This is a genomic window from Sphingomonas sp. 179-I 2A4 NHS, from assembly GCF_045369135.1.
GTDB lineage: Bacteria > Pseudomonadota > Alphaproteobacteria > Sphingomonadales > Sphingomonadaceae > Sphingomonas.
The window spans coordinates 1-57,671 of sequence record NZ_JBIQFL010000013.1 but is presented as its reverse complement, the minus strand read 5'-3'; the positions used below and the strand labels follow the sequence as shown (position 1 = coordinate 57,671).

The 57,671-nt window shown below is 66.0% G+C and carries 45 protein-coding genes and 1 tRNA gene (1 of these 46 running past the window's edge); 27 read left to right on the top strand and 19 right to left on the bottom strand.

Going from position 1 to position 57,671, the window contains the following annotated elements; translation table 11 throughout:
- Positions 1-633, bottom strand: partial view of a carotenoid oxygenase family protein gene (locus ACH0CP_RS16585; protein WP_406889753.1) — the beginning only. 804 nt of this gene lie to the left of the window's left edge; the window shows 633 of its 1,437 coding nt (coding positions 1-633); its start codon is at positions 631-633; its stop codon lies beyond the left edge, outside the window.
- Positions 634-733: 100 nt separating this feature from the next.
- Here ACH0CP_RS16585 and ACH0CP_RS16580 point away from each other — a divergent pair, with 100 nt between their 5' ends.
- The 4 genes from ACH0CP_RS16580 (at position 734) to ACH0CP_RS16565 (ending at position 3,968) form a co-directional block, all read left to right on the top strand.
- Complete coding sequence (locus tag ACH0CP_RS16580; protein ID WP_406889755.1) at positions 734-1,306, top strand: TetR/AcrR family transcriptional regulator; 573 nt, start codon at positions 734-736, stop codon at positions 1,304-1,306.
- A gap of 9 nt (positions 1,307-1,315) precedes the next feature.
- A complete protein-coding gene (locus ACH0CP_RS16575; protein WP_294442533.1) occupies positions 1,316-1,786 on the top strand; it encodes a Fur family transcriptional regulator in 471 nt (156 codons plus the stop codon).
- A gap of 62 nt (positions 1,787-1,848) precedes the next feature.
- A complete protein-coding gene (gene dxs, locus ACH0CP_RS16570) occupies positions 1,849-3,777 on the top strand; it encodes a 1-deoxy-D-xylulose-5-phosphate synthase (RefSeq protein WP_406889757.1) in 1,929 nt (642 codons plus the stop codon).
- A complete protein-coding gene (locus ACH0CP_RS16565) occupies positions 3,774-3,968 on the top strand; it encodes a hypothetical protein (protein ID WP_294442531.1) in 195 nt (64 codons plus the stop codon). Before dxs ends, ACH0CP_RS16565 begins: the two co-directional genes overlap by 4 nt.
- 15 nt (positions 3,969-3,983) lie before the next feature.
- On the opposite strand, the gene ACH0CP_RS16560 is transcribed toward ACH0CP_RS16565, so the two are convergent.
- Positions 3,984-4,655: an alpha/beta hydrolase gene (locus tag ACH0CP_RS16560; RefSeq protein ID WP_294442530.1), complete on the bottom strand. Its 672-nt coding sequence runs from the start codon at positions 4,653-4,655 to the stop codon at positions 3,984-3,986.
- A gap of 178 nt (positions 4,656-4,833) precedes the next feature.
- Between ACH0CP_RS16560 and ACH0CP_RS16555 the strand changes: the two genes are divergently transcribed.
- The 5 genes from ACH0CP_RS16555 (at position 4,834) to proC (ending at position 7,903) form a co-directional block, all read left to right on the top strand.
- Positions 4,834-5,568, top strand: a complete 735-nt coding sequence (locus ACH0CP_RS16555) for a TlyA family RNA methyltransferase (protein WP_406889759.1) — start codon at positions 4,834-4,836, stop codon at positions 5,566-5,568.
- Positions 5,569-5,694: 126 nt separating this feature from the next.
- Positions 5,695-6,216: a TspO/MBR family protein gene (locus ACH0CP_RS16550; RefSeq protein WP_294442528.1), complete on the top strand. Its 522-nt coding sequence runs from the start codon at positions 5,695-5,697 to the stop codon at positions 6,214-6,216.
- A 26-nt stretch (positions 6,217-6,242) separates the two neighbouring features.
- Entirely contained in the window at positions 6,243-6,491 is a 249-nt protein-coding gene (locus ACH0CP_RS16545; protein ID WP_294442527.1) for an accessory factor UbiK family protein, read from the top strand.
- 72 nt (positions 6,492-6,563) lie between these two features.
- Positions 6,564-7,073 carry a YbjN domain-containing protein gene (locus tag ACH0CP_RS16540; protein WP_406889761.1) on the top strand — a complete coding sequence of 170 codons (510 nt, stop codon included), beginning with the start codon at positions 6,564-6,566 and terminating at the stop codon, positions 7,071-7,073.
- Between the two features lie 5 nt (positions 7,074-7,078).
- Positions 7,079-7,903 carry a pyrroline-5-carboxylate reductase gene (gene proC, locus ACH0CP_RS16535; protein WP_406889763.1) on the top strand — a complete coding sequence of 275 codons (825 nt, stop codon included), beginning with the start codon at positions 7,079-7,081 and terminating at the stop codon, positions 7,901-7,903.
- Here the strand turns inward: proC and ACH0CP_RS16530 are convergent.
- Positions 7,900-8,388 carry a MarR family winged helix-turn-helix transcriptional regulator gene (locus ACH0CP_RS16530; RefSeq protein WP_406889765.1) on the bottom strand — a complete coding sequence of 163 codons (489 nt, stop codon included), beginning with the start codon at positions 8,386-8,388 and terminating at the stop codon, positions 7,900-7,902. The genes proC and ACH0CP_RS16530 overlap by 4 nt on opposite strands.
- On the opposite strand from ACH0CP_RS16530, the gene ACH0CP_RS16525 reads away from it, so the two are divergent.
- From ACH0CP_RS16525 to ACH0CP_RS16515, 3 genes are all read left to right on the top strand, one after another.
- Positions 8,387-9,547, top strand: a complete 1,161-nt coding sequence (locus tag ACH0CP_RS16525; RefSeq protein ID WP_406889816.1) for a branched-chain amino acid aminotransferase — start codon at positions 8,387-8,389, stop codon at positions 9,545-9,547. The two genes, ACH0CP_RS16530 and ACH0CP_RS16525, sit on opposite strands and share 2 nt — an antisense overlap.
- A 53-nt stretch (positions 9,548-9,600) precedes the next feature.
- Positions 9,601-9,675: transfer RNA gene (locus ACH0CP_RS16520), tRNA-Gln, on the top strand.
- A 428-nt stretch (positions 9,676-10,103) separates the two neighbouring features.
- Positions 10,104-11,006 (top strand): HNH endonuclease, encoded by a 903-nt coding sequence (locus tag ACH0CP_RS16515; RefSeq protein ID WP_406889767.1) that lies wholly within the window; start codon positions 10,104-10,106, stop codon positions 11,004-11,006.
- Between the two features lie 160 nt (positions 11,007-11,166).
- On the opposite strand, the gene ACH0CP_RS16510 is transcribed toward ACH0CP_RS16515, so the two are convergent.
- Positions 11,167-13,710, bottom strand: coding sequence for a glycoside hydrolase family 9 protein (locus ACH0CP_RS16510; RefSeq protein WP_406889769.1), 2,544 nt, complete (start codon positions 13,708-13,710; stop codon positions 11,167-11,169).
- Between the two features lie 182 nt (positions 13,711-13,892).
- Between ACH0CP_RS16510 and ACH0CP_RS16505 the strand changes: the two genes are divergently transcribed.
- From ACH0CP_RS16505 to ACH0CP_RS16490, 4 genes are read left to right on the top strand one after another with little or no spacing between them, the layout of a single operon-like run.
- Positions 13,893-15,539, top strand: coding sequence for a carboxylesterase/lipase family protein (locus ACH0CP_RS16505; protein ID WP_406889771.1), 1,647 nt, complete (start codon positions 13,893-13,895; stop codon positions 15,537-15,539).
- Positions 15,539-16,501 carry an alpha/beta hydrolase gene (locus tag ACH0CP_RS16500; RefSeq protein WP_406889773.1) on the top strand — a complete coding sequence of 321 codons (963 nt, stop codon included), beginning with the start codon at positions 15,539-15,541 and terminating at the stop codon, positions 16,499-16,501. The genes ACH0CP_RS16505 and ACH0CP_RS16500 overlap by 1 nt, the downstream gene beginning before the upstream one ends.
- A gap of 11 nt (positions 16,502-16,512) precedes the next feature.
- Complete coding sequence (locus ACH0CP_RS16495; protein ID WP_406889775.1) at positions 16,513-17,196, top strand: acetylxylan esterase; 684 nt, start codon at positions 16,513-16,515, stop codon at positions 17,194-17,196.
- Complete coding sequence (locus ACH0CP_RS16490) at positions 17,196-18,644, top strand: family 43 glycosylhydrolase (protein WP_406889776.1); 1,449 nt, start codon at positions 17,196-17,198, stop codon at positions 18,642-18,644. Before ACH0CP_RS16495 ends, ACH0CP_RS16490 begins: the two co-directional genes overlap by 1 nt.
- Before the next feature lie 18 nt (positions 18,645-18,662).
- Here ACH0CP_RS16490 and xylA read toward each other — a convergent pair whose 3' ends face one another.
- Genes xylA through ACH0CP_RS16475 form a run of 3 tightly spaced genes read right to left on the bottom strand, consistent with a single transcriptional unit; the run spans position 18,663 to position 22,527 of the window.
- A complete protein-coding gene (gene xylA / locus ACH0CP_RS16485) occupies positions 18,663-19,985 on the bottom strand; it encodes a xylose isomerase (RefSeq protein ID WP_406889778.1) in 1,323 nt (440 codons plus the stop codon).
- A complete protein-coding gene (xylB, locus tag ACH0CP_RS16480; protein ID WP_406889779.1) occupies positions 19,985-21,436 on the bottom strand; it encodes a xylulokinase in 1,452 nt (483 codons plus the stop codon). Before xylB ends, xylA begins: the two co-directional genes overlap by 1 nt.
- Entirely contained in the window at positions 21,436-22,527 is a 1,092-nt protein-coding gene (locus ACH0CP_RS16475; protein WP_406889781.1) for a glycoside hydrolase family 43 protein, read from the bottom strand. The genes xylB and ACH0CP_RS16475 overlap by 1 nt, the downstream gene beginning before the upstream one ends.
- A gap of 260 nt (positions 22,528-22,787) precedes the next feature.
- On the opposite strand from ACH0CP_RS16475, the gene ACH0CP_RS16470 reads away from it, so the two are divergent.
- Genes ACH0CP_RS16470 through ACH0CP_RS16460 form a run of 3 tightly spaced genes read left to right on the top strand, consistent with a single transcriptional unit; the run spans position 22,788 to position 27,792 of the window.
- Entirely contained in the window at positions 22,788-24,347 is a 1,560-nt protein-coding gene (locus ACH0CP_RS16470) for an alpha-N-arabinofuranosidase (protein ID WP_406889818.1), read from the top strand.
- Between the two features lie 5 nt (positions 24,348-24,352).
- Positions 24,353-26,737: a glycosyl hydrolase family 95 catalytic domain-containing protein gene (locus ACH0CP_RS16465; protein ID WP_406889783.1), complete on the top strand. Its 2,385-nt coding sequence runs from the start codon at positions 24,353-24,355 to the stop codon at positions 26,735-26,737.
- Positions 26,734-27,792: an alpha/beta hydrolase family protein gene (locus ACH0CP_RS16460; RefSeq protein WP_294442513.1), complete on the top strand. Its 1,059-nt coding sequence runs from the start codon at positions 26,734-26,736 to the stop codon at positions 27,790-27,792. The genes ACH0CP_RS16465 and ACH0CP_RS16460 overlap by 4 nt, the downstream gene beginning before the upstream one ends.
- A 9-nt stretch (positions 27,793-27,801) precedes the next feature.
- On the opposite strand, the gene ACH0CP_RS16455 is transcribed toward ACH0CP_RS16460, so the two are convergent.
- The 5 genes from ACH0CP_RS16455 to ACH0CP_RS16435 all read right to left on the bottom strand — a co-directional run bounded on the left by ACH0CP_RS16455 (position 27,802) and on the right by ACH0CP_RS16435 (position 38,905).
- Entirely contained in the window at positions 27,802-29,691 is a 1,890-nt protein-coding gene (locus tag ACH0CP_RS16455) for an NPCBM/NEW2 domain-containing protein (RefSeq protein ID WP_406889785.1), read from the bottom strand.
- Entirely contained in the window at positions 29,688-32,357 is a 2,670-nt protein-coding gene (locus ACH0CP_RS16450; protein WP_406889820.1) for a glycoside hydrolase family 3 C-terminal domain-containing protein, read from the bottom strand. Before ACH0CP_RS16450 ends, ACH0CP_RS16455 begins: the two co-directional genes overlap by 4 nt.
- A 31-nt stretch (positions 32,358-32,388) precedes the next feature.
- Positions 32,389-34,320 carry a sialate O-acetylesterase gene (locus ACH0CP_RS16445; RefSeq protein ID WP_406889787.1) on the bottom strand — a complete coding sequence of 644 codons (1,932 nt, stop codon included), beginning with the start codon at positions 34,318-34,320 and terminating at the stop codon, positions 32,389-32,391.
- Positions 34,321-34,342: 22 nt separating this feature from the next.
- Entirely contained in the window at positions 34,343-35,884 is a 1,542-nt protein-coding gene (locus ACH0CP_RS16440) for a tryptophan halogenase family protein (protein WP_406889789.1), read from the bottom strand.
- A 63-nt stretch (positions 35,885-35,947) separates the two neighbouring features.
- Positions 35,948-38,905, bottom strand: coding sequence for a TonB-dependent receptor (locus ACH0CP_RS16435; RefSeq protein ID WP_406889791.1), 2,958 nt, complete (start codon positions 38,903-38,905; stop codon positions 35,948-35,950).
- Positions 38,906-39,124: 219 nt separating this feature from the next.
- Here ACH0CP_RS16435 and ACH0CP_RS16430 point away from each other — a divergent pair, with 219 nt between their 5' ends.
- The 4 genes from ACH0CP_RS16430 to ACH0CP_RS16415 all read left to right on the top strand — a co-directional run bounded on the left by ACH0CP_RS16430 (position 39,125) and on the right by ACH0CP_RS16415 (position 43,538).
- A complete protein-coding gene (locus ACH0CP_RS16430; RefSeq protein ID WP_406893930.1) occupies positions 39,125-39,859 on the top strand; it encodes a SapC family protein in 735 nt (244 codons plus the stop codon).
- Positions 39,856-40,863: a cupin-like domain-containing protein gene (locus tag ACH0CP_RS16425; protein ID WP_294444299.1), complete on the top strand. Its 1,008-nt coding sequence runs from the start codon at positions 39,856-39,858 to the stop codon at positions 40,861-40,863. Before ACH0CP_RS16430 ends, ACH0CP_RS16425 begins: the two co-directional genes overlap by 4 nt.
- Before the next feature lie 53 nt (positions 40,864-40,916).
- Positions 40,917-41,990, top strand: coding sequence for a LacI family DNA-binding transcriptional regulator (locus tag ACH0CP_RS16420; protein ID WP_294444298.1), 1,074 nt, complete (start codon positions 40,917-40,919; stop codon positions 41,988-41,990).
- 114 nt (positions 41,991-42,104) lie between these two features.
- Positions 42,105-43,538, top strand: coding sequence for a sugar porter family MFS transporter (locus tag ACH0CP_RS16415; RefSeq protein ID WP_406889795.1), 1,434 nt, complete (start codon positions 42,105-42,107; stop codon positions 43,536-43,538).
- Between the two features lie 50 nt (positions 43,539-43,588).
- Here the strand turns inward: ACH0CP_RS16415 and ACH0CP_RS16410 are convergent, their stop codons facing one another.
- The 6 genes from ACH0CP_RS16410 to ACH0CP_RS16385 all read right to left on the bottom strand — a co-directional run bounded on the left by ACH0CP_RS16410 (position 43,589) and on the right by ACH0CP_RS16385 (position 51,120).
- The gene (locus ACH0CP_RS16410) at positions 43,589-44,473 is read right to left on the bottom strand and encodes an SMP-30/gluconolactonase/LRE family protein (protein WP_406889797.1); all 885 of its coding nucleotides are present in this window, start codon (positions 44,471-44,473) and stop codon (positions 43,589-43,591) included.
- The gene (locus ACH0CP_RS16405) at positions 44,464-45,246 is read right to left on the bottom strand and encodes an SDR family NAD(P)-dependent oxidoreductase (protein ID WP_406889799.1); all 783 of its coding nucleotides are present in this window, start codon (positions 45,244-45,246) and stop codon (positions 44,464-44,466) included. The genes ACH0CP_RS16410 and ACH0CP_RS16405 overlap by 10 nt, the downstream gene beginning before the upstream one ends.
- A gap of 17 nt (positions 45,247-45,263) precedes the next feature.
- Positions 45,264-46,403 (bottom strand): fumarylacetoacetate hydrolase family protein, encoded by a 1,140-nt coding sequence (locus tag ACH0CP_RS16400; protein ID WP_406889801.1) that lies wholly within the window; start codon positions 46,401-46,403, stop codon positions 45,264-45,266.
- Positions 46,404-46,443: 40 nt separating this feature from the next.
- A complete protein-coding gene (locus ACH0CP_RS16395) occupies positions 46,444-48,081 on the bottom strand; it encodes a glycoside hydrolase family 43 protein (protein ID WP_406889803.1) in 1,638 nt (545 codons plus the stop codon).
- A 79-nt stretch (positions 48,082-48,160) separates the two neighbouring features.
- Positions 48,161-49,957, bottom strand: coding sequence for an IlvD/Edd family dehydratase (locus tag ACH0CP_RS16390; RefSeq protein WP_406889805.1), 1,797 nt, complete (start codon positions 49,955-49,957; stop codon positions 48,161-48,163).
- 14 nt (positions 49,958-49,971) lie between these two features.
- Positions 49,972-51,120: an aldose epimerase family protein gene (locus ACH0CP_RS16385; RefSeq protein ID WP_406889807.1), complete on the bottom strand. Its 1,149-nt coding sequence runs from the start codon at positions 51,118-51,120 to the stop codon at positions 49,972-49,974.
- 95 nt (positions 51,121-51,215) lie between these two features.
- On the opposite strand from ACH0CP_RS16385, the gene ACH0CP_RS16380 reads away from it, so the two are divergent.
- From ACH0CP_RS16380 to ACH0CP_RS16365, 4 genes are all read left to right on the top strand, one after another.
- A complete protein-coding gene (locus ACH0CP_RS16380) occupies positions 51,216-52,532 on the top strand; it encodes a sugar MFS transporter (protein ID WP_406889808.1) in 1,317 nt (438 codons plus the stop codon).
- Between the two features lie 79 nt (positions 52,533-52,611).
- Positions 52,612-54,189 (top strand): aldehyde dehydrogenase (NADP(+)), encoded by a 1,578-nt coding sequence (locus ACH0CP_RS16375; protein WP_406889810.1) that lies wholly within the window; start codon positions 52,612-52,614, stop codon positions 54,187-54,189.
- A 25-nt stretch (positions 54,190-54,214) separates the two neighbouring features.
- A complete protein-coding gene (gene araD1, locus ACH0CP_RS16370) occupies positions 54,215-55,192 on the top strand; it encodes an AraD1 family protein (protein WP_406889812.1) in 978 nt (325 codons plus the stop codon).
- Positions 55,192-56,118, top strand: a complete 927-nt coding sequence (locus ACH0CP_RS16365) for a Gfo/Idh/MocA family protein (RefSeq protein ID WP_406889814.1) — start codon at positions 55,192-55,194, stop codon at positions 56,116-56,118. Before araD1 ends, ACH0CP_RS16365 begins: the two co-directional genes overlap by 1 nt.
- 8 nt (positions 56,119-56,126) lie before the next feature.
- Here ACH0CP_RS16365 and ACH0CP_RS16360 read toward each other — a convergent pair whose 3' ends face one another.
- Positions 56,127-56,888 carry a FadR/GntR family transcriptional regulator gene (locus ACH0CP_RS16360; protein WP_294444273.1) on the bottom strand — a complete coding sequence of 254 codons (762 nt, stop codon included), beginning with the start codon at positions 56,886-56,888 and terminating at the stop codon, positions 56,127-56,129.
- Positions 56,889-57,671 lie beyond the last annotated feature (783 nt).

Sequence of the window (57,671 nt, the reverse complement as noted above, 5' to 3'; positions counted from 1 at the left end):
GTCAGCGGCGATCACGATGTGGCGGATCGCGCCGGGATCGGTCGCCTCATAAGCGATGGCGTGGTTCTCACCCGTCAGCGGATCGAGATGCGGGTGCGCGGTAAACGAGCCTTGCAGCGTATCGTCGAAGGGATTGTAGGTCTGTTCACCGAGTTCCTCGTCAAGCTCGACGGGATAGCTGCCGGCTTCGACCAGCGCCCAGGTGCGGCCGCCGATCTCGACCACGTTGGTGTTCACCGTATCGAAGCCGCCATGCCGCGGACCGGGAGCGGCAGGCTGCCCGAGTGCAGCGCCAACGCTGCGGGATCGGATCCAGCGATTGCGATACCACAAGGCCTTGCCGCCGCTGACGGCGACGCCGTGCACCATGCCGTCGCCGGTGAACCAATGGTAACCTGCAGGATCCGGATTCACCGGATTGGGGCCAATGCGAAGATAGCGCCCGTCGAGCGCCGCGGGAATCGTGCCGGTGACTGGCAGGTCGACGATCGTCAGCTCCTCCTTCATCGGGGCGTGGATCCCCTCGAGATATGGATGCGGCGCGGCCGTCATGCGGCGGCGATTGAAATCCGCCACGACACCGAGGCCCTTGCTGACGGCGGAACGGATCACGCTTTCCACGGAGTTTGCCACGCGAGTCTCTCCCGATGTTTATGGCGTGCACATATCAGCAATGTGTACGCCGTCAACATTGAGCTTGCGATTGGCCGCGCCGGGCCGCTAACGCAGGTGCATGGCGGCGCGGGCGTATCATCATGGCGATTTGCGGACGGCGCTGATCGACACCGGGCTTGCGGCGATCGAGCTTCGCGGGTCGGACGATCTGTCGCTTCGCGAGCTGGCGCGCGCCGTCGGCGTCAGCGCAACCGCCGTCTATCGCCACTTTCCGGACAAGAAGGCGCTGATGGCAGCGCTGGCTGAGGTTGGGCTGGAGCGGCTGGCAGAATCGCAGCGGCGTGCATCCGCCGCGGCGGGGGGCGGGGCGGCCGGGTTCAAGGCAACGGGGGCGGCCTATGTCCGCTTTGCGCTGGCGAACCCGGGGCTGTTCCGGCTGATCTTTGCAACGCCGCAGGCAAGCCCGGTGAGCATGGATGGCCCGGACGCGGCAATGTCGATGCTGCGGGCCAATGCCGCCGTGCTGGCGCCGCACGGAACCGACCCGGCAATATTCGCGCTGCAGAGCTGGTCGCTCGTCCACGGACTCGCCATGCTGCTGCTCGATCGGCAAGTGACGATCGACGATGCGGAGATCGACGCTGTGGTCGACCTGCACGTCATGCTTGCTGCTACTGGCCGGGAGACCTAAATCCACATCATGGCGCACCCTCATCATCATCACGAGCCGCAGGGAGCGGATCTGGCCCAGGCGGCGCAGGCGACGCTGGAGCGTGCCGGCGAACAATGGACGAGCATGCGGGCGACCGTGTTCAGCGCGCTTGCCGCGTTCGACAAGCCTGCCAGCGCCTATGACATCGCCGACGCGGTCTCGAAGTCGGAAGGGCGCCGGGTTGCCGCGAACAGCGTCTATCGTATCCTCGACCTGTTCGTCGGCGCGAACCTCGCCCGCAAGGTGGAGAGCGCGAATGCCTATGTCGCGAACGCGCATCCCGATTGCCTGCACGACTGCATTTTCCTGGTGTGCGACGGCTGTGGCCAGACGACCCACCTCGACGACGATCGCGTGACCGGCGGCGTGCGGAGCGCGGCGGAAGCGGCTGGTTTCAGCCCGGTTCGCCCCGTCATCGAAGTGCGTGGCCGGTGCGCCGTGTGCAGCGCCGCACAATAAATCAAAACGGGCCAAGTCGGTAGCATTCGACACGATCGGCATGCTGGAGTAAGCGCAGCAGGATGACCGATCTGCCTCAGACGCCGCTGCTCGACTCTGTTACGACACCGGCAGACCTCCGGAAGCTCGCGCCCGATCAGCTTCGTCAACTTGCCGACGAGCTGCGCACCGAGACGATCAGCGCCGTCGGCACGACGGGCGGACATCTGGGTTCCGGGCTGGGCGTGGTCGAGCTGACGACGGCGATCCATTATGTGTTCGATACGCCGCGGGACAGGCTGATCTGGGACGTCGGCCACCAGTGTTATCCGCACAAGATCCTGACCGGGCGGCGCGATCGTATCCGCACGCTGCGGCAGGGCGGGGGGCTCAGCGGCTTCACCAAACGGAGCGAGAGCGAGTACGATCCGTTCGGCGCGGCGCATAGTTCGACATCGATCTCCGCTGCGCTCGGTTTCGCGATCGCCAACAAGATCGCCGATCGCCCGGGCAAGGCGATCGCGGTGATCGGCGACGGCGCGATGTCTGCCGGCATGGCCTATGAGGCGATGAACAATGCCCAGGCGGCGGGCAACCGGCTGGTCGTGATCCTGAACGACAATGACATGTCGATCGCGCCGCCTGTTGGTGGCCTCTCGGCCTATCTGTCGCGCATCGTCTCGAGCCGCGAATTCCTGTCGGTGCGGGAGCTGATGAAGCGCGTCGCGCGCCGTTTGCCGCGTCCGATCCACAATGCCGCGCGCAAGACCGACGAATTCGCCCGCGGGATGACGATGGGTGGCACGCTCTTCGAAGAGCTCGGCTTTTACTACGTCGGGCCGATCGACGGGCATAATCTCGAACATCTGATCCCGGTACTCGAGAATGTGCGCGACGCGGAGGAAGGCCCGATCCTCGTCCATGTCGTGACGAAGAAGGGCAAGGGCTACGCCCCCGCGGAGGCTGCGTCCGACAAATATCACGGCGTGCAGAAGTTCGACGTGATCACGGGCGCGCAGGCCAAGGCCCCACCGGGGCCGCCCGCGTATCAGAACGTCTTCGGCGATGCGCTGGCCGACGAAGCGGATCGAGATCCGCGCATCTGCGCGATCACCGCGGCGATGCCTTCCGGCACCGGCATCGACCGCTTTGCCAAGCGGCATCCCGAACGTGCCTTCGACGTCGGCATCGCCGAACAGCATGCCGTCACCTTCGCGGCTGGCCTTGCCGCACAGGGCATGCGGCCGTTCTGCGCGATCTACTCCACCTTCCTCCAGCGCGCCTACGACCAGGTCGTCCATGACGTCGCGATCCAGAACCTGCCGGTCCGCTTCGCGATCGACCGCGCCGGGCTGGTCGGCGCAGACGGCGCCACGCACGCCGGTTCGTTCGACATCACCTATCTCGCCAGCCTGCCCAATTTCGTCGTGATGGCCGCGGCCGACGAGGCCGAACTCGTTCACATGACTCACACCTGCGTCGAGCATGATTCGGGCCCGATCGCGGTGCGCTACCCGCGCGGCAACGGGGTCGGCGTGCCGCTGCCCACGATCCCGGAGAAGCTGGATATCGGCAAGGGCCGTATCGTGCGCGAGGGCAAGACAGTGGCGATCCTGTCGCTCGGCACGCGCCTTGCGGAAGCATTGAAGGCGGCTGACCAGCTGGAGGCCAAGGGGCTGTCTACCACGGTCGCCGACCTCCGGTTCGCAAAGCCGCTCGACGAGGCGCTGATCCGCCGGCTGCTGACGACGCACCAGGTGGCGGTGACCATCGAAGAGGGCGCAATTGGCGGGCTCGGCGCACACGTGCTGACGATGGCGTCCGACGAGGGGCTGATCGACGGCGGGCTGAAGCTGCGCACGCTGCGCCTGCCGGACGTGTTCCAGGACCAGGACAAGCCGGAAGCGCAATATGCCGCTGCCGGGCTGGATGCGGAGGGGATCGTCGGCACGGTGCTGAAGGCACTGCGCTGGAACGAGACCGGGGCAGGGACTCTCGGCGCCCGCGCGTGAGCGGCTGGACCAAGGTTATCCTCGCCACCCTACTGATGGTGGTGGCGATCAGCGCGTTCAACGTCGCGCTGTGGCGACGCATGCGTGACGTGCGCCGGCTTGCCGAAATGCGCGCGCGGGAGGAAGAGGCGGGTAGCGCGGAACCCGACGCCCAGCCTTCTTCGACCGGAAGCTCTTCCTCACAACCCTGAGCTATCCGTCAGCGCTCAGGCCCGGGGAGACGATCCGGCCCGCTGATCCGATAATCGCCGCGCCAGGATCGCGCGCGCGTCACCCGGCGTGCGTACCTCGCCGTGCGGGCCGCCAGCCGCCTCGATCACGCGGCCGAGCAGTTCCTGTCCCTCCGGCCACCAGCCAAGGCCGCTTGCGGCGTTGATATGGCCCGCGGCGCCGGCATCGATGAAGTGGCTGCCCCAGTCGACTGCGAGGCTGTGCGCCGCATCCAGATCGATCCAGGGATCGTCGGTGCTGGCGACCAGGATCGAGGGGAAGGGCAGCGGCGCCCGCGGCGCGGGCGCGAAGGTGGAGAGCTCGGCGGGGATCGTCGCGCGATCGACGTCGCATGGCGCGACCAGCAGCGCGCCGGCCACGGGCCAGCCATAAGGCTGCGGGCTCAGCGAGGCCCACCAGGCGATGGCAAGGCAGCCCAGCGAATGGCCGACGAGGATGACGGGCGCCTGCGCCTGCGCGATCGTCTGGTCGAGCTTCGTCACCCAGGCGTTGCGATGCGGCGTATCCCACATGCCCAGGTCCACCCGGCGGGTATCCAGCCGGCTTTGTTCCCACAATGTTTGCCAGTGCGCGGGGCCGGAATTGCCAAGTCCAGGCACGGTCAGGACGGTTGGGCTGAACCGCAGGTCGGACGAATAATGGCCCATGTCGGTGCTCCTTTCGGCCGGCGAGGCCGCGTTACCGGTGCTCTAGGGGGACCCCCGGCAGCGCGACCTCACCAACCCTTCTATAATCCACTAAATCCATGGGCAATGACTCTGTTCCTCTGCGTAGTCGGATTGCCCATGGGTTGCGACGAACCGATTTCACCCCGATAGAGCGGCCATGGCGAAGACCCGTGCGGACCAGTTGCTCGTCGATCGCGGGCTCGCCGAATCGCGAACGCGCGCCCAGGCGCTGATCATGGCGGGCCTCGTGTTCCTTGGTGATCGCAAGATCGAGAAGCCGGGGCAGGCAGTGGCGGACGATGCCGTGCTGGACGTGCGCGGGCGCGATCATCCCTGGGTGTCGCGCGGCGGGATCAAGCTGGCGCACGGCCTCGATCATTTCGGCTGGGACGTGACGGGCGCGGTCGCGATCGATGTCGGATCGTCCACCGGCGGCTTTACCGACGTGCTGCTGAGCCGCGGGGCGGCGCGCGTCTATGCGGTCGACAGCGGCACGAACCAGCTCGCCTGGAAGCTGCGCCAGGATCCGCGCGTGATCGTGCATGAACAGACCAGCGCGCGAACTCTGACCGAGGCGCATATTCCCGAGCCGGTCGACCTCATCGTATGCGACGCCAGCTTCATCGGGATCGCGAAGGTGCTGGATGTGCCGCTGGGCTTCGCCAAGCCCGCTGCGCGGGTGATGACGCTGGTGAAGCCGCAGTTCGAGGCGGGGCGCGAGGAAGTAGGCAAGGGCGGGGTGGTGCGCGATCCCGAGGTGCGCCAGCGTGTCTGCGACGAAGTGGCGGCCTGGTTTACCGAGAAAGGCTGGCAGGTGGTTGGCGTTGCCGAAAGCCCGATCACCGGCCCGGAAGGCAACGTGGAATATCTGCTGGCGGCGGTGCGCGGCTGAACCCTGTCCAGTAATGAGGCAGTTGGCGCGCTGGCGGCGGTTTACGCCCGGCGGCGCGCATGATTAGGCCGGGGAAACGATCGCGGAGGGTACGTGGGGGGCATCGCGTCAAAAGAGCAGCTGCGGATGTCGTTCGCGCGCTGGGCGATCGTATGCGTGCCGCTGATCGTGCTGCTCGGCTTCCTGTCCGGCCGGCTGGTCCCCTCGGGTGAGGAGAATGCCTGGTATCAGGCGCTGTCGAAGCCGGCGCTGACGCCGCCCGGCTGGGTTTTCCCGGTCGCCTGGACGACATTGTACATCCTGCTTGGCCTGGCGCTGGCAACGATCCTCAATGCTCGGGGCGCGCGCCGGCGGGGCGTGGCCGTCGGGCTGTTCGCGCTGCAATTCGCGCTGAATCTTGCCTGGACGCCGCTGTTCTTCGGCGCGCACATGGTGGGCTTGGCGCTGGGGGTGATCCTGACGATCCTGCTCCTCTCGATCGTCACCACCTTCTCCTTTGCCGCCATCCGGCGGTCCGCGGCGTGGCTGATGGTGCCCTATATGGTGTGGCTGAGCTTCGCCGCCGGGCTCAATTGGCAGTTCGGCCGGCTCAATCCCGATGCACAAAGCCTTGTGCCGGGCGCGCGAACCTACCAAGTCATCGGCTGACTATTCTCTTCCGAAAGGCTTGGCGCATGCAGTCCGAAAATCGGCTGTTCGAAGATCTGGTGAAGCTCGTGAACGGGGCCGCGGGCACCGTTGCGGGGGTGGGGCGTGAGGCGCAGTCGAGTGCGCGCGAGCGGGCGCGCGAATGGATTGGCGGGCTCGATTTCGTCAGCCGCGAGGAATTCGAGGTGGTGAAGGCGATGGCCGTCGCCGCGCGCGACGAGGCCGATGCGCTGCGCGCGCGGCTCGACGCGCTCGAGGCCAAGCAGCAGGGCTGATCCCCCTCATTTGCTGATCTTCCGGCAGGCGGTGCTTTGCATCGCCGCCGCAACTCGTGCGATAAGGCACTGATGCTCGACGAAGCCGACCGCGATAACGAACCCGAAGCACCGCTTGATATGCTGGAAAGCTACTTCTCCGCCCATGGCTGGTCGTACGACCGCCAGGACGAGGAGATCAGCGCCACGGTGAAGGGCAGCTGGACCGAATATGAGCTTCGCGCGCTGTGGCGGGAGGAGGACGCGGTGCTGCAGTTCCTCGCCTTCCCGGACGTGAAGGTAGCTGAGCATTCGCGCCCTGCGATCTATGAGGCGATCGGGCTGGCGAACGAGCAATTGTGGCTCGGCCATTTCGAGCTTTGGTCGTCCAGCGGCATCCTGCTGTATCGGCACGCCGCGGTGATCGGGCAGGACGACGGGGACGAGCCGACGCTGACGCTGGATGCAGCGCAACTGCTGATCGAGACCGCGATCGAGGAGTGCGAGCGCTTCTATCCTGTGTTTCAGTTCGTCCTTTGGGGCGGCAAGACGCCGCGTGACGCCATCGCGGCTGCGCTGATCGAAACGCAGGGCGAGGCCTGAACCATATGTCATTGCCAAGTTCGCTGTGGCTGGTCGGCTGTGGGAACATGGGCGGCGCGATGCTGCGCGGCTGGATCGATGCCGGCCTGTCGCCGCAGGCGGTGACGGTAATCGATCCGGGCCGCCCGACGGTCCCGGAAGGCGTGACGGTGCTGGAAGCGTCTCCGAGCGGCACAGCGCCCCAAGTGATCGTGCTGGCGGTGAAGCCGCAACTGCTCGACGCCGTCGCACCCTCGATCGCGACGGTGCGCCCAGCACTGCTGCTGTCGATCCTTGCCGGTGTGCAAGAGGCGACGCTCGCCGCCAAGATCCAGGCCGACGCGATCGTGCGTGCCATGCCAAACCTGCCGGTGGCGATTGGCCGCGGGGTGACGGCGCTGCACAGCGTCACGGCGGACGCGGCGGTGCGCGACACGGCGCATGCATTGGTGGCGCCGCTCGGAAAGGTCGAATGGATCGCCGACGAGGCAAGCTTCGATGCCGTGACGGCGCTGTCTGGTTGTGGTCCGGGGTTCGTGTTCCGCTTCATCGATGCGCTGGCCAAGGCCGGCGCCGCGCTTGGTCTGCCCGAAGATCAGGCGGCGCGCCTGGCGCTCGCGACGGTGGAGGGATCGGCCGCGATGGCCGCGCAGGCCAGTGAAGCGCCCGCGGTGCTGGCTGATCGCGTGGCAAGCCCGGGCGGATCGACGCGCGAAGGGCTCAACGTGCTCGATCGCGATGAAGCGCTGAACAAGCTGCTCGCCGCGACGCTGCGGGCAAGCTGCGATCGCAACGCCGAACTGGCGGCAGCCGCGCGCGCTGAACGCCGGCGTTGCTATTTGTATCGTTAGCCGCGCAGCGCGGCGACGCGGTCGCGCTCAGCCGACGGGATCAGTCCTTCTAGCACCGCCCAGAAGCCGCTGACGGCGCTTTGCCCGGCTTCCGAATAGGCGGCCGCAAAGCGCTCGCGAAGCGCGTCGTACAGCTCGGCCTCGAATGCCGCCCCGGACTCCGTCAGGCGCAGTAGCCGCTGGCGCCGATCCCGCTCGCCCGCGCGCGCCTCGACATAGCCGCGCTCGGTCAGTTCGCCGAGCACGCGGCCGAGCGATTGCTTGGTGATGCTCAGCAGGCCCAGCAGATCGGATACCGCCATGTCCGGCTTGCGTGCGATGAAGTAGAGCGCGCGATGATGGGCCCGGCCAAGTCCTCGCCGCGCGAGCCCTTCGTCGATCGATCGGGTGACGTGAGAGTTGCCGAAGTAAAGCAGCTCGATTCCGCGGCGAATCTCGGGTTCGCGCAAGAACAGCGGGGATGCGGAGGACGTCGTGGCAGCCATGTTGACCCGCCTTGCCATCGGGCCTACCCGACCGCAACCGCCAACCTTGGCCTTTTACGCTTCGCAGGAGCCTTCTGCCGTGTCTTTCGCGTTCGAGCCCCACCCCGCGCCGATCCCCGCCAGCGAGCGTGCGGAGCGGATTGCGGATCCCGGGTTCGGCCGCGTCTTCACCGATCACATGGCGATCATCAGGTGGAGCGAGGAACAGGGCTGGCACGATGCGAAGATCACTGAGCGCACCACGCTGACGGTCGATCCCGCCACCGCCGTCTTGCATTATGCGCAGGAAATCTTCGAGGGCCTGAAGGCCTATCGCCACGCCGACGGCAGCATGGCGCTGTTCCGCCCCGAAGCAAACGCACGTCGCTTCCGCGATTCGGCGCGGCGCATGGCGATGCCCGAACTGCCGGACGCGTTGTTCATCGGCTCGATCGAGGAACTGGTGAAAGCGGATGCCGACTGGTTCCCCGCGGTGGAGGGCGGATCGCTTTACCTGCGCCCGTTCATGATCGCGAGTGAGGTGTTCCTGGGCGTGAAGCCGGCGGGCGAATATCTCTACATGGTGCTCGCCTCGGCTGCCGGTTCATATTGGAAGGGCGGTGTGCGGCCGATCTCCTTGTGGGTCAGCCATGATTATACGCGCGCGGCCCCCGGCGGGACGGGCGCTGCCAAGTGTGGCGGCAATTACGCCACCAGCCTCGTTGCGCAGTCCGAAGCGATCCGTCGCGGCTGCGACCAGGTGGTGTTCCTCGACGCGGCCGAGCGCCGCTGGATCGAGGAGCTGGGCGGCATGAACATCTTTTTCGTGTTCGACGACGGATCGATCCAGACGCCGCCGCTGACCGGCACGATCCTGCCCGGCATCACGCGCGATTCGATCCTAACGATCGCGCGCGACGCGGGCCTGACGGTGCGCGAGGAGCTATATTCCATCGATCAGTGGCGCGCCGACGCGGCGAGCGGCCGGCTGACGGAAAGCTTCGCCTGCGGCACCGCCGCGGTGGTGACGCCGATCGGCTCGGTTGCCGGGCCGGATTATGCCTTCACCATCGGCACCGGCGGCACGGGCCAGACGACGCAGCGCTTCCTCGATCAGCTGAGCGCGATGCAGCGCGGCTTTGCGCCAGACCCGCACGATTGGATTCACCCGATCGCCTGACGCAATCAGGCAATTGCACTTCGCGCCGCCAGGTTATAGGGCCGCGCGTCTGTTGGGGCGTCGCCAAGCGGTAAGGCACCGGTTTTTGGTACCGGCATTCGCAGGTTCGAATCCTGCCGCCCCAGCCAGGTCACAGATAAGTCACCGATCTTAGTGGCTGACACCAGTTCAGTGAGGGCAAGTGCATGCGCTTGCACCATGTGACTGGCGGGGAAGATGAACGCTCTGGGCCGCGCCTCAGCATGTTCTCGGTGTAGACACAGAGAAGGGTGGGCGAAAACCCAAGGCGATGTTTAGCCGTTACCTGCCCGCACCGAGTGTACCCGCTTCGCTAAGCAGAACGCGCACTGGCAGCCGCTAGCAGGTCCTCGCTGCTCGGGAGATCAACTGTCACCCGGCACTGACATGCAGGCCTTTCCGTTCCCGGAATGCTAACGTATACGGCACGTTCGCGACAACCGACATATCGTCGTCGAGGCTGCAGACGAGGGATTGCGGGAGCTGCAATCGCATCTGAGCTGAATTGACGCGGCGACACGCTGCGCTAAGCATTGTCATGGCTTTCGGTGTCTTCATTCATCGTTCTGACTCGATCTACAATGACACGCCGGCCGAGCGGTATCAGTTCCCGCGGCAGTATCTCAGCCGGGTCCGGGCATGCATCGGCGACTGGATCATCTATTACGAGCCGCGCAAAGTGCCTAACACACGCGGGTATTTCGCTGTCGCGAAGGTGGCGCAGGTCGTTCCCGACGCTAGCGCGCCGGGCATGTATTTCGCGCTGATCGAGGTGGGCAGCTATCTCGACTTTTCCACCCCGGTGCCCTTTGCCGTCGCAAACGGAGACGTGATCGAACGCGGTATCCTCAACGAGGCCGGGCGCATATCGGGGCGTGCCCAGGCGGCGGTGCGCGAATTGTCCGTATACTACTTCAACCGTATCGTTGATACCGGACTGGCGGACGCAGCTCCACTTCTGCCGCGCGTCGGACTACCCGATGTGCTGCCAATGGTCCGTGAGGAGCGGACGCCATTTGGCTTCGACGAAGCGCGCGCGCGGGTCGACATGCTCGTCTCGCGCGCGGTGCGTGACCGGGTGTTCCGTCGCATCGTGCTACGTGCTTATGGCGAGCGGTGCGCCATCACCGGGCTCAAGCTCATCAACGGAGGCGGCCGCGCCGAAGTGGAAGCGGCGCATATCAGACCGGTCGAGGCGAACGGGCCGGACATCCTCAGCAATGGGCTGGCACTATCCGGTACCGCGCACTGGATGTTCGACCGAGGGCTGATCAGCCTGGCGGATGACGCGAGCATCATGATCTCGCGCCAGGCGAACGATCCGATTAGCATCCGCGCGATAATCAACCCGACTAGGCGTGCGATTCTGCCTCCACGGCTCAGCGACTGTCCGCATCCGCAGTTTGTCCGCTGGCACCGCGAGAACTGCTTCAAGCTCTAACGCCTGCACGCGAACGCGAGTCCGCGGGCGGCTCAGCCGCAAAGCGCACAAGCGCGTTCGCCGCCGGATAGGCCTCGGGATCGCGCTTCACCTGTAACGAGCAGACGCACGGGTGTCGCCGTCTTGGTCACAGTTCTGATGACCGGTCCGAAAGGTCGCCCTACTTGCTTGCAGCCGGTGGCACCGTGTTCGTTTGCTTCTCCAGCGCACGCCCGGCGTTGGCGAGCGTCAGGTACATGGCGCCTTCGGGCACGACATATTCGTTCTCGCCCCAGAAGAACGGCCAGTCGTCGCGGTTCTCGGGATAATCGGGCTTGAGCAGCAGCACGCCGGGCACGACGCCGCCCGGAATGAAGCTGAAGTCCGCGCGATTGCTGCCATAGGCGACTTCCTTGGAGACCGCGCCCACGCCCGAGACGAAGGAGCGGTTCGATGCCGGGTGGTGGCCGTGAATGAAGTCGAGCGCCAGTTGCACGGCGCTCGCATCGACGAATTCAGGAAAGGCACGGTGGAGGGCATCACCGGTGAGGCCGAAGGCGAGTACGCTGCCGCTGCCGGCCCAGCCGCCGGCCGTGATCGGCACGCCGAACGGATTCAAAGTGCGGGCGTTCGCGGCCTCCGCTGCCCAGCTTCTCACCGCCGGGATGAGCGTCTCGCGATATGTGGCGGGCATCACCGGGATCGCCTTCACCATAGTAGTCGCGCTGAAGCCGAATGCCTGCAGCAGCCGCGGCGCGAGCACCTCGACGCGGCCGGCGTAGCGGGCATCGCCGGTCGCCAGCAGCAGCTCCACCGCGGCCGCGAATTCCTCCGCTTCGAGTGGTCCGCCGGTCGTGTTGCCGTGCCGGAACAGGTCGGGCGCATGGCTGTGCTCCTCCGCCCACACGCGCTCGGCACGATCGAGGCAGCGCCTGGCAAACGCGTCGTCGCGGCCCTTCCATGCGCGCGCGGCGGCGGCGAGCGCGGCCGCCGAGCCGTAATTCAGCGCCGAGGCTTTGCTGGTGAAAGCCCAGCGATCATCGGGCGTCCCGCTGCGACCACCGGCAGCGTCATAAGCGCGCTCGTAGGGCTTGAGCGTGGAATCGAAGACTAGTCCGTCGGTCTTGCTCGCGGCATCGCCAAGGTGGGTATATTGTCCGACATCCGGTTCAACGATGCCGTGGATGGCGTGGCCCACCGCGTCGAACTGTGCCAGCAGCTGCACTGCGCCGTGGCGGATTTGCTGCAGGAGATCGGGCACGCCATCGGGCACGTGGATCTCCGCGCGCCGCGTGTCCCAATCGACGCTTACCGTGTCGCGGTCGATGCCGAACCGTTCCCAAGCGTCGACCAGTTGGCGAATGACCTGATATTGCGTCTGCGTGCGGATGTCGAAGTCCCCGGCATCGAGCCAGCCGCCGACGTTGAGCCCGGGAATGTGCTCGCCCGGCTTGAACCGCGTGTCGGTGGTCGGCCCCTGGCGGTAAAGGTCGATGTGTTCGTGGCTGATCGGTGCCTGCCGCGCGTCATCGCGGTGCGAATCGCCGTGCCACACGCGATACGCTTCGTTGACCGTCATATGATCCATCGCCACCGGCAGGTAGACATCGTTGGTGAGGTGCCACGAGGTAGCGAGCAGCCCCGGCGCGATGGAGAAGGGGGCAGTGCGCGTGCCGCCATAATCAATGACATAGGTTCCGGGCGCCTTCACAGCGCTGAAATCGAACCGAACGTAGCGATAGCGCAGATAGTTGCCCCAGTCGCGCGCCGGCGCGGTCGGCACTGCCGTCAGCTTCCCGTCGGCCGAGACGCGCATCAGCCTGGGCTGCGTCCGACGTTTGTCGTCGCGGTCGAGTTCGATCGTGGCGATTTTGGGGGCGGCCGGCGCATAGCCGAGTTGCGAGTGCGCGATCACGGGCGGCCGAAGCCAGTCCGGCACGATTGCCGCGCTCACCGTCCATTCCAACACCTTTCCGGTGCGGCCGCCGGGCAGCAGCTGGCGCACGACATACCAGCCGTTCTGCGCCTGGTTGCGCCCATCGAATAGCGCCAGTGTGCCCTCACCGGCGGTGATCGACACCCGGCGAGCGGCGTCCTCCGGGGACAGTACGAGCTGCCTTCCGCTGGCGAAGGGCAGCGGCTCGGCGCCGGGGCCGTCGCTGCGCCCGCTCGCCGCGTTGCGTTCCGGCGTCAGTGTCATCGCGTCGGCCGGATAGCGCGGGAAGATCGCGGAGCGGCTGTCCGCGAGGTACGATCGCCCGAAATAGGCCGAAGGCACGAATTCGAGGTTCAGCCCCGCCTTGCCCACCATCGCCGCGGGCAACGGCTTATCGAGCAGCACCGACAAGCGGATGGCGGCCCCCTGTCGCTGGACGCGGACAGTGTAACGGAACTCCGGGTATTGCATCACGGCTTCGATCACGCCCGACTTCTGATCGACGCGGCGGCTGACAAATTGCGCCGCGGGATCCCACTGCCCAGGCGTCGCGGACAGGCGCACGTCGCCGTTGGTAGCGGTGCGGACGCCCTGCTGGATTAATTCGACGCCTGAGATCTTTGCGTCGGCGAACAGCCCCTCGTTGACGTTCGAGAAGACCAGCCAGTTGACGCCGGCCGCCTCGAAATAGTCCGATCGGTCGAGGCGGAGCGCCTCCTGAGCCTGCGTCTGACCGGCGATCAGGCAGATCGCCGCTGCCGCGCACCACGGCATGCCCGCTTCGGTCATCATCCCCTCCCGCTTTTCGTTACCGCTACCATGGCGTTCAGAGACAGGCTTGGCAATCCGACAGCGGACGGCGGAAAGGCTAATCGACACTTTATTTGTTGGACATTTGACGACAGACGTTTCGGCTGCCATCACATGTCATGTGACGGCTCGGGAAGGTCGCACGTGCGGGGAGAGGGAAGATGACAGGCGCGCTGTTCGATCGCCGCGAAGCCCTGCTGGCGTCTGCAATCGGTGGCGGCGCCCTGCTGACCGGCCCCGGCACTGCGCGCGCCGGCGCGCGGGGTGACCGGTCCGATCTATGCTCGACGCCCGCCGACGCGGTGGCACGAACGCAATACGGGCCCGTTCGCGGCTATGTCGACGATGGCGTCTTCACCTTCAAGGGCGTGCCGTATGGCGACCATACCGGTGGTGAGCACCGTTGGCTGCCGGCGCGTGCGCCAAAGCGCTGGACCGAGCCGCTCAATGCACTTGCCTACGGCGCGAACTGCCCGCAGACGCCGCACGATTTCCGCGCCATCGAGCACACCTTCCTCCAGCAATGGACCGACGGGTTCACTGGCGAGGACATGCTGAAGCTCAACATCTGGACGCCGGCGCTGTCGGGCAACCGCCCGGTGATGGTCTACTTCCACGGTGGCGGGTTCAGTTTCGGCTCGTCGTACGAGCTTGCATCCCACGACGGCGCGCAGATGGCGCGGCAGCACGATGTCGTCCAGGTCTCGATTAACCACCGCCTCAATGTGCTCGGCTTCCTCGACCTCACAGAGGTCGGCGGGGCTCCTTACGAGGAATCGGTCAACGTCAGCATGACCGACTGCATTGCTGCCCTACGCTGGGTGCTCGAGAACATCGCGGCGTTCGGCGGGAATCCTGATCGCGTGATGATCTACGGCCAGTCGGGCGGGGGATCGAAGGTAACAACCCTGCTTGGCATGCCGGCGGGCAAAGGGCTGATCCATCGTGCCGCTGCGCAGTCAGGCGGCGGCGGTGCGCTTCCATCAATGGAGCAGTCGCGCGAATTTTCCCGACGTTTGCTGCGCGAACTCGGGGTGGGACAGCGCGACATCGGCGCGCTGCAGCGCATCGCATGGCAGCCGCTGTTCGAGGCAGGCAACAAGGTGGCGGAGGCGATCAACGGCCCGCGCCCAATGATGGGGCCCGCGATGACGCCGCGCGTCGGCTGGAACCCGACGCTTGACGGCAAGGTGATCACCGTCCGCTCGTTCTTCGACGAGGCACCCGCCGTTTCACGTGATGTGCCGATGTTGATCGGCAACACCAGCGAGGAAGGGATGCGCTGGGGCTACAACCCCGACGCGGCACAGTGGCGCGCCGACTTGGCCGAGCAGATGGGCGCCGCAAAGGCGGATCGCCTGATCGCTGCGATGAAGGCTGCGCATCCGCAGAAGGCGGTTCGCACGCTCGCTTACGGGGTGCAGGGGCTGCACAACCGCAACCGTGTGCAGGACATGGTGCGGCTGAAACATGCGCAGGGCGGCGCGCCCGTGTTCCAGTACCTATTCCAGTGGCAGTCGCCGCAACTCGGCGGCGTGGCGGGGGCGTGGCACACTGCTGATCTCGCTTTCTGCTTCGACAACACCGCGCGGTGCGCGCAGGGCACCGGCAATACGCCGGCGGCGCAGAGGCTTGCGCGGACGATGGCGACGGCGTGGGCAAATTTCGCGCGAACCGGCGACCCGAGCCAGCCCGGCCTCGCCTGGGCGCCGACCGATCCGAAGCGCTGCCAGACGATGGTGTTCGACGATCGCTGCCGGATGGTTGACGATCCGGAAGGGCCCGCACGGCGGGTGTTGCTGAGTTGATGGCGCGAACACCAATCGCATGGCTCGCGCTGATTGTGCTGCTCCTGGTCCTGGCGTGGCCGGCGGCGGCGCAGGACGCACGCATGACGCCCATGGCTGCCCCGGCCGAACACGAGGCGATCCTGCTTCGCACCGGGAGCGTCGCCGGAGGAGCGGCGCCCGAGTCGTGGTTCGCGCAATATGACGTTGCCATGGTGCGTAATGTGTCCGCCGCCACGCTCACGCCGTTCCTGCCTGATCCTGCGAAGGCCACAGGCGCGGCGGCGATTGTCGCGCCGGGCGGCGGCTTCCTGATGCTGTCGATGGAGAATGAGGGCTGGCGCGTGGCCCGCGCGCTGGCCGACCGCGGCATCGCCGCGTTCGTGCTCAAATATCGGCTGAAGCCGACGCCCGCCGACATGGCCGGGTTCGAGCAGGCGGTGACGGCGATGTTCGCCGGGGCCGGTCGCCCGGATTCGCGGCTCAGCCCCGATGCGGCGATCGCCGGGCTTTCCGACCAGATCGCCGATGCGCGCGCCGCCGTAGCGCTGGTGCGCGCGAACGCCGGCAAATGGCGCGTCGATCCGGCGCGGATCGGCATGATCGGCTTTTCGGCCGGCGCGATGACGACGATGGCGACCGCGCTTGCCGCGCCTGATACCCGGCTCGCGTTCATCGCGCCGATCTATGGATCGATGGAGGCAGTGACGGTGCCGCCCGCCGCGCCGCCGCTGTTCGCCGTGCTCGCCGCGGACGATCCGCTGTTCGCGAACAAGGGCTTCGGCCTGATCGATGCGTGGCAGCGCGCCGGCCGGCCCGTCGAATTTCATCTCTACCAGGGCGGCGGCCACGGCTTTGGGCCGGGCAAGCAGGGGACGACCAGCACCGGCTGGCTGGACGCCTTCACGCGCTGGCTGGAGGTGAGCGGCGTCACCGCCAGCCGCACGGCGGCGGCACAGAACAGGGAGCAAGTGGCACGATGACGAGGGCGCAGATGCTTCGACGATCGGGTCTGGCCGCCACAGTGTCGCTCGCGGCCGCCGCGGCAGCGCCCGCGCAGGCGCCGTCGGTGCCCCCGCTCAGCGCGTTCTTCACACCGGCCGACGCCGCACCCAGGGCGCCCGATGGCGATGGCTTCCTGCAGCGCTGGCTGCTGCTCGAGCCGATCAGCAAGCCCAACGCGACCAATACGCTGTTCACCGGCAGCTACGTGCGCGCCGCGCTCAACGAGGCGAGCTTTCCGGGCCGTTTCGGCACCGTGCCGCGCGATGGCGAGGTGGTGCGTCAGCCCACGCCGCTGCGCTGGCACGCGCTCGACAGCAAATTGTGGGACGTGAAGCTGTTCAACTTCGCGCAGTCGCTCGGCAAGCCGACCTATGGCGTCGTCTTCTGGGCGGTCACGGTGGTCGACAGCCCGAGTGAGCGGCGCGGCGTGCGCATGGCCATCGGCTCCAACTCGGCATCGCGCTGGTGGCTCAACGGGCGCGAGGCCGCAGGCCTGTACGATGACCGGCGCATGGTGATGGACGACGTGTTGTCCGACCGGCTGACGCTGCAGAAAGGGCGCAACGTTATCGTCGGGGCGGTGATCAACGGGCCGGGACTCAGCGACTTCTGCGTGCGCTTCGTCGACGAGAACGGCCAGCCGATCCGCGATCTCCAGACGGATGTGGAGTGATGCCGATTACCAACCATCGCCGCGCGGCCGCCGCGCTCGTCCTTGCCGCGCTGTCCGCACCGGTCGCCGCGCAGCTGGCGGGAGAGGTCTTCATCCACGATCCGTCCACCGTCACCGAATCCGACGGCCGCTGGTACACCTTCGGCACGCGGGGCGGGGGGCTGGTATCCGACGACGGCTGGACGTGGCGCAGCGGGCCGGTGCGGCCCGGCGGCGGCGTGGCGCCCGACGTGATCAAGATCGGCGACCGCTATTATGTCGCCTGGGCGGTCGGCGGCGGCGGCATGTCGGGCGGGCATGCCAGCCAGGTCAAGATCATGTGGACCAAGTCGCTCGATCCCAAGTCGCCCGACTTCGAGTATCACGAGGTCGGGGTGGTCGCCTCGAGTGACGGGATCGAGAACAATGACGCGATCGATCCTGCGTTCCTCTATGTCGATGGCCGGCTGTGGCTGAGCTACGGCACCTATTTCGGCTCGATCCGCCTCGTCGAGCTCGACCCGCGTACCGGCATGCGCATCGCCGGCAACCAACCGGTCGACATCGCCATCGACATGGAGGCGACCGCGCTCCTGCATCGCGACGGCTGGTATTATCTCCTCGGCACCCACGGCACGTGCTGCGACGGGCCGAACTCGACCTACAACATCCGCGTCGGTCGATCGCGCAATGTCGAGGGCCCGTATGTCGACAACATGGGGGTGCCGCTGCTCAAGGGGGGCGGCAAGCTCGTTGTCAGCGCGCGCGGGCGGATGATCGGGCCGGGGCATTTCGGGCTCATCGACCTTGGCGGCGACATGGAGAAATTCTCCATGCACTATGAAGCCGACATGGATCGCAGCGGGCGCAGCGTGCTGGCGATCGAGCCATTGCTGTGGCGGGACGGCTGGCCGGTCGCCGGGGCGAACGTGCGGCCGGGCACCTATGAGATCAAATCGGAGCGGAGCGGTAATGCGCTCCAGCTGCTGGTCGATTTTACCCGCATTCCGTTCGATGCCCGTCGCAGCTTTTTCGCCAAGCCGACCGATCCGGTGGGGCCGGTCGCGGACCAGACGCTGGCCGACGTCGCGGCATCATGGCCCGCCGGCGCCACGCGCGTCGATCTTTCCGCCTATATGGTCCGCCCGAACCAGCAATGGACGATAACGGCGGTGCCAGAGGCGGGCGGCTTTATGGGCGCTCCCTACTACCGCATCACCCTGGCCGGCACGCAGCGGGCGCTTGCGGCAACGGCGGCGGGCGAGGTGGAAGCGGTACCCGCTTATTCGGGCGCCGATGCGCAGCTGTGGCGGATCGATCAATTGATCGACGGCACCTACCGCATCACCCCCAAGGCGCAGGCCAAGGGCCAGGATCGCGCGCTGGTAGCGATCGGCACCAGCACGATCTCGCTTGCGCGGTTCGATCCGCGTTCCGACGCTGGCCGGTGGCGGTTCATGCAGCCATGAGCCGCCACCAGCGCGCGATCACACGAAGCGGTTGAGCAGATTCTCCAGACGTTCCTGCTTGCCCGAGCGGTGCCTGGGATCAAGGTTCCGCGCCGCCGCCAGATCCGCGATGTCGGCCAGGCTGGTGCCTTCGCGATGGATGAGCTGACCGAGTTCGCCGTCCCATCCGGCATAGCGCTCGGCGCGGAAGCGATCGAGGCGACCGTCCTCGATGATGCGTTCCGCGTTGAGCAGCGCCTTGGCGATCACGTCCACCCCGCCGACGTGCCCGTATAGAAGATCCTCGGCATCGACGGACTGGCGGCGCACCTTGGCGTCGAAGTTGAAGCCGCCGGTGGTGAAGCCACCGGCGCGGATGATCTCGAGCATCGCCAGCGTCAGCTCGGGCACTGAATTGGGAAATTGATCGGTATCCCAGCCGTTCTGCGGATCGCCGCGGTTGGCATCGATCGAGCCGAAGATGCCGAGCGCGGCGGCAGTTGCGATCTCGTGTTCGAAGGTGTGGCTGGCCAGCGTGGCGTGGTTCGCCTCGATGTTGACCTTGACCTCGTTCTCCAGTCCGTGGCGGCGAAGAAAGCCGTACACGGTGGCAGTGTCGAAGTCATACTGGTGCTTGGTCGGCTCGAACGGCTTGGGCTCGATCAGGATCGTGCCATTAAAGCCAATCTTGTGCTTGTGCTCGACCACCAGGCTGAGGAAGCGCGCGAAGTTGTCCAGCTCGCGGCGCATGTCGGTGTTGATCAGCGTTTCATAGCCTTCGCGGCCGCCCCACAACACGTAGTTGGCGCCGCCAAGCCGATGCGTAGCCTCAAGCGCCGAGCGGACCTGAAGTGCGCCCCACGCGAACACCTCCGCGTCCGGGCTGGTCGCCGCGCCAGCGGCATACCGCGGATCGGAGAAGAGATTGGCGGTACCCCATAGCAGCTTGATCCCGCTCTCATCCTGCAACCGTTCGAGATGATCGATCGCATCGGCAAAACGGCGCTGGTAATCGCTGACGGTAGCTGCCGGCTCCATCACGTCGACATCGTGGAAACAGTAGAATGGCAGGTCGAGCTTGCGAACGAAGGCGAAGGCCGCCTCGCGCTTCATCGCCGCCGCCTCGGCCGCGTCGCCGTGCGTCAGCCACGGCCGATCGAAGGTGCCCGCGCCGAATACGTCGGAGCCCGGCCAGTTGAAGGTGTGCCACATGCACACGGCGAAGCGCAGATGCTCGGCCATCGTCTTGCCGAGCACGATGCGGTTCTTGTCATAATAGCGGTAGGCGAGTTCGTTCTCGGTTTCCGGCCCCTCGAAGGCGATCGAGGGGAGGGCGGCGAATGGATCAGTAGCGGATGCCATCAGAGCTCTTTCTTCGGAGTGATGCGGGGATAGGCGTCGCGGAATGCCGCCCTGCGGGGGGCGAGGCGCTCGATCAGCAAGGGTTCGGGATCGATCTGCCGCGCGACCGGCGGAGCGACGCAGATGTCGACGGGCGCGCCGCCCTCGACGGCCAGCTGAGCCAGCCGCGCCGCGCCGAGCGCCGGCCCAACCTCTCCGCCCTGCAGGTATACCAGCGGCACTTCGAAGGCGGCGGCGATTATTCGGCCCCAATAGCCCGAGCGCGCGCCGCCACCGATGACCGACAGGCGATCGATCGAGGTGCCCGCGTCGCGCAGCGCATCGAGTCCGTCCGCCAACGCAAAGGCGACACCCTCCAGCACCGCCTGGGAGAGCGTCGCCGGATCGGTGTCGTTGTCCAGCCCAAGGAAGGCGCCGCGGACGCGGGCATCGTTGTGCGGGGTCCGTTCGCCCGAGAGATAGGGGAGGAAAATCTCGCCGCGGTTGCCCGGCCCCGCGGTCTCGGCACGCGCGAACAGTTCGGCCGCGCCGCTCGCGCCCGTCAGCCGCGCCGCCCAATCGATGCACGATGCTGCTGACAGATGGACGCTCATCTGATGCCACAGTTCGGGCAGACAGTGACAGAAGGCATGAACCGCGCGTGCGGGATTGGGGCGGAATTGATCGGTCGCGACGAAGATTACGCCTGACGTGCCAAGCGACAGCAGCGCGTTGCCCGGGCGCACCACGCCGACGCCGGCGGCGCCGGCCGCGTTGTCGCCGCCTCCCGCTGCCACGGGAACGGCGGGGATACCCCATTGCTCGGCGACGTCCGGGCGCAGCGTGCCGGTCTGTTCAGTGCCTTCGAACAGCCGAGGCACCGCGCGCTCATCGAGATCGGTCGCGGCGAGCACGGTATCGCTCCAGCGGCGCGCAGCCACATCCACCCACAGCGTACCCGAGGCATCCGATAGATCGGACGCTTTCCCACCGGTCATGCGCAACCGCACATAGTCCTTCGGCAGCAGCACGGTTCGTACCTGCTTGAAGACGTCCGGTTCGTTCTTCCGCACCCACAGCAGTTTGGGGGCGGTGAAGCCGGGCATGGCGATGTTGCCCGTGATCTCACGCAAGCTGGGGATGCTGGTTTCCAGCTCAAGGCATTCCCGGTCGGACCGGCCGTCGTTCCACAGGATCGCCGGGCGCAGTGGCCGGTCGTCGGCGCCGAGCAGCGTTGCGCCGTGCATTTGGCCGGCGAGTCCTACGCCACGGATCAATCGCCTCACCGTCGGGTCGATCGTGAGCACCGCCGCGGTGGTTGCATGCCACCAGGCCTCGGGATCCTGCTCGGACCAGCCCGGTTGCGGACGCTGAACGGTGAGCGGCGCGGTGCCTTGTCCAGCGACCGCACCCGCTTCGTCGAGCACCACTGCCTTCACGCCCGACGTGCCGATGTCGATGCCGAGAAACATCAGGGCTTGAACGGATCAATTGTCGGGATCGAGCCGTCGGGCGCGAAGGTCAGTTCGGTGACCTTGACGTTGCGCAGGTGGTTCTTCCCGCTGAGCTGCGTATCGGCATAGAACAGCCACCACTTGCCGTTCCACTCGATGATCGAGTGATGCGTGGTCCAGCCCTGCACCGGCTTCAGGATGTGCCCCTTGTAAGTAAAGGGCCCGTAGGGATTATTGCCGATGGCGTAGTTCAAGAAGTGCGTGTCACCGGTCGAGTAGGTGTAGTAATACTTGCCGTCGCGCTTGAACATCCAGGCGGCCTCGAAGAAGCGGCGATCATGGTCGCCCCCCTTGATCGGCTGCCCCTTCTCGTCGACGATCACCGCATCCCTCACCGGCTCGGCGAAGCTCTTCATGTCTGCGCCCATGCGCACGACCTTGCCCGATATCGCGGCCTGGTCGTCCTGCATCAGATCGGTGTCCGAACCGTTGGGATCGTAGACGCCGTTCTTGTAGCGCTGAAGTTGCCCGCCCCAGATGCCGCCGAAATACATGTAGCTGGTGCCGTCAGTATCGGTGAACACTGCCGGGTCCATCGAGAAGCTGCCGGCGATGGGCTGCGGCTCCGCCTTGAACGGGCCCATCGGGCTTTTCGACGTGGCGACGCCGATCTTGAAAGCGCCGAGGCCGTTCTTGTCCTTGGTACGGTCCCGCGCCGGGAAATAGAGATAGTAGGTGCCATTCTTGTAGGCGGCGTCGGGCGCCCACATTTGCTGGGATGCCCAAGGCACGTCCTTCACGTCGAGCGCAACTGGCCCGATCGTCACCGGGCCGCCGATCCGGTCCATCCTAAGAATGCGGTAGTCGCGCATGGCATATTGATTGCCGAGATCGTCGTCAGGAATGCCGGCGTCGATGTCGTGGCTGGCATAGACGTAGATCTTGCCGTCGAAAACGTGCGCTGAGGGGTCGGCCGTGTAGATTTCGGTCACCAGCGGCTGGGCACGATAGCGCCGCCCTTCAGGATCGCGCGGTTCGTCCGCTCCATAGGCGGCGCTACCGCATAGCGCGGCGAGAGCGAGGGATGTCAGCAAGCGCGAGTGAGCCATAAACCTCTCCTGATGCGGCCTCTTAGGGGCGATTATTGTGAAGGTAGCGCTAACATCATCGATAGCCAACAGCGTTATTCGAACAAAATTGAGTTGATGGTCGTCCCATACGTCGGATCGTCGTCAAGCTGTTGAGCATTGACCACACGGTTCCAGTTAAACTACTCCTACAAATAAACACCCGTCATAGAACTGATGATGGACGAAGGGGAGGGGAAGTAGTGACATCGCGACTGGATCGGATTGGCGTTGCTGCGCCGATGAAGCAGGCCGTTGCGGCGCTGCTGCTCGCTACCATGCCTTTTCCGAGCGTTGTCGCCGCACAGGAGTCGCGCGCCGAGGCTACTGTTTCGGTACGCGCTGATCAGCCAGGCCCGCAGATCGCGCCAGAAGTCTTCGGCCAGTTTGCCGAGCATCTCGGCACGGGCATCTACGGCGGCATCTGGGTCGGGCGCGGCTCGCGTATTCCGAACGACGAAGGCTATCGGCGTGACGTTCTTGCCGCGCTGAAGGCGATCAACGTGCCGATGGTTCGCTGGCCGGGCGGCTGCTTTGCGGACGAGTATCACTGGCGTGACGGGATCGGCCCGTCGAACAAGCGGCCGGTAAAGGTCAACACTAACTGGGGAGGGGTGAACGAGGACAACAGCTTCGGCACCCACGAGTTCATGGGTTTTGCCGAGCGGCTGGGTGCGAAGAGCTACGTCTCGCTCAATGTCGGGAGCGGAACGCCGGCCGAGTCGTCGCAATGGGTCGAGTACTTAACGGCACCGAGCGGCACGACCGTCCTGGCGAAGGAGCGCGCGCGCAACGGCCGCGCGGCGCCGTGGCAAGTTGCGTATCTGGGGATTGGCAACGAATTGTGGGGCTGCGGCGGCAACATGCGCGCCGAATATGCCGCCGATCTCACGAATCAATATGCTCAGTTCGCCAAGGCAGGTGGTCAGAAGCCGCTGAAGATCGCCAGCGGCCCGTCCGACGCGAATTACGAGTGGACCGAGACGATGATGAAGCTCTCGGGCAAGCACATCGACGGGCTTGGACTGCATTTCTACACCCGCCCGCGCGACAAGAACTGGGAGGACAAGGGCGCGGCACTCGCGTTCCCCGAGCGCGAATGGGCATCCACACTCGCGCACACGCTGGAGATGGACGAATATATCACCAAGCACAGCGCCATCATGGACAAGTACGACCCTCAGAAGCGGGTGATGCTGGCGGTGGACGAGTGGGGCACCTGGTACGATCCGGCGCCTGAATCCAACCCGGGGTTCCTGCAACAGCAGAACTCGTTGCGCGATGCGCTGGTGGCGGCCTTGAACATCCACATTTTCGCCAAGCACGCCGACCGTGTGCGGATGGCGGCAATCGCGCAGATGGTGAATGTGCTCCAGGCAATGCTGCTTACCGATGGCGCGCGCATGGTGAAGACCCCGACCTATTGGGCGTTCGACCTCTACAAACCGTGGCAGGGCGCGACGACACTGGCGGCTGATGTCACTTCGCCCTGGTATCATAAGGACGAGTTCGCGCTTCCGGCAGTCAGCGTCTCGGCGGTGCGTGACACGGGGGGCCGGGTGCATGTCGCGCTGGTCAATATCGATCCAAACCGCGCCGTGCCTGTGTCTGTCAGCCTGAGCGGCGTGCAGCCGGCTGCCGCCAGTGGCCGCATCATCACCGCGGCAGCGATGGATGCGCACAACAGCTTCGATCAGCCGGATGTTGTGGCGCCTGCCCCCTTCACTGGAGCGCAATTCGGTAACGGGGCACTCACCGCGACGCTGCCCGCCAAGTCGATCGTGGTGCTCGAACTGCGCTGAGCGGCATGGTCGACGCTTCCCGCCTGACGCGCCGGGCGGTGCTCGAAGGCGCTGCCGGTACCGCGGCAGCGCTGACACTTCCGATCCCGGCTTCAGCAGCGATCACGCTTCAGCGCGACAGCCTGCTGTGGTACACCCGCCCTGCCGCGACCTGGACCGAGGCATTGCCGGTCGGCACCGGGCGGCTCGGGGCGATGGTGTTCGGCGGCGTCGAGCGAGAGCGGCTGCAGCTCAACGAGGCGACGCTGTGGACCGGCGGGCCATACGACCCGGTAGCGCCTGGCGCCCGGGAGGCGCTGGACGAGGTGCGGCGCCTCGTTTCGGCGGGTGACTATGCAGCGGCACAGGCGCTTGCCGACAAGGCGCTGATCGGCCGCCCGCGGACGCAGATGGCCTACCAACCGCTCGGTGACCTGTTCATCGAGCTGCAAGGCCATGATGCTGGCGACGTTTCGGCATATCGGCGCGAACTCGATCTCGACTCGGCGGTCAGCACCACCTTTTTCAGGCGGTGCGGGGGGAACTTCACGCGGGAGGTCTTCGCGGCCGGGGGCGACGAACTGATCGCGCTGCGCATCGCCGCGGACCGGAGCTTCGATCTAGCGATCAGCCTGCGTTCGGCGCAGCCGGGCGCGCGGACGGTGTCGCAGCGCGGGCTGCTCTGGCTGACGGGCAGGAACGGCGCGCGTGCGGGGATCGCGGGAGCGTTGCGCTTCGCGGCCGGTGCGCACGTCGCTGCAGACGACGGCAGCGTCGCCACTGACGGAGACCGCCTGGTGGTGCACGGCACGCGCTCGATCACGATCCTGATCGCGATGGCGACAAGCTACAGAAGTTTCGATGACGTCAGCGGGGATCCCGAGGCGGCGTGCCGCGCGACGCTCGATCGTGCCGCCCGCCGTTCGTTCGAGGCCATCCGCGCCGATGCCATCGCCGCGCACCAGCAATTGTTCCGCCGTGTGCGGCTTGACCTCGGCCGTACGGCGTCCGCCGATCGGCCGACAGATGAACGCATTCGCGCTGGCGCCGCTGGCGATCCGGCGCTGGTGAAGCTCTATTTCGATTACGGCCGGTACCTGCTGATCGCCTCGTCGCAGCGCGGCGGCCAGCCCGCCAACCTCCAGGGCATCTGGAACGAGGCGGCCGATCCGCCCTGGCAATCGAAGTACACCGTCAACATCAACACGCAGATGAATTATTGGCCGACGGACGTCACCGCGTTGCCCGAATGTGTCGCTCCGCTCGTCGAGATGGTGCGCGATCTGGCGGTTTCCGGCGCCCGCACCGCGCGCAAGATGTACGGTGCTCGGGGCTGGGTGTGCCACCACAATACCGATCTGTGGCGCGCCACCGCGCCGATCGACGGTGCGCAATGGGGCCTATGGCCGATGGGCGGCGCCTGGCTCGCTACCCATCTATGGGATCATTACGATTTTGCGCGCGACCTCACGTATCTACGCTCGGTCTATCCATTGATGCGCGGCGCGGCGCTGTTCTTCCTCGACACGCTTCAGGACGATCCCGCCACCGGCGCGTTAGTGACCAATCCCTCGCTGTCGCCCGAGAACACGCACGCGAGGGGAGCATCGCTCTGCGCCGGGCCCGCGATGGACAACCAGATCCTGCGCGACCTGTTTGATCAGGTCGCCCGCGCCGCCACGCTGCTCCGCACTGATCGTGCGCTTGTGGATGAGTTGCACGCAGCCCGCGCGCGCCTCGCGCCTGATCGCGTCGGCGCCGCGGGGCAGCTTCAGGAATGGCGCGAGGACTGGGACATGGCGGCACCTGAGCCGCAGCACCGCCATGTGTCCCACCTCTACGCGCTGTTCCCAAGCTACCAGATCGACCCGGATCGTACGCCTGCGCTGGCCAACGCCGCGCGGCGCTCACTTGAGTTGCGCGGCGACGAGTCGACTGGCTGGGCGACCGCTTGGCGCGCAAACCTCTGGGCGCGGCTGCGCGACGGTGAGCGGACGTACCGCATTCTTGCTTACCTGCTCGGCCCAGAGCGGACTTATCCCAACCTGTTCGACGCGCATCCTCCCTTCCAGATCGACGGTAATTTCGGCGGCACGCGCGCGATCGCCGAGATGCTCTTGCAGAGCAGGGATGATGAGATCCTGCTGCTGCCCGCGCTGCCGCGCGCGTGGCCGGCCGGCAGCATTGCCGGGTTGCGCGCGCGTGGCGCCGCCGTCGTCGATCTCAGCTGGGGATCCGGTCGCTTGATTGAAGCGACCGTCACCGCACAGGACGGGGGTCGTCGCGTGATCCGCCACGCCAATACGGTGCGCGAGGTGATGCTGCAGCCCGGTCGGCCGCTGCAACTGCGCGGACCGACGCTTGAAATCGCACCGGGGGCTCTTGCGTCCGGAAAGGAGATCACAGCATGATCCGGACCCTTGTTTTAGCCAGCGCGGTGCTGCTCGGATTCGTGTCGCCTTGCTGGGCACAGGTCGCTACGCCGGCGCCGCCCGTCGTCCCTGGCGCGAAGCCGGTGACAGTGGAGCGCATTACCGTTCACTCGCCCGCAATCGAGGGCAATTTGGAGGGCGAGAGCGCTGACCGCGAGGTCATTGTAGTGCTGCCGCCGAGCTATCGCACCGCGTCGCGTCGACGGTACCCCGTCGTCTATGCGCTGCATGGTTATTCGATCGGCGCGACACAGTGGATCGGTGAAATTCATGTACCGCAGACGGTTGAGGGCGCGTTCGCCAAGGGCGCGCGCGAGATGATCGTCGTGCTGCCCGACAGCAAAACCGTTCACAACGGCTCCTTCTATTCGCGTTCGGTGGCGGTGGGGGACTTCGAAACATTTATCGCGCGGGATCTCGTCGCCTATGTCGACGCGCACTATCGCACGCTTCCCAAGCGCGAGAGCAGGGGGCTTACAGGGCATTCGATGGGCGGCTACGGAACCGCGCGCATCGGCATGAACCACGCTGACGTGTTCGGTGCGATCTACATGCTGAGTCCGTGCTGCCTCTCGGTGCGCGCGCTCGGCACGCCCGATCCGGCGCAGGAGCAGACGCTGCGGGCCCTGCGAGCGCCGGCGGACAGCGCTTCGTTGCCCTGGCTGCTGCGCGCGCAGCTCGCAACGGCGGCGGCCTGGTCACCGAATCCGAAGGCGCCCCCGCTGTTCCTCGACCTGCCCGTGAAGGACGGTCAGCCGCAATCGGACGTGCTGGCGCGCTGGGCAGCGAACGCGCCGCTGGCAATGCTCGACCAGCACGTCGCTGACCTGCGACGCTACCGGGCGATCGGCATCGATGTTGGCGATCGCGACGGCCTCAAGGACGATGCGCTGCGGCTCCACGAGGCGCTAGACCGCTACGGGATCGCCAACCGCTTCGAAGTCTATCCGGGCGATCACACCAGCGGCGTCGCGACGCGCTTCCAGGACGTGGTGCTGCCGTTCTTTTCCGGCGCGCTCGCGTTCCCTCACTGAGCGCCGCCGTCAGCGCAACAGGGCGGCGTCAGCCCAGGTGGCGGGTTGCGTTGGCAGGTCCGGCCGAGCGCCGGCACCGCGCGCGACCAGTTCGAGGATGCGCACCCCGGTAGTGTCCGCAGCCAGCAGCTCTGCCGGTTCGCCGAACGCCTTGGCAGGCGAGCGGGCGAGGAGGCGACCGTCGCCCCATACCTCGAAGGTAATCGTCCCCGCGGCAGGCAAGCCAGTGTCGTTGACGCCCACGCGCGCGGTGAAGCGCCGAAAATCTGCGTTGCGCACCTCGAGCCGCGAGCCCGCGAGCACCCCGATCCCCGTATCGTATTCGGTGCGCGCTACCCGGAGCAGCTTGCCATAGGGCGCCCGGTCCGCCTCGGCGCCGCCCCAGCCGGCATATTGGACATGCTCGCCGCCGCCGCGGGTGCCGATCCAGGGTGTGATCGAGCGGTGAATCGTTGGGTCGGCCTCAGGTAGCAGGACGCCATCGAATGCCGGATTAACGCGGCCGGGCTGCTCCGAGAGGTACACGCCGTCCGGCAGCCGCCGCGCGCCCGTGGCGCGGAACACGATCGTCTCGTGCGGCGCTAGTGTGAGCGGAAGCTCGCCGCGGAAGCGGTGCTCCTTGCCCGACCAGAGATCGCGCAGCGCGACATCGCGCGTCGGCAGCATCTTGAGGTGCCCGGCGGTCAGCACGACATCGACCGGGGTCGCCGTCCGGTTGAACAGCGCCACCGCCTTGCTGCCGTCTGCGAGCGACTTGACGAAGAACTGCGCCTGATCCGAATCGTAGGCGAGCACCGCCTGGTTGCCTGCAGCGTCCTGGTTGAGCGCGACGATTTCGCGGTTGCCGAAGATCGTCAGCAGCGCAGGCGTCAGCTTGCGCAGGTCGTAGCCGATGATCAGCGGCGAATTGAGGATCGACCAAAGCGAGAAGTGCGATCGCGCCTCGGTCAAGTGCGCCTCATCGAACTCGCCCGAGCCGACGAACAGCATGTCGGCATCGTTCCAAGAGCCTGGATGAGCATAGAGCGCACGATGCGTCACGGTGTCGAGATTGGTGAGCATACGCGCCCACACTGGCTGAATGTCGTCACTGGTGCGTGACATGTTGCCCACGTCCTTGCCCCAGCTGCGCACGTCTGCCGAGCCCCACAGGCAGAGCGAGAAGACATAGTCGCGGTGGCCGGCATGGCGGCGGATGGCAGCGCCGACCGCTTCGTATAATGTCCGTACAGCGCTTATGTTGGTGTCGCCCAGCGACTGGGTGTCGATCAGCGGCGGCAGCGCGCGGTACAGCCCCGCGCGGACCCGTGGCGCCTCGGCGGGCAGCCCGCGGACGCCGCAGCCATCGACCTTGATAAGATCGAAGTTCCACTCGGCGAAGAATAGGCGGATGTCCTGGTCGACGTGGCCGTAGAGTCCCACTTCGCGCTCAGCGACGGTGCCTTCTGGCTGGTTCTTGAAGTCGGGCGTGTAGATCTGGCCGCAGCTGTTGCGGCCGATGTCGGAATAGATGCCGGCCTTCAGCCCCATCGCGTGCAGCCGGTCAGTAAGCGGGCGGAAGCTAGGGTCGGTGCCGGTCGCAGCGGAGGGGAAGCGCGCCGTGCGGATGATAAGCCGGCCATCCGGCTGGCGGCGCTTCAGCCACCAGCCGTCGTCGATGTTGACGTAGCGATAGCCCAGCCGGGCGAGGCCGGTGTCGACCAGCGCTTTGGCGGATGCGAGCACCTTCTCCTCGTCCACATCGCTGTTGAAGGCGTTCCAGCTGTTCCAGCCCATCGGCGGGACCGGTGCGTGGCCGGCAGTGTTGGCGCTCCAGCGGCCGGTCGGCGCCAGCGGGTCGCCAGCTGCGGACAGCGGCAGCACCAGCGCCGCCGCGCAAAGCGCCACGCGGCGGATCACCGCGGCAGATCCAGCGCTTCGGCGACCGTGAAGCTGGCGGTGTGCCCTGCGACACCCGCTCCGGGCTGCCCCGAGCCGACGCTTACCTGATAGTCACCGGTGAACACGGAACGCTGCCCGTCCGGCGCGACAGCGCTCAGGTCGCGCGGGGAAAGCTCGAACGTCATGTCACGGCTCTGACCGGGCGCGAGAGAGACGCGCTGGAACCCGCGCAGCGCGAGATCGGGTACCCCCGGCTTCTGCGGAAAACGCAGATAGAGCTGTGTCACCTCGTCGCCGGCGCGCGCGCCGGTGTTGGTCACGCGCGTTGTGACCCGGATGCCCTTGCCCGCGTCACCGCGGACCGGGGTCACCTGCAGCGGCGCGTAGCCGAAGCTCGTGTAGCTCAGGCCGTGGCCAAACGGGTAGACCGGCGTGCCGCGGAAGTAGCGATAGGTCCGCCCCGCCATGCGATAATCGTCAAAGGGTGGCAGGTCATCGATGCTGCGGTAGAAGGTAAGGGGCAGGCGACCCGCCGGGTTGGAGCGTCCTGACAGGATGTTGGCGATGGCCGTGCCGCCCGCCTCGCCGGGATACCAGGCCTCGAGCACCGCTGCGGCATTGTCCTTGGCCCACGCCAGGTTGATCGGGCTGCCGTTCATTGCCACCAGGACGATCGGCTTGCCGGTGGCGCGCGCCTGTTCGAGCATCGCGAGTTGATCGGCGGGTAGATCGAGCGTCGTCTTGTCGCCCCCGGAGAAGCCCGGCACCTTAACCCCTGTCTCCTCGGCCTCAAGGTCAGAGGTGAGGCCCACCACCGCAACGAGCACGTCGGCCTTATCGGCGGCTGCCTGCAGATTCGCGGCGGGGTTCGGCGATACGCGCTTCCACATCAGGTTGGCGTCGTTCCCGGTGATGCGGAAGGGATAGCGATGGCCACCCACGAGCTTCAGCGTCGTCATGGTGGGAAGATCGTTCCACCGGGCCTTGGTTCGGTCGGAAATCACACGGCCGTCGAGCGTCAGTGTCGCTCCGCTGCCCGACAGGCCGACGCGGTAGCTGCCGCTTTCCGGCGGCATTAGGAAGCCAGACCATTCGGCGCGGTGAACGTCGGCGACCTTGGCGAGCTCGAGGTTGCGATCGCCCACGTCGGGTTCCACGCGGGTGACGACAGGCTGGGCTTGGTACTTGATCGTCGCCAGCAGCTTTTCCCGTGTGCCGGGCGCGAACTTGGCGGGGGCTGGCGTCTCGGGATTAAAATAGCGGACCAGCACGCCCGGCCGTCTGTCCGGCGTCAACAGCGCGGTCGGTGGCACGCGATCGCCGTCGGTGACTGACTCGCCGAACGGGACCAGGGATACACGATCGGTTCCGAGCGCGGTGCGCAGGCCTTCGAGGACGGAGACGGGAGGGCCAGACAGCGGCGAGGAGTAATTGCCGCGCAGCACCCGCGTCGCGTCCCCGAGCGGCCCGATTACCGCGACGCGCACACCCGGTCCGAGCGGGAGCACGCCCGCGTTCTTCAGCAACACCATCGACTTCTCGGCCGCTGCCACTGCGAGCTGCCGATGCGCGGGCGAGCCGACCGCCGAAGCCGGCACCGCGGCCGGTGCCTTGGCGAGCCCAGGAAGGTCGCCGTTGCGATAGCGCGCGGCGAACAGCCGCACGAGGCTGTCGTCGACATTGCCCTCGGTGATGAGGCCGCGCGTCAACGCCTCGCGATAACGTTCCTCCAGACCGGCGGTGTCGCTCAGCGTTCCACCGTTGCATTCGTTGTCGACGCCCGCGCGCATCGCCGCGGCGACGGCGGCGGCTGCGTCCGGCGCATATTTGTGGTTGTCGGCGATGTCGCGCACCGCATCGCAGTCCGACACTACGTAACCGCGAAAGCCCCAGGCGCCGAACAGATGATCCTTGAGCAGCAGGTCGCTGGCGCAAGCCGGCTGGCCGTCGATCCGGTTGTAGGCGCACATGACCGATCCAGCGCCCGCGTCCACGATCGCGGCACGGAACGCGGGCAGGTAGGTATCCTCGAGGTCGTGTGCGGAAACGAAGACGTTCGCCTCGTGGCGCGTGCCCTCAGGGCCGCTGTGAACCGCAAAGTGCTTTGGCGTGGCGATCACGTTGGGGCGATCGGGGTCGGGGCCCTGCATGCCGCGGATGAACGCGCTGCCCACCGCGGCGGTCAGGAACGGATCCTCGCCATAGGTTTCCTGCCCGCGGCCCCAGCGCGGATCGCGGAAGATGTTGATGTTGGGCGACCAGGTATCGAGCCCGGTCCCCATTCGGCCCAGCCGCCCGGTCTGGCGCCCCAGGGTGTGCAGCGCGCGCACCTCGGTGCTCACCGCTGCGGCGACGTCACGCACCATGTCGCGGTCGAAGGTGGCGGCGAGCCCGATGGGTTCGGGGAAGTTGGTCGTCGCAAGCGGCCCCAGCGCTCCGTGCAGGGACTCTGTCCACCAATTGTAGGCGGGGATCTGCAGCCGCGGGATCGCTGGCGCGACGTTCAGCAGCTGCGGCAGCTTCTCCTCAAGCGTCATGCGGGCGACAAGCTCGCGCGCCAGTCGGCTCGCCTCGTCGCTTCCTTCGGGGCGGGGGGCGATGGGCGCTGTCTCGCGTGCCAGTGTGCCGGTCGTCGTCACGAGCGCGGCGGCGGCGAGCAGCACCGCCTTGCATCCATGTCGCATCAGCATCTCCCCCTGCTGAACGTCGCTGGCGTTAGCGGACCGGCACCTCGAAGGTGCCGACCGGTAGCGGCGTTTCGTCGGTCAAATTGGTGGCGGGCACGTCCGCCCAGGCATAGCGTACGCGCGTGACGGGGCGGCCGTCGGCAGGCAGCGTGATCGCGCTGCCGTGCACCGTGCCCGAGGCAAAGCGGCAGGTGCGGGGGGCTAATTCGCAAAGCTCGAAGCCGATCGCGCGATCAGATCCGGTTGCGTGTAGCGCGCCGGTGACGCCCGTGAAGCGCAGGACGATGCTGCCATCGGTGGCAAGCCTAGCGTCGGCGATAGCCGGTCCCGCGGGAGCCTCTGGCTTGCCATAGAGCGCTGCACGCATCGCCCGTGCAAGGCGCAGGCCGACGTGGCGTTTCTCGCCGGGATGAATGTCAAACGGATCGCCAATGTCATGCGTGACGGCAAGGCCGGCGTGCGGATCGGCGGCCGCCACGCGACGCTGCGCGTCGCGGATATATCCCCAGCCACTCTCGACCGGTGTGCTTGCCGGGTCGCCGTAGGAGGAGAGCTGCACGATTCCCGCGGCCGTGCGCGCGGTGCCAAAGCGTTGCCGCCAGTCGGCGATGAGCGCCGCCAGCCGGCGATCATAACCGGGAATGTCGGTGTCCGACTCACCCTGGTACCAAGCGATACCCGCGAGCCGGACCGGAGCGAGGGGGGCGATCATGGCGTTGAACAATGTGCCCGCGCCGTTGATGTCGTCCCATGCAACGCGCGGCGCGCCGCCGCCTACTGGCTGGGCGACCGCGTAGCGCCAGCCGTCTCCCAGCGGAATGATCGACCCGTCCGCGAAGATGAGGCGCATTGCCTGGGCCGGACCGGTCATGCCGCCGTTGGCATAACCGTCGTCGACGTTGACGGTCAGCACGTTGCTTCCCGCGCGCAGGGCACCCGGTGCAAGACTGTAGACGCGCTGCTGACCCGGCTGGCTGCTGCCGCCGACGCCGCGCCCGTTGAGCCAGGTACGGTCGGCATCGTCGACTGCGCCGAGCATGAGTGTCGCGGGCTGCTTCGCCTGCGCCGCCGATACCTCAACCTCGCGCTGGTACCAGATCATGCCGTTGTAGTCGGCGAGAGCGGGGACGCCCCACGCCTCGAAATTGGTGATTGCGGGCACCGGTTGCCAGTCGATCGTGGCACTGGGTTGCCATGGTTCGGCGCCCGGGGCATCGCCCGAGGTGCTGCGCCACCACGCCTCCCAGGCGGCGCCCGCCTGTGCGGTCTCCCCCGCGGGGTCGCGCCCGTAGCGGGTGAGTTGATCAGCCTGGGTCGCCATACCCGCCGCACGAAGCGCACGATCGCTCATCCACGCGCTGATGCGGGACCCGCCCCAACTCGCGTGGATTGCGCCGATCGGCACCGTCGCTGTCCCGCGAAGCGACTGCACCATGAAGAAGCATGCCGCCGAGAAGCGCTGTGCCGTCTCGGGGCCGGCAATCGACCATTCCGGCTTTCGCGCGAAGCGGCGCTGAGGGGTTATCGCGACCGCGCGATCAACCGTCAGGAGGCGCAGCCCGTCGTCGACGGGGGGGCGTGCTTCGGGGAACAGAGCCTGCGCCTGATCGACGCGCAACTCCATGTTGCTCTGTCCCGAGCAGAGGAAGACGTCCCCGACAAGGATGTCGCGCGCCACGGTCGCGCCACTCGCCGCAGCAACGGTAAGATCGAACGGCCCCCCAGCGGGCAGCGCGGGTAGAAGGACGGAAAACCGCCCGTCGCCGTCGCTCGTCGTGGTTGCGACCTGGCCGCCGAGGGCGACCATCACCGACTCGCCCGGGGCGATCTCGCCCGACACGGTGATCGGCTGATCGCGCTGCACGACCGCGTGATCGCCGATCACCCCATCGAGCCGCGGCGCGGCGGCGATGGATGGGGCGGCGAGGGCCAGCGCGACGAACAGGGCAGGTTTCAGCATCAGGGGAAGGGCGCTCGCTCAATCAGATCGATTTCAGGCCGTGGCGGGCGATCCGCTCCAGCAGGTCCCGGTGGCGGGGAAGGGCTGTGATCATCCGATCGGTCTGCGCCTTGTTCTCGCGGCGCGCACGCGCGGCGACGGCGATTTCCTCGTCGAGCATGCCGGGTATCAGCGCAGTGCGTGCGCCCATGCCGTAAAGGACATATTGGTAGCTTGCGGCGGGAAATACCTCCTCGACCCGATCGAACTCGTCGTGCAGCCACGGCGACTGGAACTTCCACAGCTCCATCAACTCGCGTAGCCGATCGCTCATCGTCTCGGTGCGGACGTTGTCGCGCCAGAAGTCGGTGTCGGTGCGCTGAGTTAGCGCATAGTGAAGCTTCAGGAAGTCGACGATGCGCCCCCAGCGATAGCTTGTGGTGTCGTTGAAGCGACGCGCGACGGTGTCCATCACCTCACGGCAGGCGGGCAGCTGCTCCGCGATCAGCTTGGCCGATAATTCGATGAGCACGATGGCGGATGCTTCGAGCGGCTCGAGGAATCCCGCGGCGAGGCCGACGGCGACGCAGTTGCGCTCCCAGAAGCGCTCCCGATGACCCGATCGGATCTTGAGCTGCCGAACGGGCAAGTCGGCGCCCGCGCCGCCGAGATACGTGCGCAGCTCCCGCTCGGCCTCTTCGGCGCTGATGTGGCTGGACGAGAAGACGTGACCGACACCCCGGCGGGTGGGCAGCCCGATATCCCAGATCCAACCCGCCGATTGCGCGGTCGACATGGTATGCGAGGCGACGGGATCGTCGGGATTCGCGTAGGGCACCTGGATCGCAAGTGCGGTGTCGCAGAACAGCTCCCCGCCACGCGGGAGGAACGGCACGCTCATCGCGCCGCCGATCAGCAGCGCGGCGAAGCCGGTGCAATCGACGAACAGATCGCCCTCAATTGCAATTCCCTGTCCGGTGTCCAGCCCGGCGATATCACCGTTTTCGGCCATCCGCACCTCGGTCACGTCAGCCAGCACGTGGCGCACGCCAAGCTGGTCGCAGCAATGCCGCTGAAGGAAGCTCGAGAATTTGCCGGCGTCGAGGTGATACGCGTAGTTCGCAACCGCCTCGAACTCGGGCGTCGCCATCGTTTTGGGGCCAAGCCCCTGGTCGCAGATCCGGCCCTGCGAGGTCACGGCGTCGCAGAAACTCTGGCCCTCTTCATTCGCCAACCAGTGCGGCGCCAGATTAACCTGGCCGAAGTTCTGCGGCAGCATCAGCGGGTGATAATAGCCGTCATCGGCGGCGCCCGTCGTCCAGCGGTTGAAGCGCGCACCCTGCTTGAAGGCGGCATCGCACTCGCGGAGAAATGCGGTCTCGGAGATGCCCATCTTGCGCAGCGTCGTGCGCAGCGTCGGCCAGGTACCCTCGCCAACGCCGATGATCGGGATGTTGGGGGATTCGACCAGCGTGACGGTGAAGCCGTGCGGGCGACGCGTCTGGTGCTTTGCCGCGATGACGCCGGCGGTCAGCCAGCCGGCCGTGCCCCCGCCAACGATCACGATGTTCTGTACGGGCTTCATCACCGAACCTCCGGACGAAAAAACTGGCGGGCCAGGACATGCCAACCCGCCAGGAGGGGAGACTCAGAAGCGGTAACGCACTCCTAAGGTGTAGCGCCGGCCGTAGTCGAACACATCCAGAAGCTGGTTCTCGAACCTGCCGTGTGAGCTCTGCCGGTTGTTGTTCAAGTTCAGCACCTCGCCGAAAACGCTGAAGTTCCTGTTTATATCGTAGCTACTCGAAAGGTCGATCTGGAAGCTCTCATTGATGAAGGTGGGCTCAGCGCCAAATGACCCTGTATTCTGGTTCTGGCCGAACTGGAGCAGATATTTGTCGCGCCAATTGAGCGCGGCGCGGATCTGGAACCCGTTCTTGTCGTAAAAGCCGACGAAGTTGGCGGAGTTCGCTAGGCCGGTGACGGCGAAGCCACTCTGCGAAATGTCCTGATCGTCATAGGGCTTGTTGGTATCGACCAGTGTAGCATTCGCCTGGAAACCGAAGCCGCTATCGCCGAAGACATGCTGCCAGGCCACCTCAATACCGCGCACCGTCGCGTCTGGCCCGTTGACCTGCTGCGACACCGCGAAGCTTGCTGGCGCGTTGGTAGTCGGATCGATCACGCCGTTGATCGTCTGGCGGGTCACGCCGCCGACGATGAAGTTGCTGACGTTTTTCAGGAAGGCATTGACCGAAAGGTAGGAGTTCCGCTGATAGTACCATTCGGCCGCGACGTCGAAATTGTCTGCCAGGTACGGTAGCAGCGCCGGATTTCCGCCGGCCGCCGTCAGCGCATTGACGCGCTGGCCAGTGCCGACATTAAGCTGCGGATACAGGAGGTTAAGAGTCGGGCGCGTCAGAGTGCGCGACGCATCGAAGCGAACTAGCAACTCCGGTGTGATCTCGAGCCTCAGGTCGATGCTCGGCAGCAGATAGTTGTAGTTTGACTTCGAGGTCAGCGCTTGTGGTTGCGACAGGACGACTGTCAGCAGTGTCGGGTCTGCCACGCTCGTCAGGATGCTGATCGGCACCGTCCCGTTGCCGTTTGCGGTGATGTGCGTGTTCTCGTTGCGGATCCCCGCCGAGAAGAAAAATGGCATCCCCGCGATTTCGGTCTGGAAGCTGGTGGTGAGGAACAGCGCCCACGTCTTCTCGGTGATGTCGCGGACGCTGCCGGCGTCCAGCGCTTGGGTGAACCGCCCGGTGAAGCCGCTGACCTCCGGGTAATTGAACCCGGGGATGTTCTGGGCCTGCGGATTGCCAAGGCCACTCAGATAATTCTGATAGTCGACCGGGCTGAACAGGAATACCGACGGCGGCAGGCTGCCTTTGAAGCCGGGAATGAAATCGTTGAGGCTGATCGAGCCCCGGTAGAGGCTGCTCGGCAGCGGCGCGATGCCGGTGGCACGACCCGAAGGTGCACCATAGCCTGCATAGGCCTGCCAGAAGTTGTTGACGAAGGTGCTTTCGTTCCGGAAATTGAACTTGTCCTGATAATATTGCCCGCCGAGCCTGACTGACAGGTCTTCCTGCTTCCAGGTGGCGACGCCGCGGAACTGCCACAGTTCGTCCGTGTTGCGCTGCGTCTGGTTGACGGTGACGTGCGAGCCGATGAGCGACGTGTCCGCCCAGCGCGTGCTGTCTCCGGCCGGACCGTAATTGCTGAGCGAGGGGAAGCTGTCGCTGCTTTTGCCGGGGACGGTGAAGCGCGAATTGGAGCCCAGCAGGCCACCATAGCCGATATCGGCGTTCAGGCTGCCGATGACGTCGCCCGGGTTGCGCCAGCTTTTGGCGTAGGCGCCGTCCGCCTCGAAGGTCAGGTTCTCGGATGCGTCGTACTTGACGTTGAGGCCCGTCTGGTTCGTCTGCAGGATTTCCTTGTTCAGCGCGGAGGTAAAGTCAGTCGGGCTGCCGGCCTGCGTGAAGTCCACGAAGGTTCCGTTTTCGTCGACCGTCACGTTGCGCAGGTCTGACTGATTGAACCACACGCCGAACGCATAATTGTTCTGGGTCACCTTCTGGCGCGAGAAGTTGTTGTCCAGCGTGATCATGAGATCATCGTTGGGATGGAACTGGAAAGAGACGCGGCCGTCGAAGCGCTCGTCCTCGACCCGCTGTTGCTCGGCGCCATATTGTTGCGGGAACCAGCCGACCAGGCTCTTGTCGGCAAGCTGTTCGGGCGTACAGCTTGCGGTGGTCTGGCAAGGGGCATAGCGGCCGCCGGGCCATCCCGAGACATAGACGCGGTTGGTGTCGGTGTCTCGGCGGGTATAGATCGCGCTGGCGAGGACGCCGAATGTCTCGGCGTCGTTCGTGCTGCTGATCAGCAGGCCGGCGGTGGGCACCACCCGATCCGCCCGATCCTGAAGCGACCCCGATGCGGTCGCCGCCAGGCGGAAGCCCGGATGATCAAACGGGTTAGGGAACTGGATATTGACCGTTGCACCGATCGAGCTCGCCGCCAGCGACATGTCGGGGGTCTTGAGGACGCTCAACTGACCGATGAAGTCGACGCCGACGGTGCTGAAGTCGATCTGGCGACCGCCGGTCGCGGTCGAAATACGGCGACCGTCATAGAGCGTTGTGTTGAAGTCGCCACCGAAGCCGCGGACGGTGATGCCGGTCGGCTCGCCCCGGGAGCCCGAGCGCTGGATCGAGACGCCGGGCAGGCGCTGGAGCGACGCAGCAACGTTGGAATCTGGAAATTTGCCGATGTCCTCGGCGGAGATGACGTCGACGACACCGATGGCCTCGCGCTTGACGTCAAGGTTGCGCTGCAGCGACTCGCGCAAGCCCGTTACAACGATATCGGCGCCGCCGCCGTCGCTGATCTGATTGCCCGGCGCGCCGTCCGGCGCGGTCGCCGGATCCTGCGGCAGGCCTGCCTGAGCTGCGGTGGTTGTGTTGGCGGTCACTGGCACCGCGGGCTGCTGAGCCGCGGGCTGGCTTGTGGTGCTGCTCTGCAGGTTGCCTTGGCTCTGCTGCGCTACGACCGGTGTCGTCCAGGCGAGGGCAATAAGCCCGGGCGCATAAGCCAGCTTCATCGCGCGTCGGCCCCGCGACGCGAAAGCACCAATGCGGTGGCAATCAACCATCGTATCCAATCCCCTCCGTTGGATCGTCCCTCCCTTTTCGTGCGGGAGATTTACGATCACGCATTGCCGCACTGGCATTGACCTGATGAAGGCCCAGCCCTTACGTTACCGCTCACATTACACCACCCATTCGACGATGCAACCATTTGTCTGAGTGATGAATGTAGAATGGCGGCGAAGACTGCCAAGTATTGTGTCCCAAAGGAGAGCACCCGAATGCCTTCGCTAGAGTTGCTTAATTCGCGAACCCACGCGGAGCTCCGTCTGACGCGCCGTCGGGACGAGGGCCGGCATTTTGCGCAAATTGTGGCGACCGAGTTCCTGCTCGCCGCGCCCTATTATCCTATTCTCTTCACCAAGCGGCCCGATACAGGAGCATTCTACGCAGGGGTGTTGATGGGCGTTGAGCCTGGGCAGAACCTGCACGCGGTGGATGGACAACTGCCCGACTACCGCCCTGCCGATCTCGAGCGGCAGGGTTTCTTCGTCGATGGTGATCATCTGGTGATTGACCGCGAGCACGCGGTGTTTTCCGACCCGGCCGGGCAGCCGCTGTTCGAGCGCGATGGCGAGCCAACCGACGCGCTGCGCCGGGTGCAGTCGGCGATAGGCAACTTACACCAAGGGCTAGAGCCGACCGACGCGCTGATCCAGCGCTTTCTGGACTACAAGCTGTTGGAGCCGATCGACATTTCCCTGAGCTTCGACAACGGCGAGACGCTCAGGCTCGACGGGCTCTACACCGTCAGCCTGGATCGTCTGCACGCCCTTCCTGACGCATCGGTGCTGACGATGTTTCGCTGCGGAGACCTTCAACTCGCATATGCGCAGTCCGCCTCGGTCCGTCACCTGCGGACGCTGGCACGGCGTCGCAACGACAGCCTGGTGAACGTCCCGCGATGAGCACTCCGATCAACCACGTAGATCCGGCCACACTCGCGAACGCGGGCACCTTCCGGCAGGAGGTGATGGAGGCGTGCCGTCCCGTTCTCATGCGCGGCGTGGCGAGCGGGTGGCCGCTGCTCGCGGGCGGGACCGACTGCGTGATCGATCACATTCGGCGTCACGACGCAGGAAATCCCGCGGAGATGTTCATCGGCAAGCCGGGGATCGGCGCTCGATATTTCTACGACGACGAACTGACCGGATTCAACTTCGATCGCGAGACGTTGCCGGTCAGTGATGCGGTTGAGCGAATAGTCGCCACGGCCGACGAGCCGGGCCAACCGAGCATGTACATGGGCTCGTTGCCATCAGAGCGGTACCTGCCCGGGATCGAACGGGCGACGCCGCTGCCGTTCCTGCCGGAGAACGTCAGGCCGCGGTTGTGGATCGGCCACGCGTCGACGATCGCCTGCCACTATGACACCAAGGACAATGTCGCCGTCGTGGCCGCGGGACGTCGACGCTTCACGCTCTATCCACCGGACTCCGTTGGCGATCTCTATGTTGGTCCGATCGACCATACGCTGTCGGGTCAACCCGTAAGCTTCGCCGCAGGATCGCCTGGGGGCGATCCACGCTACCCGCGGTTCGAACGTGCTCGGGAACGCGCCCTGGTAGCCGAGCTAGCCCCTGGTGACGGGATCTACATCCCCAAGCTCTGGTGGCATCAGGTAGAAGCGTTGGGCGATCTGAATGTACTGGTGAACTTCTGGTGGGACGACTTCGCCGCCGGAATGGATCAGCCCTATATGACGATGCTTCTGGCGATGATCGCCATTGCCGAGCGACCCGAGGGCGAACGCGCGGCGTGGCGGGCGTGGTTCGATCATTATGTCTTTCGGCCAGAGGGTCATCCACTGGCATTCTTGCCGCCCGAGCGGCATGGGATCCTCGGTCCGCTGGCGGGCGGCAACTACGGGCGCATCCGGAGCATCGTGATGCGGGCGCTGCGAGGAGGATGAGTGATGACGATTACCGGCGTCGCCTGGTCACCGAACAAAGGCAACGCGCGTCGATGAGCTTATCCGAGCCGAATGTCCGTTCGAAGCGACGTGCACGTCATGGCGCACCGACGATCAGCGACGTGGCAAAGCGCGCCGGCGTTTCGTCCATGACGGTATCGCGTGTCATCAACGGCGAGAGTAACGTGCGCGACACGACCCGCGAGGCAGTGATGGCTGCGATCGCCGCGCTGAACTACGCGCCCAATCCTGCGGCGCGCAGCCTCGCGGGGTCGGCGCCCACGCGCATCGGAATGCTCTACAGCAATCCCAGCGCGGGCTTCCTCGGCGAGGTTCTGCTCGGCAGCCTCGAACAGGCTTCACGCGCCGACGTCCAGATCATCGTCGAGCGTTGTGAGCCCGGCCATGACGAGCTTGAGGTGGCGCGGCATCTGATCGCCGGCGGTATCGACGGCATGCTTCTGCCGCCGCCGCTCTGCGAAAGCGGCGCGATGCTCGAACTCCTGAAGCGCAGCGGCGTGCCCGCGGTCGCCGTAGCCACTGCCTGCTCGGGTGCGCCGCTCGCTGTTGGCATCGACGATCGAGAAGCGGCGTTGCGCATGACGCAGCATCTAATGTCGCTCGGACATAGGCGGATCGGGTTTATCGCCGGCGATCCTGCGCTGGCGGCGAGCGGTCGACGGCTGGATGGGCATTGTGCCGCGCTCGCCCAGGCTGGAATCGCTCTGGACGATTCGCTGGTTGTCGACGGGCGGTTCACCTATCGCTCGGGGCTCGATGCGGCGGAGCGACTGCTCGATTTGCCCGAGCCCCCGACCGCCATCTTTGCATCGAACGACGACATGGCCGCCGCCACGATCGCGGTCGCGCATCGCCGTGGCATCGACGTACCCGCCGACCTCACCGTGTGCGGGTTCGATGACACGCCGTTGGCGACGGTGATCTGGCCGGAACTCACCACGATCCGTCAGCCCATCGCCGACATGGCGCGCGTCGGGATCGAGATGCTGGTGTCGGTGCTACGGCCGCAGAAGCCAGCGGCAGCGAGTCTGCACCGCCTGTTAGACTTCGAGCTGATCCGGCGCCAATCCGACGCTGCGCCGCGCGTCCGGCCCAAGAAGCTCTAATCCAGCAAGCGCGCTTGACGCGCCATCCGTGAATGATAGCGTTACCATCGTTGTCAGCGAGAAACCCGGCGGCCGTCACTTCGCACAAGCCGGGCATCGCAAGGGAGGATTACGATGACCGACACTTTGCGGGCGGAAATCGCCGGCGACTCCAGTTCGATAAACCATGGTCTAATCGCCATGATTGTAGCCGTTGCCACCATCGGCGGCTTCATGTTCGGCTACGATTCCGGCGTCATCAACGGCACGCAGAAGGGCTTGGAGGCCGCGTTCGATCTTGGCCGGCTCGGGGTCGGGATCAACGTCGGCGCCATCCTGGTCGGCTCCGCCGTGGGCGCCTTTGGTGCAGGGCGGCTGGCGGACCGGATTGGTCGGCGCGGCGTGATGATGCTCGCCGCGATACTGTTTCTCGTTTCGGCGCTGCTCGCCGGTGCGGCAGGCGGCTCGGTGGTGTTCATCATCGCGCGCATAATCGGCGGCCTGGGCGTCGGCGCGGCAAGCGTGATCTCGCCCGTCTACATCTCCGAAGTTGCGCCGGCGCATCTCCGCGGACGCCTTTCTACCCTGCAGCAGGTGATGATCATCACCGGGCTTACCGGCGCATTCGTCGCGAACTACGTGCTGGCCCGATATGCTGGTGGCTCGACCGCCGAGTTCTGGCTCGGCTATCCTGCATGGCGCTGGATGTTCTGGCTCCAGTCGATCCCCGCGCTGATCTACCTGTTAGCGTTGACTTCTATCCCGGAGAGCCCGCGCTACCTCGTCGCCCGCGGGCGTGACGCAGAAGCGGCCGCAGTGCTCACGCGGCTGGTCGGCACTGCGGAGGCGGAACGCAAGGTGGCCGAGATCCGCGGCAGTCTCGCTGGTGACCATCACCGCCCCAAGCTTTCAGACCTTGTCGACAAGAGCACCGGCCGGATCCGGCCGATCCTCTGGGCGGGCGTCGGCCTCGCAGTCTTCCAGCAGCTCGTCGGCATCAACGTGGTCTTCTATTATGGCGCCACACTGTGGGAGGCGGTCGGCTTTTCGGAAGAGAATGCGCTTCAGACGAACATCCTCTCGGGCGTGCTCTCGATCGCTGCGTGCCTGTTCACCATCGCCACCGTCGACCGGATCGGGCGCAAACCGCTGCTGCTGATCGGCTCGGCTGGCATGGCGGTGACGCTGGCGGTGGTCGCTTTTGCGTTCTCCACCGCCATCACCGGCGCCGACGGGGCCGTCAGCCTGCCTGGCTCGTTCGGGATCGTCGCGTTGGTCGCGGCCAATCTCTTCGTCATCATGTTCAACATCAGCTGGGGCCCGGTGATGTGGGTGATGCTGGGTGAAATGTTCCCGAACCAGATCCGTGGCTCCGGCCTCGCCGTGTCGGGTTTCGCGCAATGGATCGCCAACGCCGCCGTCTCGGTCAGCTTTCCCGCACTCGCTGTCTCACCGGGGCTGTCGGTAACCTACTACGGCTATGCCTTCTTTGCGGCGGTGTCGTTCTTCTTCGTCCGCCGGATGGTGACGGAGACGCGCGGGCGCGAACTCGAGGCGATGCACGGCTGATGCTCTGCAGCGCGGAGCGGCGGCCTCGCAGCCGCTCCGCGCTGCGGTGATCATCCAATCAATTTGGGGTTCAGCGCACTCACGCGCGTAGCGGGCTGGCCTCCGACACCGGCGGCGAAGGTGAATACGTCCCCCGCCATCGGCTGTCGCGCCCGTTCAGCGGCGTCCAAGCCCTTGCGGGCCGTAGTGACGAAAGCGGTGCGCCCATCGTTGCCGCCGATGACAATCTTGGTGACGTTGGCAACGGGAAAGCGCACTTCGTCCACCTGCCGCCCATCGGCGGCGTAGCGGCGGACGCACCAACCGCCGAAGAAGCCGACCCAGAGGAAACCGTCTGCATCCACGATCGGTCCGTCCGGGAACCCCAGCGTCCGTACGTCGACGGACACGAAGGCCTGGGTACTCGTGATCGTACCGTCCTCGTCGATGTCACACCGCCAGATGGTCCCACTAAGCGTGTCGCAATGGTAGAGCGTGCGCGCGTCAGGCGACAGCGCAGGGCCATTAGTGATGCAGATGCCGTCGATCGCCCGCACGATGCCGCGCCCGTCGGCGCGATAGATCGCGCCGCTTGGCGCAGCTTCGGCATCATCCATCGAGCCGAACCACAGGCGCCCAAGCGGATCGACCGTTGAGTCGTTCAGGCGGATACCCGGCCGCTCCGCTTCGACCGCCGCCAGCGGCGCGAAGCCACCAGTGCCGGGATCGAAGGTGTGAAGACCGGATTTCAGCCCGGCGATCATCGTGCCGTCGGCGGCAGGTTGCACCCAGCCGACCTGGTCCGGGGCAGACCATTGCTCCAGCGCAGCTCCTGGCCGGTGTCGGTAGATCGCTTGTTCCTTGATGTCGACGAACCACAGCGCGTCATCGCACCACAGGGGGCCCTCGCCCAACGTGGCGCCGACCTTCAGATAGTGCTGCGGTTCTATCGCCATCCCGCATCTACCCAGTAATTGTGGCCGGTGCACATCCGCGCGTCGTCGGAAGCGAGGAAAAGCGCCATCGCGGCGATGTCGAACGGCTGGACGCGCCCGTCCAGGCATTGCGCCGCGACGATCTGCGCTTCGCCTTCGGGAGTGTACCATTTCTGCTGGCGCGGCGTTTGGACGTTGCCCGGGATGATCGCGTTCACCCGGATGTTCTCACGGCCCAGGTCGCGTGCCAGACTTCGCGTCAGCCCCTCTATCGCTGCCTTGGCCGTCTGGTAGAGGATCAGGTCGGGCAAACCGAGGTGCCAGCTGATCGACCCGAAATTGATCACTGAGCCGGCGCCCGCCAGCCGCAGCGCGGGCACCGCGGCCTGCGTGACGAAGAACAGGTGGCGCAGGTTAATCGCCATGCGATCGTCCCAATACGCGGGCGTCACCTCCTCAGGCCGATGGCGATCGTCATTGGCGGCATTGTTGACAAGGATGTCGAGCCCCCCGAGCGCGCCGATCAGTGCTGGGACGGCTTTGGCAACGTCGTCGAGTTTGGTGAGGTCAAGCTCGCAGAACCGCGGCGGATGAACAGTCGTCCCGGCGAGCCGCTCGGCCAGCGCCATCCCATGTTCCGGCAGCAAATCGACGAACGCCACACGCGCACCCTGCGCGACAAAGGCTTCCACAAGCGCTGCTCCGATCCCTGACGCACCACCGGTGATCAGCACGCGCTTATCGCGGAGTGAAGGATAGATGGCGCAGCGCGCAGGATCGGGCAGGTCGGCCAAGGAAATCTCCGGCATCGTCAGGCGGCGAGGAGGCCGCGGGCGGCAAGGTTACGCATCAGCGCACTGACACCAAACTGCCACGGGGGTGCGTCGCGTGAGGTGGTGACGGTGTTGACCAGCCGGCCGAGGCCGGGACATGCGATCGTCACCTGGTCGCCGACCTTGTGCGTGAAGCCGCTACCATGCGTGTCGCGGTCCTTGGTGGGCGCGAACAACGTGCCGAGGAACAGCGCGAACCCGTCAGGGAAATGGTGCTCGCTCATCGCCTGGCGCACCAGTTCCTGCGGATCGCGGCTGATTTCGCGCATGTTGCTTGCGCCTTCGAGCAGGTATCCGTCGGGTCCGTCGATGCGCAGCGTGACCTGCGCCTCGCGGACGTGATCCATTGTGAACCTGTCGTCGAACAGACGCATCAGCGGACCGATCGCGCACGAGGCATTATTGTCTTTCGCCTTGCTCAGCAGCAACGCTGACCGGCCCTCGAAATCGCGCAGGTTAACGTCGTTGCCGAGCGTCGCACCGACCACCTTGCCCGACGGCCCGACGAGCAGCACCACTTCGGGTTCGGGATTGTTCCAGGTTGAATCCGAGCGAATGCCGACCGGTGCGCCCCAGCCGACCGCGGACAGCAGCGGCGCCTTGGTGAAGATCTCGGCGTCCGGCCCGATCGCGACCTCCAAGTATTGTGACCAGAGACCTTCGCCGATCAATGCCGCTTTGAGCGCTGCCGCTTCGGCCGTTCCCGGGACTACCGCCGCTAGTCCGCCACCGATCCGCTCTTCCAGCCGCTGCCGCACTGCCGCCGCGCCGCCTGCATCGCCGCGCGCGCGCTCCTCGATGACTCGCTCCAGCGCGGACACGGCAAAGGTGACGCCGGCCGCCTTGATGCACTGCAAATCGACCGGGGCGAGCAGGCGAGGGTGCTCATCCGGGCTGAGACCGAGTTCCGCAAAGTCGCCGATTGCCCGACCAAGCGCGGCGCTCAGCTTATCTTCGGCGATCAGGTCAGCGGTGGTCGGCGCGACCTTGCTCATATCGTAAGTGATGCCGTCAACGACTAGGATCGGCGTCGGCCCATCGCCGAGGTCAACGCGGCCCAGCCATCGTCCCGCGCGCCAGCCTTCGCCAAGTTCAAGATCGGGGTCGAAGCGGATCATCGACAGGCTCCATGGGTTAAGGGGCGAGGCAGGCGCGTCGTCATTGGCGACCTGCCGAAGGCGTAAAGGTGTACGGGCCGATCACGGTGCCGACGAAGCCGCCCGCGCGAGCGGTGGTCAGCAGGGTCCCGTCGACCTCCTGCTTGAGCGTCCTGTTCGGCCCCACGCCGGTGCGATAGGAGAAGCGGAGCGTTCCGCTCGCGAACTCCACCGTAAGCGTCACTGCGCCGTCATCCTCCACCGGTGCCCGCGCGACCAGCGTTTCGGTTTCGGCGCGATCACGCGTGTACAGGGCGACGGCCCGCGCGCCGCCCCGACTGATGATGCCGAAGAACAGGTTGGAGGTGTCGCTCTGTACCGCTGCCAGCCCAGCGCGCGCCCCATCCCGCGTCGGCTGAAAGGTGAGGGTGGTCGCAATCGTCGCACGCTGGTGCTGCAGGCGCCGCGCAAGAAATGCTGGCGTACCGCCACGATCGCCGAGCCGGGCCCCCGAGCGCAGCTCGAGGGCGCCGCCGGTCAGGCGGTGGAATGGCATGGGCGGGATCCGCACACCGATCCACGCGGAGTCCAGCTGTTCGCCACCGAACTCGTCGACATAGGAGAGATCACCCGCAGGCTGGGCGGTCGCATCGCTCGCCATAGGTAGCGCTGGCCGCGGCAGCACGAGCGGAATTGGCGTCCCGTGCGGCAGGATGGTGGGCCAGCCATCCTTCCAGGTGACCGGCAGCAGAAACGTCTCCCGGCCCGTCGCGTAACGGTCGCCCGCATAGGGACGGGTGGCGAGAAAGGTCGCCCACCAGTCGCCGGCCGGCGTCTGCACGAACTTGGCGTGGCCCGCGGACGTGACGGGATTGGTGCGATCGCTTGCCAGGTCCCGCTGCGTGAGGATCGGATTGCCCGCGAACGGTTCATACGGCCCGCGCAGGGTCCTCGACCGGAATACCACCTGTGAGTGGTTGTCACTTGTGCCGCCTTCGGCCGCGATCAGATAGTACCAGCCATCGCGGCGGAGCAGGTGCGGTCCTTCGATCCATACCGGACGCTTCGCTAGGTCGACGCCGCCGTTGACGATCTGTGTCGCCGGTCCGACCATCTTTCCCGAGCGCCAGTCCAACTCCTGCAACCAGATCGCCCGGTGCCCGTCGTAGCGCGGTGGCTCATCGGGAGCGCGGTTGTTGACGATATAGGCTCGGTCGCCTTCCCAATAGATCGACGGATCGATGCCCTCGAAGGGCAACCAGATAGGATCCGACCAGGGGCCTGCGGGATCTCGCGCCGTCATGACGAAGTTGCCCCCGCATTCGACACAGGTGTTGGCGATGAAGAAGGTGCCCGCGTGATAGGAAATATCGGGCGCAAACAGGCCCTCGGATACCGCCCGACCGGCGAGATCGACTTGGCCGGGGCGATCGATCGCATTGCCGATCTGCGTCCAGTGGACCAGGTCCGACGAGGTGAACACTGGAAGACCTGGATAGTGCGCGAAGCTCGAGTTGACGAGGTAGTAGCGCGTGGCGACGCGCAGGACTGAGGGATCGGGATAATAACCAGCCAGGATCGGGTTGCGGTACGCCTTCGGACCAACCCTCACCGGCTCGCGCGCCCAGCCGCGATAGCTGAAGCGCTCGAACCGTGCGACCTGACCGATCGCCTCACCTGCAAGTGGGAGCGATAACATAGTAGCAGCAAAGGCGAGCATCCGGCCCAAGCATCTCTCCCCTTTCGTCGCCAGCCTTGGGCTCGGCGGTACACCTGCGTCAATGGTTGTCGCGTGGAATGCCGGCGGTCTGCGCGAGCCGCTGGTAGCGCTCTGCACCCTCAAGGATTGCGCCGCTGCTGAGCTGGCCGACGACCGCTCGCTGCATTTCCTGCCATGGCGTTTGCGAAGCCGGATAAGCGTAGCCGCCAGCTTCCTCTAGCTGCCGGCGGCGCTCGGCGAGTTCGGCGTCGTCGACCAGCACGTTGACCTCGCCCCGTGCCAAGTCAACGCGAACGCGGTCGCCCGTCCGGAGCAGCGCCAGTGCGCCGCCGGCCGCAGCCTCCGGACTGGCGTTCAGGATCGAGGGGGAGGCGGACGTTCCCGACTGCCGCCCATCGCCGATGCACGGCAGCGCGTGGACGCCTTCGCGGATCAGATAGGCGGGCGGCCGCATGTTCACGACCTCGGCCGCGCCAGGATAACCGACCGGTCCCGCCCCCCGCATGAACATGAGCGTTTCTGGCGTGATATCGAGCAACGGGTCGTCGATCCGGCGGTGGTAGTCTTCCGGACCGTCGAACACGATTGCAGGCCCCTCGAACGCATCCGGGTCGTTGGGATCCGACAGATACCGCTCTCGGAACTCGGGGCCGATCACGCTGGTCTTCATCACCGCTGCGTCAAACAGATTACCCTTCAGCACGAGGAAGCCGGCGTCCTCCACCAGCGGTTGTTCGAACGGACGGATCACCGATTCGTCCTCAATCGCCGTGTCGCGGCAATTGTCGCCGATCGTGCGCCCGTTTACGGTGAGCGCCTCCTCGCGGATCAACCCTTGTCGCATCAGCTGCGCGACGACCGCCGGAACCCCGCCGGCGCGGTAGTAATCCTCGCCCAGATACTCGCCGGCCGGCTGCAGGTTGACCAGCAACGGCACCTTGTGCCCGAAGGTTTGCCAGTCAGTAATATCTAGCTCTGCACCGACATGGCGGGCGAGCGCGGCGAGGTGGATCGGCGCGTTGGTGGAGCCGCCGATTGCCGAGTTGACGACGATCGCGTTCAGAAACGCATCGCGCGTCAGGATGTCGGTCGGCTTCAGGTCCTCGGCCACCATCGCCACGATCCGCTTGCCTGTCTCATACGCCACCTCCTGTCGGTCCCGGTATGGCGCCGGGATGGCGGCAGAGCCGGGCAGCATCATGCCCAGCGCTTCGGCAAGGCTGTTCATCGTCGTTGCCGTGCCCATCGTGTTGCAATAGCCCGTCGACGGTGCTGAGGAGGCGACAAGCTTGATGAAGCCTGCGTCGTCGATCTCGCCAGCCGCCAGCATCTCGCGCGCCTTCCACACGATGGTGCCCGATCCGGTGCGCTCGCCCTTGAACCAGCCGTTGAGCATTGGCCCCACCGAGAGCGCAATCGCCGGGATGTTCACCGTGGCCGCCGCCATCAGGCACGCCGGCGTTGTCTTGTCGCAGCCAGTCGTCAACACGACGCCGTCGAGCGGATAGCCGTACAGCAGCTCAACCAGCGCGAGATAGGCAAGGTTGCGATCAAGCCCGGCGGTCGGTCGCTTGCCCGTCTCCTGGATGGGGTGGACCGGGAACTCGAGCGCGATCCCGCCCGCTTCGCGTATCCCCTCTCTAACGCGCTCGGCGAGCACGAGATGGTGGCGGTTGCACGGCGATAAGTCGCTGCCGGTCTGTGCGATGCCGATGATCGGCTTGCCGGAACGCAGCTCCGCCAGGCTCAGCCCGAAGTTCAGGTAGCGCTCGAGATACAGCGCGGTCATGTCGATGTTTTCGGGATTGTCGAACCAGGCGCGGCTGCGCAGCTTTGGGGCACACGTGTCGGTCATACGGGTTCCTCGTCTCAGCGCGCGACTGACACGCGATAGATCATGCGGTGGCGGTAAGGTTTGCCCGGGGCGATGCGGGCCGAGCCGAATGACGGCTGGTTGGGCGTATCCGGAAAGAGCTGCGGCTCCAGCGCGATACCATCACCCATACGGTAGACATGCCCGCGCTTCCCGATAAGCGCCCCCACCAGGAAGTTTCCGGTGTAAACCTGCACGCCGGGTTGATCGGTCAGCACCTCGAGCACCCGGCCCGATGCGGGGTCCTCAAGCCGTGCGGCGAGCTTGGGCTCGCGCGTGGCGCCGGCGTCCAGCACGAAATTGTGGTCGATCCCGCGGCCTATCACGACCTGCGCGTCCGTGCCGTCGCGCACCACCTCATCAACCAAGCGAGGGGAGGTGAAGTCGAACGGCGTGCCAGCGACTGGCTTCAACTCGCCCGTGGGGATCAGGCTTGCGTCGACGGGGGTGAAGCGGCGTGCCGGGATGGTAAGCCGATGCGTCATCGCGCCGCCCGGCGCGCCTTCTCCCGCCATGTTGAACATCGCATGGTTGGTAAGGTTGACGATGGTTGGTGCGTCGGTTGAGGCCGCGAAGTCGATCGTCAGGGCGCCCTTGTCGTCCAGTGAATAGGTCACGTCCGTGGTGAGTGCGCCGGGATACCCCTGATCGCCCGCGGGGCTGACGAGGCGCATAGTGACGCTCGCCACGCCGCCCTTCTCGCCGACGCGCGTGATCGTCCAAAGGCGCTTGTCGAAGCCGTCCGCGCCGCCGTGGAGGGAGTTCGTGTGATCATTCTGCGACAGCTGATAGGTCTTGCCGTCGAGCGTGAAGCGGCCACCGGCGATCCGATTGGCATAGCGACCGATCGTCTGGCCCCAGAAGTTCGGCCTCTCCACATAGCTGCGGGCGTCATCATGGCCGAGCGTCACGTCCGCCAGCCGCCCCGCGCGATCGGGCGCGACGAGCGCCTGCAGGGTCGCGCCGAGCGTGATGATCCGGGCGCTGACGCCGTTCGCACCCGCCAGTTCCACCGCTTCCACGGCGGTGCCGTCCGGCAATGTGCTGAACACTCCGCGCTTCGCGGAGGCGCCGAGGGCGCTTGCGCTGGTCAGAAGCATGGCGGCGGCCAGCGAAAACCGGGACAGCACGGACGTGGTATGCATTCGCTTCTCCCGGCAACATTGCATGCCGCTTCTTTCGGCTTATAGTCAGACAAAACGCGGCACGACAAGCGCTGCTGCGGCGCGGGGAGAGGTTCATGGCGATTTCCCAGATGACGACGCCGATCGACACGGATCCATCGTCGGTGCTGCCGGGCAGCTATCGTCCGGCGCTGACGCTGCTCGCCAGCCTGTTCTTCATGTGGGGCTTCATTAGCGTCATCAACGGCACGCTACTTCCCCACCTGCGAAGCGTGTTCGATCTCAGCTACTTTCAGACGGGGTTGATCGAATCCGTATGGTTCATCGGCTATTTGCTTGCCTCGATCCCGGCGGCGAAGCTGATCGAGCGCATCGGTTACCAGCGCGCCCTCACCACCGGCCTTGCGGTAATGGTGCTCGGCTCGCTGGGCATGATCCTGGCGGCGACCCTCGTCTCCTACTGGGTTACGATCGGGTCGCTGTTCACCGTCTCGTGCGGCATCGCGCTGCTGCAAGTCGCGGCGAACCCCTATGTGGCGGTAATCGGTTCGCCCGAAAGCGCGGAATCGCGGCTCACGCTGGTGCAAGCCTTCAACACGACCGGCGACGTTTTGGCGATCCTTTTCGGCAAGTACCTTATCCTGGCGCGCACCACGGCGGGAACCACGGCGCACGGCACGCTCCTCACGCCCGAGCAGCGGATGGCCGACGCGCGGGCAACCGAGCTGCCGTACCTGATCGTCGCGCTGGTGCTGGCGGTGCTGGCAATCCTGATCGCGCGGGCCAAACTGCCGGCGCTTGGCTCAGCCACCGCCCGCGTCTCGGCCGACGAACGCAGCGGTCTGTCCCTGCTGAACCACCGAAACCTTGTTCTGGGCTGTATCGGAATTGCGCTGTGCGTTCTCGCCGAGATCGGGGTCGGCAGCTACTTCATCAACTTCGTTTCCCAGCCGAGCGTCGCTGACCTGACGCAGGAACATGCCGCGACCTATCTCACCTTCTTCTGGGGCGGGATGATGGTGGGCCGCTTCGCCGGAGCTGCGCTGATGCGAATGATCCCGGCAGAGCGGGTTCTGGCGCTGTTCGCGCTCATCGCCACCGCGGGTTCGCTGGTGGCCGTGTTCGCGTCCGGGCCGGCGGCGATGTACGGCCTGATCACCGTGGGCCTCGGCATCTCGATCATGTTCCCCGCGATCTTCGCGCTCGCCATCCGCGGCCTGGGCCCGTTGACAGAGGAGGGATCGGGTCTGCTCGTCATGTCCATCGCTGGCGGCGCGCTCGCTTCGATCCAAGGCAAGCTGGCGGATCTCTACGGGCTGCATTGGGGGTTTATCGTGACCGCGCTGTGCAGCCTGTATGTCCTATTCTACGCGCTTTGGGGTGCGAAGCCCGGGGTTCCGCTTCTCGCTGCGAGACATGAGGCGGGCCACTAACCTGCCAGTTTCCGCACCCGCTTGACCGTGCGGCCGCAACTGCATACCGCCTTATTCTTTGTCCGACAAAAGGTGCGGCATGGACGTTTCCGGAGCAATCCTAGTCGGCGCGGAAGAGCGCATTGGCAGCACGACCTTCCAGGCGATCGATCCCGCGACAGGAACAGCACTTGGCCCGGACTTCGCCGAGGCCGGCACGGACGATGTTGCTGTCGCCTGTGCCCTCGCTGCCGACGCTTTCCCCGCGCTGCGTGATCTGACGCCTGACGCACGCGCCGCCTTTCTGGAAAGTGCCGCGGAGGAAATCGTGGCGCTCGGCGACGCGTTGATCGTCCGCGCAATGGCGGAGAGCGGGCTGCCGCGCGCGCGGCTCGAGGGGGAGCGCGGGCGCACCGTGGGTCAACTGCGGCTGTTCGCTGCGGTGCTGCGCGAGGGCAGCTGGCTCGATGTGACGATCGATCCCGCGTTGCCCGGTCGGCAGCCGCTGCCGCGATCCGACCTGCGCCGCGTAAACATGCCGCTCGGCCCGGTCGCCGTGTTCGGCGCATCGAACTTCCCGCTCGCCTTCTCCGTCGCCGGTGGCGACACCGCTTCGGCCTTGGCGGCGGGATGCCCGGTCGTGGTGAAGGGCCATCCTGCCCACCCTGGCACCGGCGAACTGGTGGCGCGCGCCGTGCGCGCCGCCGTGGCGAAAGCGGGACTGCCAGCGGGCGTGTTCTCTTACCTGCCCGGCACCACCAAGGCGCTCGGCGGCGCTCTCGTCGCGGATCCGCGGATCAAGGCGGTCGGTTTCACCGGATCGCGCGCAGGCGGTCTCGCGCTGGTGCGTATCGCCAGTGAGCGCGCGGAGCCGATCCCGGTTTATGCCGAGATGTCTAGCATCAACCCGGTGCTACTCTTCCCGGCCGCAGCAAGGTCGCGTGGTGCCGCCTTGGGCGCCGCTTATGTCGCCTCGCTGACGCAGGGGGCGGGACAGTTCTGCACCAATCCCGGCCTTGTCGTGGCGCTCGCCGGAAGCGAGCTCGACGCCTTCGAACAGGCGGCGGTCGAGGCGCTCGGCCGCACGCCTGCGGGTCAGATGCTGACCCCCGCCATCCACGGCGCCTTCGAACAAGGCGTAGCGTCGCTTGAGGCTCACGCGGCCGTGTCCGTAATCGCGCGCGGGCCAGTTGGCGAAGGCATAAATCAGGCGCGTGGCGCGTTGTTCGCAACCGATGGTGACGCTTTCATGAGCGACGCGACGCTGAGCCATGAGGTGTTCGGGTCCTCCTCGATCATCGTGCGCGCCTCCGACCTCGACGAGATAGCGCGCATCGTTCGCCGGCTGGAAGGCCAACTCACTGCGACCTTGCTGTTCGACCCGGAAGACGAGCCGCTCGTTGCGCCGCTCGTCCCCCTACTCGCGGAGAAGGCGGGGAGGGTGCTCGCTAACGGCTGGCCCACAGGCGTCGAGGTAAGCCATGCCATGGTCCACGGCGGCCCTTATCCCGCGACGAGCGACAGTCGCACAACCTCGGTCGGCGCGCTGGCAATCGCGCGCTTCCTGCGGCCGGTATGCTTTCAGGATATGCCGGATTCGCTGCTCCCCGCCGCATTGCGCGAAGATAACCCGTGCGGCGTAGTGCGCCGCATTGACGGGGTCCGCACCCCCGCCTGACGATCCTCGCGCCGAAAGGGCCGTTATGTCGCAATCACTCGTTCAGTTCTGTGCCGCGGATCGAACACGCGGGGTCGCGCTGCTCGAAGGCGGCACCGCCCAGGTGCTTCGGGATACGCCCAGCGTCATTGCGCTGGCGAAGCGGGCGCTTGCGGAGGGGACGACGCTGTCGACGCTTGCGAGCGAGCTGGCGGCGGGGACGCTCGACCTTGCCGAGGTCACGCTGCTCGCGCCCGTCGACCATGAAGATCCAGCTCACCTGCTGCTCACTGGCACAGGGCTGACGCATCTCGGCTCTGCGGAGGGGCGCGACAAGATGCACCGCGCGATGGTGGACGCTGCGCAGCAGACCGATTCGATGCGTATGTTCCTGATGGGGGTGGAAGGCGGCAAGCCCGCGTGCGGCGAGATCGGAGCGCAGCCCGAATGGTTCTACAAGGGGGACGGCTCATCCCTCATCGCGCCGGGCGCGCCGCTGCCATCGCCCAGCTTCGCGCTTGACGCCGGCGAGGAACCGGAAATCGCCGGCATCTTTCTGATCGCGAACGACGGGACTCCCGTTCGCCTCGGCTACGCGCTTGGCAACGAGTTTTCGGACCACGTCACTGAGCGCGGCAATTACCTCTGGCTTGCCCACTCGAAGCTGCGCCCGGCGGCGCTCGGCCCGGAGCTGCTGCTCGGCGCGCTGCCCCGGCACATCGAGGGGACGAGCCGGATCATCCGCGCGGGCGAGACGATCTGGGAAAAGCCATTCATCTCGGGCGAGGCGAACATGTCGCACAGTCTCTCCAATCTTGAGCATCACCATTTCAAGTACGCCCTGTTCCGCCGCCCGGGTGACCTCCATGTCCACTTCTTCGGCACTGCCACGCTGTCATTCAGCGATGGCGTGCGGACGCAAGAAGGTGACATCTTCGAGATCGTGGCGCCGCCGTTCACGTTGCCGGCCCGCAATCCCGTTGGGCGCGCGTCACCCGAGAATACACAGGTGCGCGCGATCTGATGGCGGCGATCCGCATCGCTATCGTCGGGCTCGGCAAGATCGCGCACGACCAGCACATCCCCGCGATCCGCGCCTCGGCTGCGTTCGAGTTGGTGGCTGGCGTCGATCCCGTTGCACGCCACCCTGATCTGCCGGTATTTGCCTCGCTAGACGCGCTTCTCGCATCCGACGTCCCGGTGGATGCACTGGCGATGTGCCAGCCGCCCCAGGCGCGCTTCGACGCCGCAGTCATGGCAACCGGCGCCGGCAAGCACGTGCTGCTCGAAAAGCCGCCGGGGGCGACGCTATCGGAGATCGAAACGCTCGCCGCGCTTGCCGCAGCGGCTGGCACCACCATTTTTGCGGCGTGGCACTCGCGCTACGCCCCGGCGGTCCCGGCCGCGCGTAACTGGCTGAGAGAGCGGCGGATCGAGCGGGTCGAAATCGTCTGGAAAGAGGATGTCCGACGGTGGCATCCCGGCCAGCAATGGATTTGGGAGCCCGGCGGGCTTGGCGTGTTCGATCCCGGCATCAACGCGCTGTCGATCGCCACCGCGATCCTTCCGCGTCCTTTCCACCTACGGGGCGGCACGCTGGAGCGCCCGGTCAATCGCGCGGCGCCAATCGCCGCTGATCTCCATATGGAGGAGGCGGGTGGCGCACCGATCCGCGCGGCATTCGACTGGCGGCAGCAGGGCTCCCAGACATGGGATATTGTCGTCAGCACCGGCGGAGGGGTGCTGCATCTTAGCGAGGGTGGTGCCCGCATGGCGATCGACGGTGTTGATCGCCCAGTCGGCACCGAGCAGGAGTATCCGCAGCTCTACGCGCACTTTGCCCGGCTGATCGGCGACGCGCGCAGCGACGTCGATCGCTCGCCGTTCCAGCTCGTCGCCGACGCCTTTCTTCGGTGCCGCTCGACCATCGTTGAGCCGTTTGAGGACTGAGCGCCCGCTCAGTCCTCAGTCATGTTCTTCGTGTCGTCGAGTGCCAGCTCGATCAGCAGCCGCATTGCCTCGGTCGCGCCGGCCGCATCCTCGCGCGCAATCGCTTCGTACACCTTCACATGGTCAGGGATCGGGTTGCGGGGCAGGGCACGGGCCCGCTGCTTGAACTGCGTCGTCAGGTTGACGGCCGCGCCGATGCTGGCGCTGAGCACGATCAACGCATCGTTGTGCGTTGCATGCAGGATGGCGCGATGGAAGTCGCGATCGGCCGCTCGGCCCTCATCGGTCGCCAGCGTGTGGCGGCGCATCGCCGAGAGTGCATCCTTGATCTGCTTCAGCTCCATGCGGTCGCGCCGCTGCGCTGCCAGTCCGGCGGCGGCGGGTTCGACGATCGCACGCAACTCGAATAGCGACCGCACGAACTGCAGATCGGGCCCGCTGGCAAATGCCCAGCCAAGCACATCCGGATCGAGGAGGTTCCAGCGCTCGCGCGGCAGCACGCGCGTCCCGGCCTTTGGCCGGCTTTCGACCAGTCCCTTCGCCGCCAGCGCCTGAATCGCCTCACGATACGCACTGCGCGACACATCGAGCTGTTCGGAAAAGGCAACTTCGCCGGATAACGTATCGCCCGGGCTGTATTCGCCGGTCAGGATTGCGGTCCCAATCTTGTGCGCGATGGCGCCGTGCAACCGTCGCCCGGTGCCGCGCGTCTGGCGGGTAACCTTGCCGTTATTCTGCTCGAGGGTCCCGGCGATCTTCTGATCCTTCATGACTGCTCCTGATGAGGCGCCGACCGCCCCGGGCCGCGCAAGTTCAGAACGCAGACTGCCCACGGTTCGATCAGCCCTACGCGCGTGCGATGGTTGATTGCGTGCCGCAGGTCAACGAGCTGACCATCGTAACCGTGGCGTTTGACCTCAAGGATCGGCTAGCGACGACCGTCCTTGCAGGGAATCTGCATATCCGGAACGTCAGCAAAGGCGTTTGCTATTAAGTTGGAATCGATGGCCGGATCCACGTCGCGAACGTCGATCAACATCAATGGCGGATGTCTGAAGGCCCAGGCCGACACCGGGCCGAACAGCCTGTCGGTCGGCCCACTCAACATCACGAGCAGCCAAACCCTCTGTTGACGCGCTCAAGCGCATCTCGATTGAATGCTTGGGCCGGACGAGCGGCGTCGACACCGCGATCGCTACCATCAGGTTCGAATTAGCCCTATGTAGCTCCAGCTGAGATCATCACTTCGCCTGGATAAGCCTGGATGAGACGCCTCGAGCGTGGGGCGCGCCGGAGGCGAGTGGCCGGAGCAACCTCACGGATAGCGAGGTGGTGCCTGAGCGCAAACTCGACGGGCGGCACAAAGATGCCTCTGCGGGGCGTGAGCGGCACACGCCGCCTCGACCAGGGCTCCGATTCGTATTTTTCGGGCGGGGGACAAAGCCGGTTGGCCCTACTGCGGATCCCAAAACCGGCGGGAAAGCGTTGGTTTTGGGGGTGTGTGTAAGAAAGTTGCAAAAAGGGTTTGACGGGTTGGGGTGGTTTACCTAGAT

Excerpts from the sequence above, each read along its gene's own strand:
- ACH0CP_RS16580 (WP_406889755.1), top strand. The coding sequence starts at position 734 with ATGGCGGCGCGGGCGTATCATCATGGCGATTTGCGGACGGCGCTGATC.
- ACH0CP_RS16575 (WP_294442533.1), top strand. The coding sequence starts at position 1,316 with ATGGCGCACCCTCATCATCATCACGAGCCGCAGGGAGCGGATCTGGCC.
- dxs (WP_406889757.1), top strand. The coding sequence starts at position 1,849 with ATGACCGATCTGCCTCAGACGCCGCTGCTCGACTCTGTTACGACACCG.
- ACH0CP_RS16560 (WP_294442530.1), bottom strand. The coding sequence starts at position 4,655 with ATGGGCCATTATTCGTCCGACCTGCGGTTCAGCCCAACCGTCCTGACC.
- ACH0CP_RS16555 (WP_406889759.1), top strand. The coding sequence starts at position 4,834 with ATGGCGAAGACCCGTGCGGACCAGTTGCTCGTCGATCGCGGGCTCGCC.
- ACH0CP_RS16550 (WP_294442528.1), top strand. The coding sequence starts at position 5,695 with ATGTCGTTCGCGCGCTGGGCGATCGTATGCGTGCCGCTGATCGTGCTG.
- ACH0CP_RS16545 (WP_294442527.1), top strand. The coding sequence starts at position 6,243 with ATGCAGTCCGAAAATCGGCTGTTCGAAGATCTGGTGAAGCTCGTGAAC.
- ACH0CP_RS16540 (WP_406889761.1), top strand. The coding sequence starts at position 6,564 with ATGCTCGACGAAGCCGACCGCGATAACGAACCCGAAGCACCGCTTGAT.
- proC (WP_406889763.1), top strand. The coding sequence starts at position 7,079 with ATGTCATTGCCAAGTTCGCTGTGGCTGGTCGGCTGTGGGAACATGGGC.
- ACH0CP_RS16525 (WP_406889816.1), top strand. The coding sequence starts at position 8,387 with ATGTTGACCCGCCTTGCCATCGGGCCTACCCGACCGCAACCGCCAACC.
- ACH0CP_RS16530 (WP_406889765.1), bottom strand. The coding sequence starts at position 8,388 with ATGGCTGCCACGACGTCCTCCGCATCCCCGCTGTTCTTGCGCGAACCC.
- ACH0CP_RS16515 (WP_406889767.1), top strand. The coding sequence starts at position 10,104 with ATGGCTTTCGGTGTCTTCATTCATCGTTCTGACTCGATCTACAATGAC.
- ACH0CP_RS16510 (WP_406889769.1), bottom strand. The coding sequence starts at position 13,710 with ATGACCGAAGCGGGCATGCCGTGGTGCGCGGCAGCGGCGATCTGCCTG.
- ACH0CP_RS16505 (WP_406889771.1), top strand. The coding sequence starts at position 13,893 with ATGACAGGCGCGCTGTTCGATCGCCGCGAAGCCCTGCTGGCGTCTGCA.
- ACH0CP_RS16500 (WP_406889773.1), top strand. The coding sequence starts at position 15,539 with ATGGCGCGAACACCAATCGCATGGCTCGCGCTGATTGTGCTGCTCCTG.
- ACH0CP_RS16495 (WP_406889775.1), top strand. The coding sequence starts at position 16,513 with ATGCTTCGACGATCGGGTCTGGCCGCCACAGTGTCGCTCGCGGCCGCC.
- ACH0CP_RS16490 (WP_406889776.1), top strand. The coding sequence starts at position 17,196 with ATGCCGATTACCAACCATCGCCGCGCGGCCGCCGCGCTCGTCCTTGCC.
- xylA (WP_406889778.1), bottom strand. The coding sequence starts at position 19,985 with ATGGCATCCGCTACTGATCCATTCGCCGCCCTCCCCTCGATCGCCTTC.
- xylB (WP_406889779.1), bottom strand. The coding sequence starts at position 21,436 with ATGTTTCTCGGCATCGACATCGGCACGTCGGGCGTGAAGGCAGTGGTG.
- ACH0CP_RS16475 (WP_406889781.1), bottom strand. The coding sequence starts at position 22,527 with ATGGCTCACTCGCGCTTGCTGACATCCCTCGCTCTCGCCGCGCTATGC.
- ACH0CP_RS16470 (WP_406889818.1), top strand. The coding sequence starts at position 22,788 with ATGAAGCAGGCCGTTGCGGCGCTGCTGCTCGCTACCATGCCTTTTCCG.
- ACH0CP_RS16465 (WP_406889783.1), top strand. The coding sequence starts at position 24,353 with ATGGTCGACGCTTCCCGCCTGACGCGCCGGGCGGTGCTCGAAGGCGCT.
- ACH0CP_RS16460 (WP_294442513.1), top strand. The coding sequence starts at position 26,734 with ATGATCCGGACCCTTGTTTTAGCCAGCGCGGTGCTGCTCGGATTCGTG.
- ACH0CP_RS16450 (WP_406889820.1), bottom strand. The coding sequence starts at position 32,357 with ATGCGACATGGATGCAAGGCGGTGCTGCTCGCCGCCGCCGCGCTCGTG.
- ACH0CP_RS16445 (WP_406889787.1), bottom strand. The coding sequence starts at position 34,320 with ATGCTGAAACCTGCCCTGTTCGTCGCGCTGGCCCTCGCCGCCCCATCC.
- ACH0CP_RS16440 (WP_406889789.1), bottom strand. The coding sequence starts at position 35,884 with ATGAAGCCCGTACAGAACATCGTGATCGTTGGCGGGGGCACGGCCGGC.
- ACH0CP_RS16435 (WP_406889791.1), bottom strand. The coding sequence starts at position 38,905 with ATGAAGCTGGCTTATGCGCCCGGGCTTATTGCCCTCGCCTGGACGACA.
- ACH0CP_RS16430 (WP_406893930.1), top strand. The coding sequence starts at position 39,125 with ATGGCGGCGAAGACTGCCAAGTATTGTGTCCCAAAGGAGAGCACCCGA.
- ACH0CP_RS16425 (WP_294444299.1), top strand. The coding sequence starts at position 39,856 with ATGAGCACTCCGATCAACCACGTAGATCCGGCCACACTCGCGAACGCG.
- ACH0CP_RS16420 (WP_294444298.1), top strand. The coding sequence starts at position 40,917 with ATGAGCTTATCCGAGCCGAATGTCCGTTCGAAGCGACGTGCACGTCAT.
- ACH0CP_RS16415 (WP_406889795.1), top strand. The coding sequence starts at position 42,105 with ATGACCGACACTTTGCGGGCGGAAATCGCCGGCGACTCCAGTTCGATA.
- ACH0CP_RS16410 (WP_406889797.1), bottom strand. The coding sequence starts at position 44,473 with ATGGCGATAGAACCGCAGCACTATCTGAAGGTCGGCGCCACGTTGGGC.
- ACH0CP_RS16400 (WP_406889801.1), bottom strand. The coding sequence starts at position 46,403 with ATGATCCGCTTCGACCCCGATCTTGAACTTGGCGAAGGCTGGCGCGCG.
- ACH0CP_RS16395 (WP_406889803.1), bottom strand. The coding sequence starts at position 48,081 with ATGTTATCGCTCCCACTTGCAGGTGAGGCGATCGGTCAGGTCGCACGG.
- ACH0CP_RS16390 (WP_406889805.1), bottom strand. The coding sequence starts at position 49,957 with ATGACCGACACGTGTGCCCCAAAGCTGCGCAGCCGCGCCTGGTTCGAC.
- ACH0CP_RS16385 (WP_406889807.1), bottom strand. The coding sequence starts at position 51,120 with ATGCATACCACGTCCGTGCTGTCCCGGTTTTCGCTGGCCGCCGCCATG.
- ACH0CP_RS16380 (WP_406889808.1), top strand. The coding sequence starts at position 51,216 with ATGGCGATTTCCCAGATGACGACGCCGATCGACACGGATCCATCGTCG.
- ACH0CP_RS16375 (WP_406889810.1), top strand. The coding sequence starts at position 52,612 with ATGGACGTTTCCGGAGCAATCCTAGTCGGCGCGGAAGAGCGCATTGGC.
- araD1 (WP_406889812.1), top strand. The coding sequence starts at position 54,215 with ATGTCGCAATCACTCGTTCAGTTCTGTGCCGCGGATCGAACACGCGGG.
- ACH0CP_RS16365 (WP_406889814.1), top strand. The coding sequence starts at position 55,192 with ATGGCGGCGATCCGCATCGCTATCGTCGGGCTCGGCAAGATCGCGCAC.
- ACH0CP_RS16360 (WP_294444273.1), bottom strand. The coding sequence starts at position 56,888 with ATGAAGGATCAGAAGATCGCCGGGACCCTCGAGCAGAATAACGGCAAG.